This window comes from Sphingosinicella microcystinivorans, from assembly GCF_003634215.1.
Taxonomy (GTDB): domain Bacteria; phylum Pseudomonadota; class Alphaproteobacteria; order Sphingomonadales; family Sphingomonadaceae; genus Sphingosinicella; species Sphingosinicella microcystinivorans.
This window is the reverse complement of the sequence record NZ_RBWX01000007.1, coordinates 1814498-1872168: the sequence shown is the minus strand read 5'-3', so window position 1 is coordinate 1872168 and position 57671 is coordinate 1814498. Positions and strand designations below refer to the sequence as shown.

The following is a 57671-nucleotide window of genomic DNA, read 5'->3' as shown; positions in this document are numbered from 1 at the left end:
ATCGCGGCGACGGGCAGGGCGATCGCGAACTGGAACGCGATGTAGAACTGCAGGAACTGGAACCTGACCGCATCTTCCGTGTGCATCAGCGAGAGGGGGCCGCTGTTCAGCGCCGTCTGCACGCCCGCGATCACCGCGACGATCGCGACGGACGCAGCCGCCCCCGACCGGCCCAGCACGAAGGTCGCCATGAGGACCGGCAGCAGGGGCAGGAACAACAGCGGATAGTCATTCTGCGAGAACACGCCGAGCGCTGTGACGGTGACGAGGAGCAACAGGCCCGCGGCCCGCACCTTTGCCGCGGTGGTCTGCTTGCGGAGCAGTGAATCCCCCAGGAACGGGAGGAGGATCAACGGAGTCGCCATGATCGTGCCGAGACCATGGCCGGCGAACCAATCGAGCCAGGACCCGACGAAGCTCCGCCCGAATGCGGCCGATGCCGTCGCCGCGCCGATGAAGCCGCTGATCGCCGGGCCGATGATGCCCGCGCTGACGATGAAGATGAAAACCGCGCGCGCCGAATCGAAAGGGTCGCGGCGGATATTGCTGTGTCTCAGAATCTCCGCGACGATCCAGGCTTCCGCGACGTTCGCGCTCGCAAAGAAGAACGCGGCTTCCGGAACCGGGCTGACGGTGATCGACGCGGCGAGGCTCGCGATGAACGTACCCACGGCGGGGATGATCCACAGGCGGTGCGGCGTCAGCAGAAACGCTGTCAGCAGCACGGCGTTCGCAATCCACATGAGGGCGAGGCCGCCGCTCAGGCGGGTCGCAAGGATCGCCGCCGCCGCAAACACGAAATACGCCAGGCCCGTAATGAGCCCGCTCACCCAAGGTGCGCGTCCAACCATGCGGAAATGGTAGGAGGAAAATAGTTAACAGGATTCTGAAGGGGCGGGCGTTTCTTGCCCGATTTCATGGTTTTGCGATGAACCGAAGCCTGGTGCCGCGCCTCAGGGCTTCACGACCGGCAGATTGGTGTGCGCCTTCGCCAGCCGTGCGTAGTGCTTCGGGCCTTCGCGGTTTCCGGCGATTTCCTCGGGCGAGAGATCGCGCACGTACTTGGCGGGGCGGCCCGCCCACATCTGGCCCGAAGGGATGCGCTTGCCCGGCGTGAGCATGGCGCCCGCCGCGAGCATCGCGTCGCTTTCGATGACGCAGCCGTCCATCACGATGGCGCCGAGCCCGACGAAGGCGTGGTCGTGCAGCGTGCAGCCATGGACGATCGCGGTGTGGCCGATCAGGCAGTGGTTGCCGATCGTCGTGTCGAACGTGCCGCCGGAAATGTGGATGACGGTGCCGTCCTGAACGTTGGTGCCTTCGCCGATGGTGATGGAGCCGACATCACCGCGCACGACGCAATTGTACCAAACGCTGGAGCCCGCGCCGATCTTCACATTGCCGATCACCTGCGCGCCGGGAGCGATGAAAACATCTTCGGCGATCTCGGGCACGATGCCCTCGAAGCTGTAAACCGGCATTCGTGTCCTTCCTTTTGGGGATCAATCCCAGGCGCGCGAGCGGGAATAGGTGATGATGCGCGTTTCCTTGCCGCCCGTGGTGGCGGAGGTTTCGTAGAAATCGAGCTCGGGCTTGCGGCGCATCCGCAAGCGGTCCATCAGCCCCCAGCTGCGCGTGTTTTCCGACATGGTAATCGCGATGATGCGCTCGACATCCAGATTGGCGAAGCCCCAGTCGAAGCTTGCGTAGGCGGCTTCCTTCGCGAAGCCCTGGCCCCAGCAATCGTGCCGGAAACGCCAGCCGATCTCGATCTCGCCGTCAACGGGCGTGCCGGGCTTTTCGCAGACGAGAAGCCCGCAAAAGCCGATGAACGAGAAGTCCGACTTGCGCTCCACCGCCCAGAAGCAGTGGCCGCGCTCTTTCTCGCTCTTGATCATGCGCTCCATCGCCGCGTCGGCGTCCGCCGCGCTGCGGGGGCCGCCGAGATGCTCCATGACGCGCTTGTCGGCGCAGAGCATGCGGAACGGCAGACGATCGGACTCGCGCCACGGGCGAAGCTTCAGACGTTCGGTAACGATCATGGGAACAGCGGCGCCTGCAGAAGTCCGGCAGTTTCGGGAAGACCGAACATGAGGTTCATGTTCTGGATCGCCTGACCGGACGAGCCCTTCACGAGGTTGTCGATCGCCACGATCACGATGGCGCGGCCGGGGATGCGATCCTCGAACACGTTCATCACGCAGTGGTTGGAGCCGCGCACCATGCGCGTCGACGGGCCCTTGCCTTCGGGGAGCAGATGCACGAACGGCGCGGCGGCATAGCGGTGGCCGAGCGCTGCCCGCAGGTCCGCCACGGTCTTGCCGGGCATCAGCTCGACCGTGATGGTTTCAAGCTCGCCGCGGTTCATCGGCACGAGATGCGGCGTGAAGCTGATGGTGACGGGGCCGTTCGCGCGCTTCGAAAGCTCCTGCTCGATCTCCGGCATGTGGCGGTGGCGGCCGATGCCGTAGGGGTGCACGGCCTCCGCGACCTCTGTGAAGAGGTTCGCTTCCTTGAGACTGCGGCCCGCGCCGGAAACACCTGAAAGCGCGTTGATCGTGATGCGCTCGTGGCCGACGAGGCCGGCTTCGAAGAGCGGGAGCAGCGCGAGCAGCGCCGCCGTGGGATAGCAGCCCGGGCAGGCGGCGATGCGCGCGGCGGGCAGAAGATCGGCGGCAAATTCGGTGAGGCCGTAGATCGCATCGGGCAGAAGCTCCGGCGCGGGATGTTCGTTGCCGTACCAATCCGCATAGGTCTGCGCGTCGTTCAGCCGGAAATCCGCCGACAGATCGATGATGCGCGGGCCGATGAGCGTCGAGAGCAGCTCGGCGGAGGCGGCGTGCGGCAGGCAGCCGAACACGGCGTCTATGCCCGCCCAATCAATCTCATCAGCGCGGACGAGGCCGGGGAGCGGTACGTGGGCGAAGTGCGGCCACACGTCCGCCATCGCCTGACCCGCCTTCGCATTGGCGCTGAGCGCGACGATTTCGATATTGGGATGCGTGAGTGCGAGGCGAACGAGATCGGCGCCGGTGTACCCCGACGCTCCAAGCACGGCGATGCGGACTTTCTGCGACATGGCGCGGGGCTTAGCGGATATGCCGAGGGGATTCCAGCGCTAGACGAGATCGCGCGGCAGGGCGTCGAGCGCGGCTTCCATTTCGGCGAAGCTGGGGGCGTGGTTCGAGGGGGTGGTGCGGCGGCCGAGTTCGACGGCGACCTGCGGGGCCTGGCCCTGCAGATGGGCGACGATGACGGTTTTCACAAGCGTGAGGTACTTCGCCTCCGCATCGATCACCTGCGCGAGACGCGATGCGATGGGGCCGACCACGGTGTAGCTGAGCAGCACGCCGAGGAAGGTGCCGACGAGCGCGCCGCCGATCATGGCGCCGAGGACTTCGGTCGGCTGATCCACCGACCCCATGGTCTTGATGACGCCGAGCACGGCGGCGACGATGCCGAGCGCGGGCAGGCTGTCCGCGAGTGTCTGGAGCGCGCCCTGCGCCTGATATTCCTCTGCGACGTGGCGATCGAGATCAGCCTCCATCGCGTCTGCCATCTGGTTCGGGTCTTCGAAGTTCATCGCCATCATGCGCACGTAGTCGCAGATGAAGGAGACGAGCGCCGGGTCCGCCGCGATGCGCGGGAAGGCCGCGAAGAGCCGCGATTCCTCCGGGTATTCGATGTGACTTTCGATCGCGACGACGCCCCGCGTGCGCAGTGTCTTTATGAGGAGGAACAGGAGGCAGAGGAGATCGCGGTAATCGTCTTTCCCCCAACGCTCGCCCGCGAACGCGCGGCGCACGCCATCAGCGGCGCGGCGCAGTGTCGTGCTGCTGTTGGCGATGATGAAGGCGCCCGCCGCGGCGCCCGCGATGATCAGCAGTTCCTGCGGCAGCGCCCCGGCAATGATGCCGAGTTCGCCGCCCGCAATCAGGAAGCTGCCGAACACGCAGACAAGCACGATGGCCAGCCCGAAAAAGATAATCACGACCCACGACCCCGCGAGACAGACACACGTTCTCAAAGAGTATGGTGGGGCCGCGCTGGTTAAGGGCGTTTTAAGCGTCCGGGTATTTCACCGAGCAACCGTAAGCACGCGTGACAGGGCTGGCGACGGCGCGGCCCGCAGCGACATCGCCGAGGGCGGCAGTGACGTAGTTCTTCGCGCTCTCGATGTCGGCGGGGTTCGCGGTCGGCTTGTCGTCGATCGCGCCCGCGTAGCGGAGTACGCCCTTGCCGTCGATCACGTACATGTGGGGCGTCGCGCGTGCATCATAGGCCTTGCCGATCTTGCCTGCCGGATCGAGCAGATAGGCCGTAGGCTGGAATTTCCAGTCCTTCATTTCCTTCGCAGCGCGCGCGCCATCGACATGGCCCTGTTTGCCCGGCGCACTGCTGTTGACGGTGAGCCAGACGACGCCCTTCGCTTTCGCATCGGCCTGCAATTTCTGCATGTTGCCCGAATCATAGTGCTTCTTCACGAACGGGCAGCCGCTGTTCGTCCATTCCAGAACGACGGTTTTCCCGGCGAAATCCTTGAGGCTGACGGTCTTGCCTGCTGCCGTTTGAGCCGTGAAGGCGGGGGCGGGCTTGCCGACTTCGGGTGCGGCGGCGGCTGTGCCCGCGAAGGCGATGGCAGCGAAAGCGGCGATGGCTGTTTTCATGTCTCGTCTCCCTTTGGTGAAGGGCGAGGATGCCATAATCAGGCGCGGCGGGCGAGTTCCAGCATCAGCGCTTCGCTGAGAAGCTGCGGCAGCACCTCCGCATCCTTGCCGCGCGGATAGAAGAGATAGAGCGGCACGCCCGCGCGGCCATGGCTTTCGAGGAAGCGCGTGATCGCGGGGTCGGCGTTGGTCCAATCCCCCACGAGCGTCGGGATTCCAGCCTCCCTGAAGGCGGCGGTGACGGCGGGGGCGGAGAGCGCGCCGTTTTCGTTCACCTTGCAGGTGATGCACCAGTCTGCGGTGAAATAGACGAACACAGGCCCTTCGCTGCGCAGCGCGGCGAGGCGGGCCTCGGTGAACGGTTCGAGATTGGGGAGCGCAGCATTGGCGACAGGCGCCTCGGCGCGCGGCGTGATGAGCAGGATGGCCGCCACGGAGAGCGCGGCGGCGGCAAGCGGCACGGCGGCGGGGCGCCCGCCATGCTGGCGGATGCCGACCCACCAGAGGCCTGCGGCGAGAAACACGGCGGCGGCGATGCCGAAGCTCATGCCCGAAACGCCCGCCTGCCGCCCAAGCACCCAGGCGAGTGCAACGGCGGTCGCGAACATCGGCAGCGCCATGATGCGCCGGAAGGTGACCATCCACGGCCCCGGTTTCGGCAGGCGATTGCGGAGCGCGGGGATGAAGCCGATCAGGATGAAGGGCAGCGCGAGACCAAGCCCCAGCCCGGCGAAGACGAGCAGGCCGAGCGCGGTAGGCAGCAGAATAGCCGCGCCGAGTGCGAGGCCCATAAACGGGCCGGTGCAGGGCGTTGCGACGACGGCGGCGAGTGCACCGGTCCAGAACGCGCCCTGCGTTCCGCCGCGCGACGCGAGCGCATCGCCGCCGATCTGCGGCGCGCGAATTTCGAACAGCCCGGCGAGATTGAGCGCGATGGCCGTGACAAGCAGCAGCAGCAGGAAGATGACGCGCGGATCCTGAAGCTGGAACGCCCAGCCCACCTGTGCGCCCGCCGCGCGGAGCGCGAGGATCGCGGCGCCCAGCGCGACGCACGTGCCGACGACGCCCGCCGTGTAGGCAAGCGCTTCGCGCCGCGCGGCGCTTTCGGAATGGCCGCCGTTTGCCAGGCTGAGCGCCTTGAGTCCGAGGATCGGGAAGACGCAGGGCATCACATTGAGGATGAAGCCGCCGAGGATGGCGAGCGCGAAAGCGGTGAGCGCAGACGGCAGGCCGGGCTGATGCTGTTCGTGTCCAGCAGACGCGAGCGGTGCGCCCGCTGCCGCGACCTCGCCTGCGTTTGCGGTGAGGCTGGCGCCGAAATGGCTGCCGTCAGTGCGATCCAGCCGCAGCACGCCTGTGACCGCGCCGGGATCGGCATTTGCACCCGCCGTGGTTTCGATGACGAGCGTGTCGCCATCCCGGTTCACTGTCTGCGGGGCGTCATAATCGAGTACGCCGTCGGCTTCCGGGAAGAAGTAGGCGCGGCTGATGTCTCCAGCGCCGGTTGTATCGACGGAAAGGCGGAACGTGCCGTCTGCACGGGCGTAGCGCGCGGGCCAGTCGACCGGGCGGGGCAGGGCCGCGCGCGCCTTTTCGAAGCGGGGCGCGGACGCGGCGTCCGCAGCACCGTCGCCAACTTTAAGGTCGAGCGCGAGGTCCGCGCTTTCGGGAACGCAAAGTTGGTCGTCGCACACGAGATAGTCGACGCGGACCTGCACGGGGAGAGGTGTGCCGGACGCAAGCTGCGGCACCGCGAGATCGACGAGCAGCGCCGCTTCGCCTTCGAACACATAGTTCATGATGCCCGAGACGGTGAACGTGGAGGGCACGGGATAACGGATGGCGGAAGCGGCTGCGCCCCCCGGCAGCGTCCACGCAGACTGGGTTTCCATGCCCGCGCTGCCGGGATTCTTCCAATAGGTATGCCAGCCCTTGCGGGGGGTCGTGACGATGGCAAGCGCGACCGTCTTGCCCGGCGCGGGCGCTGCGCTTTCCGCGATCAGCTCGACGCGCGTGTTGGGGTTCTGAACGGCGCTTGCCGCGAGGGCGGGCGACGCGAGGGCGGCAAGCAGCAGGAGAACAGCGCGAAACATGGCGCCAACGCTTAATGGCAGCGACGCGAAACGCAAAGTCCCGGCGTTACCGCATGTGTTCAACGCGCGAGAGAGGGCGCGGGTTCGTCGGGATGGTCTTGCTCTTCGTCTTCGCTCGCCTGCACGGCTTTCGGCTTTCCATCCGGTGTCGGGTCCGGCAGTCGCATTTCGATCGCGGCGGGCGAGGTCAGCATATCGATATCGTCATCCATCGTCTGGTCGCCGACGAGCAGCAGGCCGAGCAGGCTTGCGGCGACGAGCTCTGCGCGGAACGCCTTGCGCCGCGGATTTCCGGCACAGACCGGTACGGGCGTGACCGGGGCCGCATCGGCCACCGGGGGCTGGGCGCTCTCTCCGATGCGGCGGGCGATCGTATCCCCGGTGCGCATGGCGAGCGCGATGATGGTGAGGGTCGGGTTCGCCCAGCCGGACGTCGGGAACAGCGAGCTGCCGGCGACATACAGGTTTGCGAGGCCGTGGACGCGGCCTTCGGCGTCGCACACGCCTTCCGCAGGGCTGTCTGCCATCCGCGTGGTGCCGATATGATGATAGCCGCCGATGGGGTGCGAACTGATGAGCGGATCGGTCGTCCAGCGGCGCCCGCTGCCGAGGAGCCATTCCGCCACCTCGACGCGGCCCATGCCGAGGCGTTCGAGTTCGTGCCCGAAGTCCTGCGCAAGTACGGCGACACTTTCAATGTCGAGCTCTGTGAGGCGCCAATCGAGCGTGATGCGCGGGATGCCGAGCGCGTCCGTTTCCGTGTCGAGCTGAACGCGGCTATCCGGGTTCGGTGCCTGCTCGGCGCGCACCAGGAGCGCGAGATCGAGGCCGCCCATCTTGTGAAGCAGCCAGGGGCGTAGCGGGTCCGCGCGCTCCTGCACGAACGAAGCTGCGCGCTTGGTGAGCATCCAGAGCCCGCGCCCGGCGCGCGTTGGCGCGGTTTTGTGCTTGAGGCCGGAGTAGGCGCGCATCCCGATGAACTGTTGCGCGCTCGCCGGTTGGCGGCCCGCAACGATCATCGAGGTGTTGAGGATGCGGCGTTCCGCCTGCCGCGCGGCGCTTGGCGCGATGAGCGCCGCGACCTTGCGGCCATCGACGCGGTGCGGGCGTGCGAAGGCTTTCAGCAGGGCCCATGTGTCGCCACCCACCACCCGCCCGCCGCGCGCGTGCGGATGCTCCATGAAGAAGCGGCCGACGAGATCGCGATCGTTGCCGAGACGGTTCGCAAGCAACAGTCGCGGGTTTTCAAGGCCGCCCGCAGCGAGCACGAAGTAGCGGGCGTGAATGCGGATGCCGCGGCCGGTGAGGCTTTTTGCCTCGACATGCGTGATGGCGCCGCCTTCGCTTGCCGCGATGCGGGTGACGGTGGCGTGGGTGATGATGGTGCAGCGCGGATGCGCGCGGAGATCCGCGCAGGCATCGAAGGTGAAACGGTTGAAGCGCTCGTCGAATTGCCAGGTGCCGAGCGAAAGCCGGGCGGAATCAAGGTCCGGGAGCGGCACGCCCGCAGCCTTCATCGCCTGGGCTCCATCCGGGCCTTCAGGAAAGCCGAGTTCGGCCCAGGCCTGGCGATAATAAGGCTCCAGCGTTTCGCGGGAGATCGGCCAGCCCGAATGCGGCACCCAGTCTCGGCGCTCGAAATCGATGGGATCGAACTCTGCGCAGCGCCCGCCCCAGATCGCGGTGGTGCCCCCGAAGAAGCGCAGGCGCGAATCTTCAAGGTCGTAATAGGGCTCGCCGAGGTTGCGACCGGCGCCGAGAGCGGCGGTTTTCGCTTCGTAATCGCGGCCGCCGCTTTCAAGGAGCGTGACGCTGTGGCCGCGTGCAAGTAGGCGGCGCGCAATGCCGATGCCCGCGGCGCCTGCACCGATCACGCAGACCTCGGTCAGTCGGATGGCCGGGATGTCGTCGGTTTGAAGGTCGAGATGCATAGGCCGTGCTTTGGCAGGCCGAAGATGAACCTGCAATCAATGGAGTCGGTGCACACCGTAAATAAAAAGGGCGCCCGGAGGCGCCCTTTTCCACGAAGTGAATGAAAATTTCGATCAGCGCTTCGAGAACTGGAAGCTGCGGCGTGCCTTCGCGCGGCCGTACTTCTTACGCTCGACGGTGCGGCTGTCGCGGGTGAGGAAGCCCGCTTGCTTCACGACGCCGCGCAGTTCCGGCTCGTACTTGGTCAGAGCCTGGCTGATGCCGTGCTTGACTGCACCGGCCTGGCCCGAGAGACCGCCGCCCGAAACGGTGGCGATGACATCGAACTGGCCGCCCCGGCCCGACACGTCGAAGGGCTGGTTGATGACGAGACGCAGCGTGGGACGCGCGAAATACACGGTCTGATCGCGGCCGTTGACCGTGATCTTGCCGGTGCCCGGCTTGATCCAGACGCGGGCGACGGCATCCTTGCGGCGACCGGTTGCGTAGGCGCGGCCCTGTGCGTCGATTTCCTTCTCGCGCAGCGGCGCGGCGGAAACGGCGACGGGCGTGGTGCCGGCGACGGTTTCGACGGAGAGGTCCTTCAGATCCTCAAGACCCAACTTCTCTTCAGCCATGATCAGGCACCCACCTTGTTCTTGCGGTTCATCGACGCGACGTCGACGACCTGCGGATTCTGTGCGACGTGCGGATGCTCTGCGCCCGCATAGACGCGAAGGTTGCGCATCTGGGCGCGGCCGAGCGGCCCGCGCGGAACCATGCGCTCAACAGCCTTCTCGAGCACGCGCTCCGGGAAGCGGCCGTCGAGAACCTTGCCGGCGGTGATGCCCTTGATGCCGCCCGGATAACCGGTGTGGCGGTAGTAGGTCTTGTCCTTGAGCTTGTTGCCCGTGAAGCGGACCTTGCCGGCGTTGATGACGATGACATTGTCGCCGCAATCGACGTGCGGCGTGTAGATCGCCTTGTGCTTGCCGCGCAGGCGATTGGCGATGATCGAGGCGAGACGACCCACGACGAGGCCCTCGGCATCGATCAGCAGCCACTTCTTTTCGACTTCGGCGGGCTTCGCCGAGACCGTGGACTTGGTGTGCATGGTTCGATCCCAAAACAAAGGCGGGCCGCATGAAGCCGCCCGCATGAACGGCGCGGCATATGATGGAGCGGCCCGAAAGCGTCAAGCGAAATAGGCGTTTAGGCGTGGGGTATTATGGTGTTCAAGCAAATTTGCAAACGGAATCAGTGGCTTTCAGTGCATCCGGTATCCCGGCCTGCCGAGGCCATGCGCGCACGAGACCGCCGCCCAAACCAGCAGCGCGGCGACCGCCTGATGCGCGACCGCCACGTGGAGCGCCACGCCGGTGAGCAGCGTGGCGATGCCGAGGATGATCTGCGCCGTGAGCAGAAGCAGGACCAGACGCGGCGCGCTGCCCCCGCTTTCGCGCGACGTGCGCACGGAAAGCAGGACGAGCAGCGCCGCGGCAAGCCACGCCCACCAGCGGTGCACCCACTGCACGACGACGGGATTGTCGACGACGTTGCGCCAAAGCGGCTCCAGCCACTGCACGCCTTCGGGAAAGAAGTGCCCGCCCATGAGCGGCCATTCGGCGAAGGCATGCCCGGCATTGAGCCCGGCGACGAACGCGCCGAGGACGATCTGGATCGCCAGCACGGAAAGCGCCAGAACGGCAAACCCTTTGAGCCGCGAGCGGCCTTCGCGGCGTTGAAGCGCCATCAGGTCGCGGGCGGTCCAGACGAGGCCGCCGAGGATGAAGAGCGCAGTGCCGAGATGCACGGCGAGGCGGTCGTGCGCCACATCGGGACGGTCTATGAGGCCCGAGGCGACCATCCACCAGCCGATCGCGCCCTGCAGGCCTCCGAGCGCGAGGAGCGCGAGAAGGCGCGGCTTGTAGCCTTCCGGGATCGCCCGGCGGGCCCAGAACCATGCGAGCGGCAGAGCGAAGGCGAGGCCGATGAAGCGGCCGAGGACGCGGTGCAGATATTCCCAGAAGAAGATCGCCTTGAATTCGGACAGCGACATGCCCCGGTTGACCTTCTGGTATTCGGGGTAGGCCTTGTAGGCTTCGAATTCTGCGTGCCACTCGGCATCATTCAAGGGCGGGACGACGCCCGAGATCGGTTCCCAGCGGACCATCGAGAGGCCGGATTCGGTAAGCCGCGTGATGCCGCCGACGACGACCATCGCGAAGACAAGCGCGGCAACGACATAAAGCCAAAGCGCAATGGCGCGGGGGCGGGCAGAGGTAGTCATGCGGCGGGATTAGTGCAGCGCGCAGGGCACGCCAAGCGCTACGATGACGCGGCCTCGCGCACCACCCAGTCGCGGAAGCGTGCAAGCGCTTCATTGCCGCCAGTTTCGGGCGACACGAGATAGTAGGCGTTGTCGGTGGCGAGCGGCAGATCAAAGGGCGAGATGAGCGTTCCTGCCGCAAGCTCCGGCTCGATGAGGAAGCTGGGGATGAGCGCGGCGCCCGCGCCCGCCGCGGCGGCCTGCGCGAGCATCAGGAAATGCTCGAACGTGGGGCCGGACACGGTGGGCGTGGCCACTCCGGCGAGACGGAACCAGCGTGCCCACGCATCCTTGCGGGAGGTCTGGAAGAGCAGCGGCTTGCCGATGAGATCGGCGGGAGAGCCGAGAGGGTTCGCCGCGAGCCACGCGGGCGCGCAGACGGGAATCGATGTTTCGCGGAACAGGAAGTCGTGGGCGGCGCCGGGCCAATCGGCGAGGCCGAAGTGGATCGCGGCGTCGAAATCCTCCTCAGCGAAATCGAACGTGTCCGACCGCGCGGCGAAATTGACGACGAGGTCGGGGTGTTCCGCGGTGAAGCGGGGAAGGCGCGGGGCGAGCCAGCGCATCCCGAAACTGGGCAGCGTCGCGATGCTGAGCGCATTGTCCGGCCGCCGCGAGGCGAGACGGGCGGTGGCGCGGCGAATGCGATCGAGCGCGGGGGTAATCTCGTCGGCATAAGCGCGGCCATCGGCATTCAGCGCGACGCGGCGACCCGTGCGGTCGAACAGCGGCGTCTGCAGCCAGTCTTCCAGAAGCGCAATCTGGCGGCTGACGGCGCTTTGCGTGAGGCCGATCTCCTCACCCGCGCGCGAGAAACTGCCATGCCGCGCGGCGGCGGCAAAGCTGGCGAGCGCCCCGATCGGCGGCAGGTGGCGGCGTTCACTCATTCCAAACTCGCATGAGTAGATGATGGCTCCTTGTTTGCCATCTTTGCGATTTCCTGACAATCGGCGCTGGAACGTTGGGAGTTTTATCATGTCGAATGCGAATGTAGGCGCGATCGAACGGTTGGTGATCGATACGTTGGGACCGCAGGGTGGCGCGAAGGCGCTCGGCGCGCTCTCCATTGATGCGGCGCTTCTTGCCGAAACCGGCGAGACCGTCTCACGCGCGGCGTTCGCCATGGCGCTGAACGTTCTGCTGTTCGACGACCTTCTGAAGCGCGTGCCGAGCGGCGCGGCCTATGTGGCGGATACAGTGGCGCGCGGCGAGCGCATCACCTTCGATCACGGCGCGCTGCGCACGATCCGCTTTCGCGAAGGGCCGACCGGCGCGCTCCCCGCAGGGCAGGACGCGTTCCAGCGTATTCTGGAGCCGCTCGGCTACCACGTGGCGGACACGTACCCGCTGCCCGCGCTGCGCATGACGGGCCGCGCCTATTGCCACCGCGATGCACCGGAAGCGATCCCGCAGTTCTTCGTGAGCGAGCTTCACGTCGAGCGTTTTGACGAAGGCTTCGTGCGCGTCGCCGAGCGCGTGTTCGGAACGACGCGCGATCCGCTGAATGCCGACGCGCAGGACGCGCTCGCGGCGTTCGCGGCGGACGGGAGTGTGCCTTATTCCGATGCCGTGGTGGCGCTTCCCGCCATCGTCGCGGCGTTCGACTGCCACCACGATCCGGTGACGCTCGGCGATTATGAAGCGCTGCTCGCGCGTTCGGGCGAGGCAGCATGGATCGCGACCGAGGGCAATGCCTTCAACCATGCGACCGACCGCGTTGCCGATGTCGATGCGCTGGCCGCCCGGCTGAAGGCGGAAGGCCGCCCGATGAAGGACGCGGTTGAAGTGTCGACCAGCGGCCGCGTGCGCCAGACGGCATTTCGCGCCGATACCTTCGAGCGCAAGTTCGCGGGCGGCGTTCGCCGCACCGTGCCGGGTTCGTTCTACGAGTTCATCACGCGCGATGTGGATCCTGCGACAGATGGACTCGATCTGCGCTTCGACAGCGGCAACGCTACCGGTATCTTCGCGATGACGCGCGCCGCCTAAAGCGTTAAGCAGCGCCGCACAGTTTCTATGGAGAAGATTATGTCCGACAATCTGCTTGGGGTTTACAGCCGGGCGCCGCTCGTCGTCGATCGCGGCGAGGGTTCGTGGCTTTACGATGTCGACGGCAATCGCTGGCTCGACTGCGTGATGGGCATTGCGACCGACGGGCTCGGCCACGCGCATCCGAAGCTCGTGGCGGCGCTGGAAGCGCAGGCCAAGAAGCTGTGGCACGTGTCCAACATCTTTCGCATTCCGGGACAGGAAGCGCTGGCTGAGCGCCTGATCGATTCAACCTTCGCCGACGTCGTGTTCTTCGGCAACTCGGGTTCCGAGGCGATCGAAGGCGCGCTCAAGACCGCGCGCCGCTATCACCATGTGAACGGCGCGCCAGAGCGGATCGACGTGATCGGCTTCGCGGGCTCGTTCCACGGCCGCACCTATGCCGCGGTGAACGCCTCCGGCAACGCATCGTATCTCGACGGTTTCGGACCCCGGCTTCCGGGCTACGTGCAGCTGACGCTCGACGACGAAGCGGGCATCGCCGAAGCCATCGCGCGCCCGACGACGGCGGCAGTGATCGTGGAGCCGGTGCAGGGCGAGGGCGGTGCACGGGCGCTGACCGGCGAATGGCTGAAGCGCGTGCGCGACCTCTGCACCCAGCACGGCGTGCTCCTCATCTATGACGAGGTGCAGAGCGGCATGGGCCGGACCGGCAAGCTGTTCGCGCACCAGTGGTTCGAGGGCGTGGAGCCGGACATCATGGCGATCGCCAAGGCGCTCGGCGGCGGTTTCCCGGTGGGCGCGTTCCTCGCCACGCGGGAAGCTGCGAAGGGCATGGTCGTCGGCACACACGGTTCCACCTTCGGCGGCAACCCGCTCGCCATGGCCGTGGGCATCGCGGCGTTCGACGAAATCTCCAAGGAAGAGACGCTGGCGCACGCCCGCGCTGTTTCGGCGGAACTCGTCGAGCAGCTGAACGCGCTCAAGTACAAGCACAGCGACCTTATCCTTGAGGTGCGCGGCAAAGGGATGCTGATCGGCCTGAAGCTCGTACCCAACAACCGTGAGTTCATGGCGCTGGCGCGCGATCATGGCATCCTTGTCGCGGGCGGCGGCGAAAACTGCGTGCGCCTGCTGCCTTCGCTGCTGCTTTCCAGCGCCGAGGCGGCCGAGGTCGTGAAGCGGCTCGACGCGGCGTTCGCCGACGCGCGGACGCGCCTCGCAAAGGCGGCCTGATGCTGGTCATCCGGCCGGCGAGGCCGGCCGATCTTGACGTGATGATGGAACTCGCGGTGCTTTCGGGCCGCGGGTTCACCAGCCTGCCCGAGGACGAGGCGACGCTTGCAGCGCGCCTCGACCTCGCAGAGGCGAGCTTCACGGGCGCCATCGCGCCTGCCGAGGCGTGGTACACGATCATGCTGGAGGACACGGAGACGGGGCGGGTCGAAGGGCTGGCCGGGGTTCGTGCCGCCGTGGGGCTGAAACGCCCGCACTTCTCGTTCCGCGTGATGACGCTCGCGCAATATTCGTCGGCCATCGGGACGCGCTTCGACCATCAGGCACTGGTGCTGGTGAACGAATGCGGCGGCTGGACCGAGGTGGGATCGCTGTTCCTTCGGCCCGAGCGGCGCAGTGGCGGTGCGGGGAGCCTGCTCGCGCGCTCGCGCTACATGCTGATCGGCGCAGAGCCGACGCGCTTTTCGCACACCATCATGGCGGAGCTGCGCGGCTGGTTCGACGACAACGGCAAATCACCCTTCTGGGAAGGTGTTGCCTCCAAGTTCTTTCGGCTGCCGTTCGAGGAGGCGGACCGCATGGTGACATCCACCGACGGTCAGTTCATCCTCGATCTCGCGCCGCGCCACCCGATCTATGTCGACCTTATCGACGCGGATGCGCGCGCTGCGATCGGCCGTGTCCACCGGGACGGCGAGCCGGCGCTGGCGCTGCTGGAGAAAGAGGGCTTCGAACGCTCGGGGCTGGTCGACATCTTCGACGGCGGCCCGACGATGACCTGTTCGGCGGCCGAGGTGGCCACGATCCGCGCAACGCGGACGCTGCGGCTGGAGATCGGCGATCCGGGTGAGACGCAGGCGCTGCTCTCGACGATGCAGATCGACGGGTTCCGATCGGTGCGCGCGGCGGCCCGCGTTGGCGAGACCGCCGTGACGATCACCAAAGAAGCGGCCGATGCGCTGAAGCTGAGCAACGGCGACGCGGTGAGGGTTTCTGCATGACGATTTTCCATTCGATCGATCCGGCGACGGGCGAAACCGTATGGGAAGGCCCCGCCGCAAGCGCGGACGATTGCAATGCCGCCGTCGCAAAGGCACGTGCTGCGCTCGGCGCGTGGCGATCGAGCCCACTCGAGGAGCGGATCGCGCTCGCGCGGCGCTACGGCGAAGTGCTCGGCAGCCGCAAGGCGGAGCTTTCGCGGCTGATTTCGCGCGAGACGGGCAAGCTGCTTTGGGAGACCGAGGCCGAGATCGGATCGATGATCGGCAAGGTCGAAGTTTCGATCCGCGCGTTTGCCGAGCGCACCGGCGAGCGGGCGGCGGATATGCCGTTCGGGCGCGCCGTGCTGCGTCATCGCGGGCATGGCGTGATGGCTGTGCTGGGGCCGTACAACTTCCCAGGCCACCTGCCGAACGGGCACATCATCCCGGCGCTGCTCGCGGGGAACACGGTGGTGTTCAAGCCGTCTGAAATCACGCCCGCCATTGGCGAGGCGATGGTGGCCGCGTGGACCGAGGCGGGGCTTCCCGAAGGCGTGCTCAATATCGTGCAGGGTGCGCGGGCGACGGGCGAAGCGCTGGTTGCAGGCGATATCGATGGGCTGTTGTTCACGGGCTCTGCGGGGGCGGGTGCGGCGCTGCGGCGCACGCTGATCGACCGGCCGCATGTGAGCCTTGCGCTCGAACTCGGCGGCAACAATCCGCTGGTTGCCTGGGATTCGCCGGAAGCTGCCGCTTCGATCATCGTGCAGTCGAGCTTCGTCACCACCGGCCAGCGCTGCTCGTGCGCGCGGCGGCTGATCGTGCCCGAGGGCAAGGTGGGTGACGCGATCGTCGACGCGGTGGATGCGATGGCCGGGCGGCTGCGCATCGCCGCTTGGGACGAGGCGGGCAGCGCGTTCATGGGGCCGCTCGTCTCCGATGCGGCTGCCGCCGGGGCGCGGATGGCTGCGGACGGCATCGTCTCGCGCGGCGCGAAAGTGATTCGGCCTTTCGAGGGGCTCGAAGGGCGCTCGGAGGCGTTTGTGACGCCGGCAATTTTCGATGTGACCGGTATCGATGTGCCGGACGCCGAGATTTTCGCGCCGGTCGTGCAGGTGATCCGCGTGGCCGACTTCGATGCGGCGATGCGCGCTGCGAACAATACGGTTTTCGGGCTTTCCGCCGGGCTCATCAGCGAAGACGCCGATCTATGGACGCGTTTCATCGAGGAAAGCCGCGCGGGCGTCGTCAATCGCAACCGGCCGACGACGGGCGCGGCGGCGAATATGCCCTTCGGCGGACTCGGCGCCTCTGGAAATCATCGCCCAAGTGCGTATTACGCAGCGGACTATTGCGCGTACCCCATCGCCAGTTTCGAGGCGGATGGGGTTGGCGCGGTGGAGGTTCCCGGCTTAGACGGGTGAACATACACTGGTGTACGCTGACGGAGGGTGATTCATGAAGACACGCGCGGCTGTGGCTTTCGAGGCGAAGAAGCCTCTTGGGATCGTGGAACTCGACCTTGAAGGCCCGAAGGCGGGCGAGGTTCTGGTCGAGATCATGGCGACGGGCATCTGCCATACGGACGCCTACACGCTCGACGGTTTCGACAGCGAAGGCATCTTCCCCAGCGTGCTCGGCCACGAAGGCGCAGGCATCGTGCGCGAAGTGGGGCAGGGCGTGACCAGCGTGAAGCCGGGCGACCACGTGATCCCGCTCTACACGCCGGAATGCCGCCAGTGCAAAAGCTGCCTTTCGGGCAAGACCAACCTCTGCACCGCGATCCGCGCCACGCAGGGCAAGGGGCTTATGCCCGACGGCACGACGCGCTTCTCCTACAAGGGCCAGCCGATCTTCCACTACATGGGCTGCTCGACCTTTTCGAACTTCACGGTGCTGCCCGAGATCGCGGTCGCGAAGATCCGCGAGGACGCGCCGTTCCAGTCGAGCTGCTACATCGGGTGCGGCGTGACGACGGGTGTGGGCGCGGTCATCAATACGGCCAAGGTGCAGGTCGGCGACAATGTCGTCGTGTTCGGTCTCGGCGGTATCGGCCTCAACGTGCTGCAGGGTGCGCGGATGGCCGGCGCCAACAAGATCATCGGCGTCGATATCAACCCCGACCGAGAGGAATGGGGCCGCAAGTTCGGCATGACGGACTTCCTCAACTCCAAGGGGATGAGCCGCGAGGATGTCGTCGCGAAGATCGTCACGATGACGGATGGCGGCGCGGATTACACGTTTGACGCGACCGGCAATACCGAAGTGATGCGCACCGCGCTCGAAGCCTGCCATCGCGGCTGGGGCACGAGCATCATCATCGGCGTGGCCGAGGCAGGCAAGGAAATCAGCACGCGTCCCTTCCAGCTCGTCACCGGGCGCAACTGGCGCGGCACGGCGTTTGGCGGCGCCAAGGGCCGCACCGACGTTCCCAAGATCGTCGACATGTACATGACCGGCAAGATCGAGATCGATCCGATGATCACCCACGTCATGGGCCTTGAGGAAATCAACAAGGGCTTCGACCTGATGCACGCGGGCAAATCGATCCGCAGCGTGGTCGTCTACTAAAGCAGCCACTCGATCGGGAGGCGCGACAGAACCCGGATGGCGAGGCGTTGCAGCCGCGTCGTGCCGGGTTCGACGTCGTGGATTTCGATCTCGCCGCCATCTTCCTCCCGCTCGATCCAGCGCAGGCGACCCTTGTCGCTGAGCGTCACTTCGTAGGCGCTCATGGGGATCACGCTTTCGAAGGCGTCCTGCACGTCTGCGGCGAGCTCCGGGCTTTCGATGACGAAGCCCAGCTCTGTATTGAGCGCGACCGAACGCGGATCGAAGTTGAACGAACCCACGAAGAGCCGCTCGCGGTCCACCGTGAAGGTCTTGGCGTGCAGCATCGAGCCGCTCGAACGCAGGATCGAGCCGGTGACGGACCTTGCGGCCGACCCGCCGACGCCGAGCGGGAGGCGGCGCTTCCGGCGCGTGCCTGCACGCGGGCGTCGCATCTCGTAAAGCCGAACCCCGGCGCGGATCAGCGCTTCCCTGCGCTTCGCATAGCCGGCGTGGACGATGGCGACATCGGTGGATTCGAGTGCGTTCGTCAGCACGCTGACCTTGATTTTTTCCCGCGAAAGTTCGGCGAACGCTTCGACACCGGCGGCGGTCGGCACGAAATAGGCGGAAACCAGCGCCATCTCGCGGGAGGGACGGCCGACCGCTTCCTGCAACTGCTCGCCGAGCGACGTACCCGGCCTCGCCTTGTCGAGCACCTTCGCGGGATCGTCGCTGACCATCCGCACACGCGCCCATACCAACGGCAATGAGCCATCCAGCATGTGCGTGATGAAGGGCAGGGAGCGGACGGTTTCCACATAGGTGTGCGCCCGCGGGTCGGCGTGGATGGCCGCTGAACGCTGCGCCAGCTCTTCGAGCTGTTCGACGCCGACCACGGGGAGCAGGCGCGTGGCGGGCCACGCCGAGGCGCAGTTCCAGTAGCGGTCGAAATCGCGCGAGACGTCGTTCACCACCGCGCCGATCGCCAGGACATCGAGGTCGGCGAAAAGGTCGCCGTCGCGCGCGGCGAAATACTCGTCGCCGACGTTGCGGCCGCCGATGATCGTCGCCTGACTGTCGGCAGTGAAGCTCTTGTTGTGCATCCGCCGGTTGAGGCGCTTGAAATCGGTGAGGTAGCCGAGGGCCTTGGGGCGGCGGACGAAGAACGGGTTGAACAGGCGCACTTCGATCATCGGATGGACGTCGAGCGCGGCGAGCAGGTTGTCGAGGCCGGCGATGCCGTTGTCGTCGAGCAGCAGGCGAACGCGCACGCCCCGGTCTGCCGCCTCGCGCAGCGCTTCGAGCATCAGCATCCCGGAGAGGTCGGCGCGCCAGATGTAGTATTGCACGTCGAGGCTGCGTTCAGCGGCGCGGGCGAGGAGGATGCGCGCGGCGAACGCCTGATGCGCGTCGGCAAGCAAATGGATGCCCGAAAGCCCCGGCCTTGCCGCGGCTTCCTGATCGATACTGCGCCCGAGCCGCGTGCCTTCGGTATCGGACAGCGCCTCGCTCTGGAGGCGCGGTTCAAGGGGCGGCAGGCGTCTGAACCGGCGCACGATCTCTCCCAGCGGTTTCAAGGGCGACCGTGGCCCAAAGGCGGATAGGATGCAAACAGGCTGTGAGTTTGAAGCGGTATCGGGGAGCCCGCGCTTTCCTTTAGAGCGGCCTGTGGAGACGAGAACAGGAGACGCACATGGCCGAAGCACTGATCATCGACGCCGTGAGGACTCCGCGCGGCATTGGCAAGGTCGGCAAGGGATCGCTTGCGGATACCCACCCGCAGCAGGTGGGCGCGACGGTGCTGAGGGCGCTTGCCGAGCGGAATGAGCTCAATACCGCCGAAGTCGACGACATCATCTGGGGCACCAGCTCGCAGACCGGCGCGGCAGCGGGCGACCTCGGCCGCATGTCGGCGCTCGACGCCGGGTACGACGTCCGCTCCTCGGGGGTGACGCTGGACCGCTTCTGCGGATCGGGCATCACGACGGTGAACCTCGCTGCGGCCTCCATCATGTCTGGCATGGAGGATTGCGTGATCGCGGGCGGCACCGAGATGATGTCGCAGACGGGGCAGGGGATTTCCGCCGATGCGCCCCGCACCATGGACCGCGGCAACCGGCGCCTGCGCGACCGTCACCCACAGCCGCACCAGGGCGTCTGCGCCGACGCGATCGCGACGCTGGAAGGCATCAGCCGCCGCGACCTCGATGCGCTCGCCGTCGTCAGCCAGGAACGCGCAGCGGCGGCCATCGCGGGCGGGCATTTCGCCAAGAGCCTCGTGCCGGTCTACCGCGAAGACGGTAGCCTCGCGCTCGACCGAGAAGAGTTCCCGCGCCCCGGCACGACCCTCGAAACCCTCGCGCAGCTGCAACCCGCATTCGCGCGGCTGATCGACATGCCCCTTGACGAGGAAGGGCTGACGTATCGTAGTCTTGTGCGCCAAGCCTATCCCGATCTCGAAATCGAGAATGTGCACCACGCGGGCAACTCGTCAGGCGTCGTCGATGGCTCTGCGGCGCTGCTGCTCGCCTCGCCGGCCTATGCGGCCAAGCGGGGCCTGAAGGCGCGCGCCAGGGTGGTGGCGATGGCGAACATGGGCGATTCCCCGACGCTGATGCTGAACGCGCCGGTTCCGGCCGCGAAGAAGGTGCTGGCGAAGGCGGGTCTTACCGTGGACGACATCGATCTCTTCGAGATCAACGAGGCGTTCGCCGTGGTTGCCGAGAAGTTCATCCGCGACCTGAAGCTCGACCGTGACCGGGTGAACGTCAACGGCGGTGCGATGGCGCTCGGCCATCCGATCGGCGCGACCGGATCGATCCTCATCGGCACGATCCTTGACGAACTGGAGCGACGCGACCTGAAACGCGGGCTCGTCACCATGTGCGCGGGCGGCGGCATGGCACCTGCAATCATCATCGAACGCGTCTGACAGGGAGAGACATCATGGGTATTCCGGCACTTTTCGATCTGACCGGCAAGGTCGCCGTCATCACCGGTTCGTCTCGCGGTATCGGCAAGGCGATCGCGCACCGCATGGCGGAACACGGCGCGAGCGTCGTCGTCTCCAGCCGCAAGCAGGAGGCGTGTGACGAAGCGGTTGCGGAGATCAACGCCGCAGTCGGCCGCGACGCGGCCATCGCCATCCCCGCCAATATTTCCGTGAAGGAAGAGCTTCAGGCGCTGATCAGCAGTGCCACGGCGAAGCTCGGCAAGATCGATATTCTCGTCTGCAACGCCGCCTCGAACCCGTATTTCGGGCCAATGGCGGGGATCGCGGACGACCAGTTCACCAAGATTCTGCAAAACAACATCGTTTCGAACCACTGGCTGATCCAGATGGCCGCGCCGCAAATGGTCGAGCGCAAGGATGGCGCGATCATCGTCATTTCGTCGATCGGCGGGCTCAAGGCCTCGACCATGATCGGCGCTTACAACATCTCGAAGGCGGCGGACCTGCAGCTGGTGCGCAACTACGCCGCCGAATACGGCCCCGCGAACGTGCGCGTGAACGCGATCTGCCCCGGCCTTATCAAGACCGATTTCGCCAAGGCGCTGTGGGACAATCCCGAAATCCTGAAGCAATCCACCGCGCATTCGACACTGCAACGGATCGGCGAGCCCGACGAGATCGCAGGCATGGCCGTGCTTCTTGCTTCAAAGGCGGGCGGATTTGCGAGCGGGCAGGGCTTCGTAATCGACGGCGGTGCGACCGTCGTCTGAAGCCCTGCCCGGCGCGTTCTACTGAAGCTCGAACACCACCGTCACGGTGACGTTGGTGCCGACCTCACCCGCTTCCACGGGCGGCGCGGCCGCGTCTGCGGTCTCGGCGCGCGCCATCTGTAGCTTTGGCATCGGGTAGGGCGGCTGATAGCCGCCGCCTTCGCTGATGGAGACGATGCGCTTCACGCGGAGGCCGGCGGCGCCCGCATAGAGGTCGGCACGCGAGCGCGCCTTCTTCACGGCGTCGAGCCGCGCCTCGTTCGTGGCTTCCTCGGGCTTGTCGAGACCGAACGTCGGCCCATTCACCTGGTTCGCACCTTGGGTAACAAGCGCATCGATTACGTCGCCGGCGCTCGCGAGCTTGCGCAGCTTCACCGTGACCGTGTTGTTTGCCTGATAGCCGATAAGCTGCGGGGCCTTGCGCTCCTCGTAGGTGTATTGCGGGTTCAGGTTGATGTTGGAGGTCTGAATGTCGCGTTCGGCGATGCCGGCTTTCTTGAGCGCGGCAACGACACGCGTCATCTGGCTGTTGTTGGCGGTGAGCGCGGCGCGCGCTTCGGTTGCCTGCGTGACGACGCCCGCCGAAATGATGGCGACATCGGGAACGCGGGTGCTCTCGCCGGTCGCTGTCAGCGACAGCAGAGTTTCGGCGGGGACGCTCGGCGCCGTTTCGGCGGCGACCGGAGTCGCGGCAGTGGCGGCAAGGGCGCCAAGGGCGAGAAGCGTTGCAGTACGCATGTGTTTCATTCCTTTCGTTTTCCACCCCAACGGATCAGCGGCGGACAAGTTGCCCTATCCGCCGCCTGACATGAACCGAAGTTGAAAAAACCGGAAGGTGCTTACGCCTGCCGAGCTTTGATCATGCGATAGATCCAGAGAAGCAGGATCGCGCCTGCCGTGGCGATCAGGACGTTGATGATATTGCTGTTGCTGCCGCCAAAACCAAGCATACTGCCGATGTAACCGCCAATAAGGCCGCCGGCGATGCCGATGAGGATGGTGACGATGATGCCGCCGGGATCCTTGCCCGGCATGATCCACTTCGCGAGCGCGCCGGCGATGAGGCCGACAACGATCCAACCGAGAAAATCGTAGTCCATCTGCTCACTCCCTCTGTTGTTTTCAGAACAACCGTAGATGTACCTGACGTTTCCTGCGGGCGGGCCTGAGCGACTGGATGCCGCACGGGCGATCCGCGAACGCACCCTCCTGTCGTGCGTTCGTCGATGATAAAATCCGTTTATCGAATTGGTGTCGAGCCGAAACTTGGTGTGGAGTCTAGGCAACGTGTCTCGAAATATTCAGTTATTGGCTCGTTTGACTGCTGCAAACGTGCTACTTGCCCCCAACTTTACATTGTTTCGAGCAAAACTCGAATTCCGGTTCCGTCATGCGGACCTTGCGCTAACTGACCTATTCGGGTAATACACCCTTCGATACAAAACAGGCACAGTCACTGGCGATGAACATGCACCAACCCGTTGATAGCTCTTTCAGGAGCAGCGTTTCCCGGTCGTGGGCATCGGCCGATGACGGTCGTCGGCGCCGTCTGCTGATCCTTGCGGCGATCCTCGTCGCGGGGGCCGTCGCCGCTTGGCTGATCTTCGGCGGCAGCCCGAAGGCGCCGCCCCAGAATCCGGATGCCGGCCATCCGTCCATCACGGTGATCGTGCCGGGCACCACGCAGATCGCGGACAGCGTAAAGGCGGTGGGCAGCATTGCCGCGCGCCGCGACATGCCTGTCGGCGTGCAGGGCGAGGGCGGGGCGGTCGTCGCGGTTCTCGTCGATGCAGGAGACTATGTGCGGAAAGGCCAGGTGCTGGCGCGCATCGACCGCTCGGTTCTGGAGCAGCAGGTGAACCAGCTTCAGGCTTCAGCCGTTCGTGCCCGTGCCGACGCCGCGCTTGCGCAGTCCGAGCTTGACCGCGCGCAGTCTCTTGTGGCGCGCGGGTTCATCTCCAAGGCCGACATCGAACGCCGCACCGCCACCCGCGACAGCGCAAATGCGAACGTGAACGTTGCCGTCGCGCAGCTTCGCGAAGCGCAGGCGCGGCTCGGGCGGCTCGACATTCGTGCGCCGGAATCCGGTCTCATCCTTGAACGCAACGTCGAGCCGGGTCAGGTCGTGAGCTCGGGCTCCTCCGCCGTGTTCCGCATGGCGCAGGACGGCGCGATGGAAATGCGCGCCCTGGTCGCCGAACAGGATCTCGCCGGTATCACGACGGGGCAGTCGGCGACGGTACAGATGATCGGCTCCCAGACCGCCTACGCGGGCCGGGTCTGGATGGTGGAGCCGGTGATCAACCCGCAGACGCGCCAGGGCCTCGTTCGCATTGCGCTTCCGGCTGATCCCGCGCTGCGCCCCGGCGGCTTTGCGTCGGGCAAGATCGAGGTGGGCAAGGCTGACCGGCCGCTGCTGCCCGAATCCGCGGTGATGGGCGATGCCGACAGCAGCTATGTCTACGTTGTGGCGAAGGACGGTACCGTCGAGCGCCGCAACGTCGAGGTCGGTGCGGTCTCTTCGAGCGGCGTCGCGATTTCGAGCGGTCTCTCGGGCCAGGAACAGGTCGTGCAGTCGGCCGGCGCCTTCCTCAATCCGGGTGAAAAGGTCCGCCCGGTACTGAACACGCCGCAGAAATAAGCGACGCGAAACACGTCACCGCCGACAGGAAAAGAAACGATGCGGAATATCTCGTCCTGGTCGATCCGGAACCCGGTTCCGCCGATCGTGCTGTTCGTGGCGCTGACGCTGGCGGGTATCGTCAGCTTCATCCGCATGGACATCAACAACAACCCGGACGTGAGCTTCCCGATGGCGCAGGTGATCATCACCCAGCCGGGCGCTGCGCCTTCGGAAATGAAGACGCAGATCACGCAGATCATCGAAGCCTCGGTACGGAACGTGAGCGGCGTGGACGAGATCACGTCGTGGGTGACCGAGGGCACATCGACGACGATGGTGCAGTTCGACATCGGCACGCCGATCGACCGCGCCGTAAACGACGTGCGCGACGCGGTGCAGAAGGTTCGCGGCGACCTGCCGCAAGGTATTCTCGAACCGCAGGTGGTGCGCGAGGATATCGATGGCGTGCTCGCCTACTGGACCGTGCAGTCGGTCGACATGACGCTCGAGGAGTTGTCGTGGTTCGTCGATAATGTCGCTTCGAAGCGGCTTCTGTCGGTGCCCGGCATGGCGGTTTCGAGCCGTGGCGGCGGCGTTTCGCGCGAAATGCGCGTCGAGCTCGATCCGATGAAGCTGCAGGCGCAGGGCATCACCGCCGCGCAGGTGAACCAGCAGCTCCGCCAGCTAAACCTCAACGCCACGGGCGGTCGCGCCGAGATCGCGGGCGCCGAACAGTCTGTGCGCGTGCTCGGCAACGCGGCCGACGCCGCGGCGCTCGGCGCGACGCAGCTGAGTGTGGGCGGGCGCACGCTCCGGCTTTCCGATGTCGCGAACGTGCGCGATTCCTATGGCGAGCAGCGCGGCCTCGGTCTGATCGACGGGCGGCAGGTGGTGAGTATCCGCCTGGCAAAGGCCAAGGGCTCGTCCGACGTCACCGTCTATAACGATGCGCTCAAGGTCTTGGACCAGCTCGCCAAAGAATATCCCAAGGTGAAGATCACGCCGATGTTCACCACGGTGAAGTACACCGAACAGCAGTACGAAGCCTCGATGGCGGCGCTGCTGGAAGGCGCCGTGCTCGCCGTGATCGTGGTGTTCCTGTTCCTGCGCGACTGGCGCGCCATGCTGATTTCGGCGACTGCCATTCCGCTGTCGGCGATCCCGGCGTTCTGGTTCATGGACCTGATGGGCTTCACGCTGAACAGCCTGTCGCTGCTCGCGCTCAGCCTTGTCGCCGGTGTGCTCGTCGACGACGCGATCGTGGAGATCGAGAACATCGTGCGCCACATGCGCATGGGGAAGACGGCCTATCAGGCCTCTATGGATGCGGCCGACGAAATCGGTCTCGCCGTCGTGGCGACGACGTCCGCAATCGCGGCCGTGTTCCTGCCCGTTGGCCTGATGGGCGGCGTTACCGGCCAGTTCTTCAAGCAGTTCGGGCTCACCGTCGTGGTCGCCGTGCTGATGAGCCTTGCCGTCGCGCGTATGATCACACCACTCATCGCCGCCTATTTCCTGAAGGCGCAAGGCGAGCAGAACCACGGCGACGGCCCGATGATGGACCGCTATCTCGCGCTGCTGCACTGGTCGCTCGATACGCGGAAGGCCGAGAAGGCGCGGCTGCGGACGGACTGGAAGCGCCACTTCTGGCGCCTTGCCGATCACCGTGTCTGGGTGATGGGGATCGGGGCGCTCGCGCTGGTGCTCACGGTCGTGTCGTTCTCGACGCTGCCATTCACCTTCCAGCCCGAATCCGACCAGGATTCGACCCAGCTGAAGATCGAGATGGTGCCGGGAACGACGCTCGAACAGACGCGCACCGTCGCTGAGCGCGCGAACGCCGTTCTTCTGAAGCAGCCGGAGACGCAGCTCAGCTACATCGATATCGAAAAGCCCGGCGACGCGATGATCTACACGCAGCTTCGCGACGAGCGGAAGCGCACCAGCATCGAGTATCAGAAGCAGCTGACACCCGAGCTTCAGAAGATCCCGGACGCCCGGATCACGTTCCAGTCGATGGACGGCTGGAGCGGCGGGCGCGACGTGACGGTGATGATTGCCGGGGACGACAGCGAGCTGCTGCATGATACCGCGGTGAAGATCGTCGAGGAAATGCGCGCGCAGAAGATGTTCGTCGCGCCGCGCGTCGAAGGCGATCTGCAGCGCCCGGAAATCGTCATTTCGCCGCACTTCGATCTTGCCGCCGAACTCGGCATCACCACGGCGGACCTCAGCGAGACGATCCGCATCGCCACGATCGGCGATATCGACCAGAACGTCGCGAAGTTCTCGCTGTCCGATCGGCAGATTCCGATCCGGGTCGCCCTACCCACGGAGTCGCGCAAGAACATCACGACGATCGAAAACCTGCCGGTGCCGACGTCGAGCGGTGGATCGGTGCCGCTGAAGGTTGTCGCCGACATCGGCTTCGGGGCAGGTCCGTCCATCCTTCGCCGCTACAACCAGCGCGACCGTATCGTCGTCGGCGCCGACCTCGCCGAGGGCTTTGTGAAGGGCGAAGGCTTGAAAGTGGCGCTTGGCCTGCCGACACTTCGCAACCTTCCTGCGGGCGTCGAGCGCGTCGAGTTCGGCGAATCGAAGATGCAGGCCGAACTGGTCACGCAGTTCACGATTGCGGTGGTTTCGGGGATCCTCCTCGTGTTCGCAGTGCTCGTGCTGCTTTACAAGCGCATCATGCCGCCCTTCGTGAACATGGGCTCGCTGCTGCTCGCGCCGCTCGGCGGGGCCTTGGCGCTACATCTCACGGGGCAGGTGATCTCGATGCCCGTGCTGATCGGCCTCTTGATGTTGCTCGGCATTGTTGCGAAAAACTCCATTCTGCTCGTCGATTTCGCGATCGAGGAGATGAACAAGGGTGTGGACAAGGTGACGGCCATCATCGACGCAGGCCACAAGCGCGCGCAGCCGATCGTGATGACCACGGTGGCGATGGCCGCAGGCATGTTGCCGACGGCGCTTTCGCTGACGGGCGACGGCGCATGGCGCTCTCCGATGGGCATCACGGTGATTGGCGGGCTCATCCTGTCGACGCTGCTGACGCTGGTCATCGTTCCCGCGGGCTTCAGCCTTGCCGACGACTTCGAGCGCTGGCTCGGCGCGAAGTTCGGCAAGCTCCTGACGCACGACCATCCGGGCAAGCCGGCAACGGCGCCCGCAGCCCCGGCCGAGTAGGACGGGGCGATCGGTTCAGCGCGCACCTGGGTGAACGCCGACCCGGCGCGGCACATGAAGGTCGTCGCGACGGGAATGCTGCTGCTGATGGCGGCGGTGTTCGTGGCGGCGCGCCTGCTCGGCGAGACTTATGTGTGGGCGCCCTACGTCGAATCGTTCGCTGAGGCGGCCATGGTCGGCGGGCTTGCGGACTGGTTCGCGGTGACGGCGCTGTTCCGCCACCCGCTCGGGCTGCCGATCCCGCACACCGCCATCATCCCAAAGAACAAGGACCGGCTCGGCGACAATCTCGCCACGTTCCTCAAAACCAACTTCCTGAAACCCGCGATCGTCGCGCGCCGGATGCGCAGCGTGGACATGGCGGGCGCCGTCGGCCGCTGGCTCTCCGCACCGCCCGCCGAAACGCGGCTCAGCGGCAGCATCGGAAAGCTCGGCATCCAGCTTCTCGACGCGCTCGACAACGAGGCGGTCTCGGGATGGATACGCGGCGCGATCGGCGGCAACCTCCGCCGCTTCGAGCTGTCGCCGCTGATGGGCCGTGTGCTCGACCGCTCGATCGAAGAGGGGCGGCTGCAGCCGCTGGTCGATTCGGGGATTACGTGGCTCGCGCGTGTGCTCGATCAGAATGAAGGGCTGATCCGCGATCTCGTGGAGGCGCGCACGATGTGGCTGCTGCGCCTGGCCTCGCTCGACGAGCGGCTCGCAAACTCGATCATCGAAGCCTTGCGCCGACTGCTGAACGAGATGTCGGCCGATCCCGAGCATCCGCTGCGCGTGAAGGTAATGGTGGCGCTGAAGGACTTCGCGTTCGACATGCAGTTCGAATCGGAAACGCAGGCGCGCATCGAGACGCTGAAGCTCGAAGTGATCGACAATCCCGAACTCGGCGGTTTCCTCGACGGCATCTGGACGAACGCCAAGACATCGCTGCGTGCGTCGCTTGCCGATCCCGAGCAGGCGCTTGCCGGGCGGGTCGGCGAGGCCGCGCGCCACATCGGCAAGACCATAGAGAATGACCCGGCGCTGCGCCACGCGCTCAACAAATACGCGCGCCGCGCGATCGTCGGCGTCGTTGCCGACTACGGCGACGAACTGGTGCGCATCGTTTCCGACACCGTGCGGAGCTGGGACGCCGATACCGTCACCGAGCGCGTCGAAGCCGCGGTGGGCCGCGACCTGCAGTTCATCCGCATCAACGGCACGCTGGTGGGCGGCCTTGTCGGCCTCACCATCCACGCAGTGACGGAGTTCCTGTAGGCTAGGCCGCCTTGAGCGCGCCGCACGCACGCTGGATGCGCGTGCAGGCATCTTCCAGAAGCTCGGTCGAGGTCGCGTAAGAGATGCGGAACGCGGGCGAGACGCCGAAGGCACCGCCATGCACCACCGCCACGCCCTCGGCCTCCAGCAGATAGCCGGCGACGTCTTCGTCGGTTGCCAGCACATCGCCCGCCGGCGTCTTGCGGCCGATGAGGCCTGCGCAGTCCGGATAAACGTAGAAGGCCCCGTCGGGCGTCGCGCACTTCAGACCATCCGTTTGGTTCAGCATCGAGACGACGAGGTCGCGGCGGCCGCGGAAGGTCTCGACGCGCGCCTTCAGGAAGTCCTGCGGGCCGTTCAGCGCTGCCGTCGCTGCCGCCTGCGCAATGGCGCAGGGGTTCGTGGTCGACTGCGACTGGATCTTGGCGATCGCCTTGATGAGCTGCGCGGGGCCGCCAGCGAAGCCGATGCGCCAGCCGGTCATCGAATAAGCCTTGGAGGCGCCGTTCACGGTCAGCGTGCGGTCGTAGAGGTCCGGGCAGACATCGGCGATGGTCGCGAACTTGATGTCGTAGATGATGTGTTCGTACATGTCGTCCGACAGGATCCACACGTGCGGATTGCGGCGCAGCACCTCGCCGAGCGCGGCGATTTCATCGCGCGTGTAGACCGCGCCCGTGGGGTTCGACGGCGAATTGAGGATCAGCCAGCGCGTTTTCGGCGTGATCGCGGCTTCGAGCTGCGCGGGCGTGATCTTGAAGCCCGCTTCGATACCCGCTGAAATGAACACCGGCTTCGCGCCGCAGAACTGCACGATATCGGGGTACGACACCCAATAGGGCGCAGGGACGATCACTTCGTCACCGGGATTGAGCGTGACAAGCAGCGCGTTGAAGATCGTGTGCTTGCCGCCGACGTTCACCGTGACCTGATCGAGACCGTAATCAAGATTGTTGTCGCGCTTGAACTTGCCGCGCACGGCTTCCTTGAGCGCGTTGGTACCGTCGACGTTGGTGTATTTGTTCTGCCCGCCGCGAATGGCCGCGATGGCGGCTTCGGCAACGAAATCCGGCACCGGCATGTCGGGCTCGCCCGCGCCGAGACCAATGACATTCCGCCCCGCCTCTTTCAGCGCTGCCGCCTTCTGCGTGACGACGAGCGTGGGGGAGGGCTGGATGCGCTGGATGGCGTCGGACAGGAAGGTCATTGAGAGGCTCCGCTTGTGGGGTGCGCGGGCCTCTTAGAATCACTCGCCTGCGGGGGCAACCAGCGCGGCGCGAAAAAGTCCGCGCAGCGCATTTCCAAGCAGGAATCCTTCGTCGAGATCGGCGCGCGTGAGGGATGCCTCTCGCGCAGCGCCCGTTTCGAGAAGATGGCGGCGAAGGACGCCCGGAAGCAGGCCGTCGCTCGCGGGCGGTGTCAGGAGCACGCCGTCGCTCTCGACGAAGAGGTTGGTGAAACTGCCCTCTGTAAGCCGCCCATCGCTGCGTTCGAAAATCACTTCGTCCATGCCGGAGGCACGGCGGGCGGCATCGTAGAAGGCACGGTCGCTCGTCTTGTGCGCGAGGCGGGGATCGCCGGGCGCCACCGGCAGCGGGACGATGGAAGCGCGCGCGGAGGCGGGCGAGGCGGGCGGCGGTGTGCAGCTGACCGCCGCCGCGCCGCCGGCCGCCAGCACCAGCTTGATGCGTGCGGGCACTCTCAGCGCGCCGACGGCGGCTTGCAGGAGGTTGCGAACCTCGTGCCGATCAAAATGGAAACTGTGCCACTCTGCGGACTGTTCCAGCCGTTCCAGATGCAGCGACAGATGGGCAATGCCCTCGTCGGGCGTGAAGCCCATCGTTTCGATAAGGTGGAACGGTCGTCCCGACGCGCTGACGAACGCCATCTTCTCTCCACACTCGCGCCACTCGGACGCAGCATCGCTATCCGCGACAATACCCGAACCAATGCCCATTGTGGCGCTTTGGTTCCGGATTTCAATCGTGCGGATCGCGACGTTGAAATGTGCCGTGCCCGGGCCGATCGCCCCGATAGACCCCGTGTAGACCCCGCGTGGACGCGCCTCGATCGCATCGATCACCTCCATCGCGCGAATCTTGGGCGCACCCGTGATCGATCCGCAGGGGAAAAGCGCGCCGAGAACATCGAAGGCGTCGAGACCTTCGCGGAGTCTAGCCTCCACGGTCGTCGTCATCTGGTGGACGGTTGGGTAGCGTTCCACCGCGAATGCGCCGCGCACCGCGACCGACCCGGCTTCGGCCACGCGCGCGAGGTCGTTGCGGATGAGATCGGTGATCATCAGGTTTTCGGCGCGGTTCTTCGGATCGGCGGCGAGTGCGGCGGCGGTGGCGGCGTCTTCCGCGGCGAGCGGGCGGCGCGGCGCGGTCCCCTTCATCGGGCGCGTTTCAAGGACGCCGCCCGCCAGCGTGAAAAACAGCTCGGGCGAGAAGGAGAGCGTCCATTCCTGTCCGGTGAACACGACGGCGCCGTGGCCCATGCGCTGCGCGCGCCGCAGCCGTTCGTAGAGCGCTAGCGGATGGCCGGTGACCGTCAGGCGCGTGGGGAAGGTGAGGTTGACCTGATAAATGTCCCCCGCTTCGATCAGCGCTTTCACCTCCGCCAGGGCGGCGGTGTATTGCGCCGCATCCAGATCAGGCATCGGTGTCGACACGCCCGCGCCGCGCCCGGAGACGCTGCCGAGAAGCGTATCTGGCGGCACGAGCTGCGGCGCGTCGAAGACGCCGAACCAGACGAGCGGGGCTTCGGTGCTGCGCTCGGGAATGGCGGAAAGGCGCGGCTCCAGCGCGTGTCCGGCTTCGTAGGCAAGGAAACCCGCGACGTGGCGACCGGCATCGACGTGACGCCGCAGCGCCGCCAGCGCCGGGCGGACCTCGTCTCGCCGTGTCGCCGCGATGATTTCCCGTGCCCCGCTGTAGAGCGTCAGCGGCCGCGTGCCGTCGCCGCGCGCATCATCCAGCGCCACGAAGGGCGCACTCAGCATGACGACACCCGTTGCCGGGAAGCCGCCGGAATCGGTAGAGTGCGGAAAGTGAAAAAACGAAGCTTCATGGTCCGGGGGTGGTTCTTAGCAGGTCTTGCCGCGCTTGCCGCAAGCCTTCTCCCGCATGGTGCCCTCGCAGCGTCGGTGGAAATGCCTCCGGCGCTGACGGTGAGCGGCGTTCCCGCCGTGCCCGCGAGCCTGATGGAGCAGGCGAAGCCCTATCTCGAATACCGCTCGGCGCGGCTGCTCGGATGGCATCCGGTGCGGCGATCGGTGCTGATCGGTGCGCGCCTTGAGGACGGCCGCCAGCTTTACGAAGTTCCCGCGCCCGGCGCCGCCCCGCGCCAGCTCACTTTCGGCGAGGAGCCCGTGGTGGCCGGGGAGTTCGCGCCGGTTTCGGGCGATGTGACGCTGGCACTCGCCGACCGGCAAGGCGACGAGCAGTACCAGATCTTCCGCGTAGACGATGGCCACATGGTCAGCCTGACCGGCGAGGACGGGCGCAACCTCGGCATTCGCTGGACGGCGGACGGCAAGCGAATCGGCTATTCGACGACGCGGCGCACGGGACTCGATACCGATCTCCACATCATGGACCCGCGCGACCCGGCGACCGACCGACTGGTGATGGAAGGGCGGGGCGGCGGCTGGAGCTTCGCCGACTTCTCGGAGGACGGGAAACGCGCGCTTCTCTACAACTACATCTCCGTCGCGATCAGCCGCCTGTTCGAGATCAACCTTGAAACGCGCGTGCTGCGCGCGCTGGTGCCGCCGACCGCAGAGCCTTTCGCGTTCGGATCGGCGCGGTATGCGCCGGGTGGACGCATCCTGGCCATCACCGACTTTGGCGCGGAGCAGCGCTACCTCGCCGAGATCGACCGGGTGACCGGCCTGCCGCGCCGACTCAATCCTGAGACCGATTGGGCCGTGGAGGACTTCCGCATCGACCCCGAAGGGCGCTTCCTTGCCTATGTGGTGAACGAGAACGGACTTTCGCGGCTTCGCCTTCTCGATCTCGCGACCGGCCGGATTCGCGCCGCGCCTGCGCTTCCGGGCGGTATTCTCACGGGGCTGTCGATCGCACCTTGGGGCGAGGTCGGCTTTTCGCTGACGACCGCGGCCTCGCCGGGCGACGTCTGGTCGTTCGATCCCGACCGGCTCGAACTGACGCGCTGGACCGAAAGCGGCGCAGACCTGCCGCCGGGCGTGGAGCCCGAAATCGTCACCGTGAAGAGCTTCGACGGGCTTACCGTCTCCGGGCTGCTCTACCGGCCCGACGCGTCCCGGTTTCCGGGGCCTCGGCCGCTGGTGATGGTGTTTCACGGCGGACCGGAGGGGCAGTCCCGTCCCGGTTTTCTGGGCCGCAGCAATCACATGGTGAACGAACTCGGCGTGGCGCTGTTCTTCCCGAACGTGCGGGGCTCGACCGGCTACGGGAAGCGCTTCGTCGCGCTCGATGACGGGCCGTTCCGCCGGGAGGACGCCGTGCGCGACGTCGGTGCGTTCCTGAAACGCCTGCGCCATGATTCGGGCATTGACCGGACGCGCATGGCGGTGAGCGGGGCGTCCTACGGGGGGTACATGACGCTCGCCGCGCTGATCCGCTATCCGAAGGACTTCCGTGCCGGTGTCAGCATCGTCGGGATTTCCGATTTCGTGACCTTCCTCGAAGGCACTGGCGAATACCGCCGCGATCTCCGCCGTCTCGAATACGGCGACGAACGCGATCCCGCTGAACGGCGCAAGCTGAAGGCGATCTCTCCGCTCACGAAGGTGAAGCGGATTCGCGCGCCGCTATTGGTGGTCACGGGAGCGAACGATCCGCGCGTGCCGCCCTCGGAGGCGGACCAGATCGTCGCGGCACTTCGCGCGCAGGGCGGGACGGCGTGGCACGTCGTCGCGGCAGACGAGGGGCATGGCTTCGAGAAGAAGCCGAACGCCGACTATCAGTTCCTGGCGACTGTGCTGTTCTGGCAACGCTACCTGCTGGGGACCGCTCCCGATGCTGTTGCAAGCCGTTGACATTCCACCCTTGCGAGCCTCAATGCTGCCGATATGACCTCCGATACCCGTCCGCTTGCAGCCGCGATCGTTCCGGTCACGCCGCTTGAACAGAACTGCACTTTGCTTTGGTGCACCCGCACCATGCGCGGCGCATTCGTCGATCCGGGCGGAGACCTCGACAAGCTGAAGGCTGCGGCGGCGCAATATGGCGTCACCATCGAAAAGCTGCTGGTGACGCACGGCCATATCGACCACTGCGGGCTTACCGGCGTGCTCGCTGCCGAGCTTGGCGTGCCGATCGAGGGACCACATCCCGAAGACAAGTTCTGGATCGATATGGCGGCCAGCGTCGGCCAGCAGTACGGCATCACCGGCGCCGCGCCGTTCACGCCCGATCGCTGGCTTTCCGGCGGCGATACGGTGACGGTGGGCGAGCTGACGCTCGACGTCTATCACTGTCCCGGTCATACGCCCGGTCATGTGATCTTCCACCACCCCGAAAGCCGCCTCGCCATCGTCGGGGACGTGCTCTTCCAGGGCTCCATCGGCCGCACGGACTTTCCCAAGGGCAATCACCAGACGCTCATCGACTCCATCCGCACGCAGCTCTGGCCGCTCGGCGACGAAACGGCGTTCGTTCCAGGGCACGGCCCGATGTCCACGTTCGGGCATGAACGACAATCGAATCCGTTCGTCGCGGATGCGGTTTTGGCGCGCGCCTGATATAGACGAACCGTGCAACAGAAAGCCTACTTGCATCGCGGCGATGAATCGCTATGTTCGCGCGCTCAACCGAATCCGGCGGGTTTCCGGGGCATTTTGCTTTGCCCTGAAAGGTCGGCCGGTACACGAAAATTCACGTTGAAGGTAACAGGTGCCGCATGGCTGTCCCTAAGAGAAAAACCTCGCCGTCGCGGCGGAATATGCGTCGTAGCCATCATGCGCTCAGCGCAACGACATTCCAGGAATGCCCGAACTGCGGCGAGCTCAAGCTTCCGCACAACGTTTGCGGAGCCTGCGGCTTCTATAACGGCCGAGAGGTTGTCGAAGCCGGCGCCTAAACCGGTGGACAACGCTTTGGGGGGTGACCGATGACGGCCGCGCCTGTCATCGCGCTTGATGTCATGGGCGGCGACGGCGGTCCGGCAGTGACCATCGCTGCCGCCGAAATCGCACGCACGCGGCACCCCAATATCCGCTTCCGGCTCTATGGCCGCGAGGACGCGATCCGTGCCGAGCTGGCGAAAGCGCCGCTCGTCGCGCGTGACGCGGTCGTCATTCATACCGACGGCGAAATCCTTGGCACCGACAAGCCGAGCCAGGTGCTCCGCCGTGCACGCCACTCCTCGATGGGACTTGCGGTCGATGCCGTGAAGGCCGGGGAGGCGCACGCCGCCGTTTCAGCGGGCAACACCGGCGCGCTCATGGCCATCGCCAAGCTGGGCCTTCGCACCATGCCCGGCATAGACCGGCCCGCGCTCGCCGCGCTGTTGCCGACGGCGAAGGCCGATTCCGTGATGCTCGATCTCGGTGCAAACGCCGAGTGCGATGCCGAAAACCTCGTGCAGTTCGCCGTGATGGGCGCCGCCTTTGCGCGCACGGTGCTTGGCCTCGCGACGCCGCGCGTCGCGCTGCTCAACATCGGCGAGGAAGACCTGAAGGGCACTGACGAGCTGAAGCACGCCGCTGCGCTGCTGCGCTCCGCCGACCTTCCCATGCAGTTCGCCGGCTTTGTGGAAGGCGACAAGATCGGCAAGGGCGATGTCGACGTCATCGTCAGCGACGGTTTTTCAGGCAATATCGCGCTCAAAACGGCCGAAGGCACCGCGCGCCTCGTCGTCGAGCTTCTTACCCGCGCGTTCAAGAGCAGCATTTTCTCGATGGCAGGGTTCTTCATGTCGCGCGGCGCGCTTCGCTCGCTGCGCAGTCACCTCGATCCCAACGCGCACAATGGCGCGGTTTTCCTCGGTCTCAACGGCCTCGTCGTGAAAAGCCACGGGGGCGCCACGGCGCAGGGCTTCGCAAACGCCATTCGCGTCGCGCACGATCTGGTGGTGGACGATATCGCCCACCGCATCCGCGAGGATCTCGACAACTTCCAGGCGCATCGCGGCACGCAGGGCGGCAGCACGCCGAGCGCGATACAGGCCGCGCAATGACGGGAACCGTGACGCGCACCATCGTCACCGGCACGGGCAGCTACCTGCCGGAGCGGGTGGTTTCCAACACCGAACTCGCCGAAACCGTCGACACCAGCGACGAGTGGATCATCGAGCGCTCGGGGATCCGCCAGCGCCACATCGCCGCTGAGGGTGAATTCACTTCCGACCTTGCGGTCGCGGCGGCGCGCGCGGCGCTGAAGGCCGCATGGCGCGAGGCGTCGGAAATCGACCTCATCATCGTCGCCACCGCAACGCCCGACCAGACGTTCCCGGCGACCGCCACCACGGTTCAGGAAAAGCTCGGCATCACCGACTGCGTTGCGTTCGACGTTGCCGCGGTCTGCTCCGGCTTCCTCTATGCACTCACCGTCGCGGACGCGATGCTGCGCGCCGGGCCGATGCGCCATGCGCTCGTCATCGGCGCCGAGACGTTCAGCCGCCTCCTCGATTGGGAAGACCGCACGACCTGCGTGCTCTTCGGCGATGGCGCGGGCGCAGTGGTTCTTGAGCGTTCGGAAGGCAATGGCGACGCCGATGATCGCGGCATCCTCGCCGCGCGTCTCCACGCCGATGGGCGGCACAACAGCCTGCTCTATGTGGACGGCGGCCCGTCCTCGACCGGTACGGTCGGCAAGGTTCGCATGAAGGGCAAGGAAGTGTTCCGCCATGCCGTCACCAACCTCGCCTCGGTGATGACCGAGACGCTGGAGGCGGCGGGCTGCAAATCCGAAGACGTGGCGTGGGTGATTCCGCACCAGGCGAACCTCCGCATCCTTGAAGGCACGGCGAAGAAGCTGGGGCTCGATATCGATCAGGTGGTCATCACGGTCGATCGCCACGCCAACACATCGGCAGCCTCCGTGCCGCTCGCACTCGACACCGCCGTGCGCGACGGACGCATCAAGACCGGCGATCTGTTGCTCCTGGAAGCAATGGGTGGCGGCTTCACGTGGGGTGCCGCCGCGCTGCGCTGGTAGACTCTTCAACAAACTGCGCTATTATGCGGTTGTCATTGAAGTTTTCTGCGGGGAGCGGATCATGGACAAGTCATCGACATTGACACGCGCCGAGCTTGGCGAGGCGGTCCACACTGCTATCGGTCTGTCGCGTGCCGAGTCCTCGCAGCTCGTCGAAACCGTGCTCGACAAGGTATCGGACGCGCTGATCGCAGGCGAAAACGTGAAGATCTCGTCGTTCGGCAGCTTCATCCTGCGCGACAAGAACCGCCGCATCGGCCGCAACCCCAAGACGGGCGAGGAAGTGCCGATCGAGCCGCGCCGCGTGCTTACCTTCCGCCCGAGTCAGATTCTGCGCGAACGCATCAACGAAGGCGCGTGATGGCGGACAAGAGCGCCGACGCTTTCCGCACCATCAGCGAGGTCGCCGAGACGATCGGTGTGCCGCAGCACGTGCTCCGCTTCTGGGAAACCCGCTTTCCGGCGGTGAAGCCCTTAAAGCGCGGTGGTAACCGCCGCTATTACCGCCCTGAAGATGTTGATCTTCTGCGCGCGATCAACCGCCTGCTCTACACGGACGGTTACACGATCAAGGGCGTTCAGAAGCTCCTGAAAGACAAGGGGGCCAAAGGCCTGCTTGCCGAACCCGCTCAGGCGATCCCCGTGTCTCCAGCAGTGACGACGCTGCCCGAACCCGCGCCGCCCGGCGAGCTTTTTGCACGGCCTGTACCATCCACCGCGGTGGATGCCGCTTTTGTCGCTTCGCTCCGTGCGATCCGCGACAGGCTGGCCGGAGCGCTCGCGCAGGCCTGACGCGCTTCAGGCTGTCGCCGTCACCCACGTTTCCAGCAGTGTCCTTGCGATCGCCATTGGCGGCGGCACGGTGAAGCTGCCGTTTCCGGCGAGCGCGGCGACGCATTCATCCCGCGTGAGCCAGCGAACCTCTTCCATTTCCACCTCGTCGATGGTGATCTCGGTAGAAAGTGCCTCGGCGAAGCAGCCGATCATCAGGCTGGACGGGAAGGGCCACGGCTGGCTGGCGACATACGCGACGCGCCCGGTGAGAATGCCTGCTTCCTCGCGGATTTCACGGCGCACGGCATCTTCGAAGCACTCGCCCGCCTCCACGAACCCCGCGAGCGCGGAGAGGAAGCCCGGCGGAAAGCGCGACTGGCGGCCGAGCAGCACGCGGTCGCCGTCTACCGCGAGCATGATGACGACGGGGTCCGTGCGCGGGAAATGCTCGGCGCCGCAACCGCTGCAGTCGCGCCCGTATCCGGCTTTCACCATTTCCGTCGGCGCGCCGCAATTGGCGCAGAAGCCGTGGCGCTGGTGCCAATCGATCAGCGAGCGCGCCTGCGCGATGATCGCCGCGCGCCCATCGTCCATCAGCATCGCGGCGCGGCGGGCGTCGACCGGCGTCCCCGGCAGACCTGCTGCGCTCGCACCCACCGCGAAGCGCGGGCTGCCGTCCTCAAGGCCGAGATAAACCTCGACCGCAGCCTCCGGCACTTCGGAACGGCGCAGCCACGCGATATCTGGTCCGTCCTCGTCGATCAGCGGATTGAGCCCATCCAGCACCATCCACCGCGCGCCAGGATGCATCCGCGCCGCCCACAGCGTTTCCGGGCTGCGCTGAATGCGGTCGTCCCGTTCGATGGGGGAACCGATGAGGCCGGTGTGGGCGAGGGGGAAGCGGGGATCGAAGAGGCTGGTCATCGGGGGAGGACAAAGCACGCTGAAAGGGATGGCGCAACTTGATCCTTCGTCGATTTCAGCAACCGTGTCCGTTGGGTGTTGCACCAGCTTCGACGAGCAACGCCACGAGTTCCTTGTCATCACCGGCCCAACGAAGTGGAGGTTCGTCCGTCACGAAGTGGCGTGCGCCGGGAATGCCAGCTTGCTCGGGATACGGGCAGCGACTTCCATTCGGATTAGCGCCCCACCGTAATAGTATTTCTGCTAATCTGATCCTTTCTTTTGCTTTAGGAGATGTAGTTTTGAGCAGTTCACTCAATAATGATATTTTTATTTCTCCTTTTCGATACTCTGTACGGGCTCCCAATTTCATTAAAAAATTGACGACTTCCAATCGCTCTTGGGTGAAGTCTCCACCCAATTTAGTTGCGGTGGTCAGAATGGCATCTTCCAAAATGTTTAGGGGTTCTTCGTTCGTTAGCTGGGCAGGAATCCGTATATGGCTCATCAACAACTTTAGCATCTGAACATCCCCGCCTGCCGCAGCCAGAATCAGTGCTTTTTCAATTTGAGACGAATTCTCCTTGTTGCGTTTTGACCGGGTTTTTGAAGTCTTGCGCAATTCTGATTTCGTATTTTCAAGGTCACGGTTAATGACGAGGGCGTAAAGCCGTTCCGGTGTGCCGAGACAGTCCGGAATCGTTCCGCGATCTCTGGGATGCGGGATGTAACGATAATTCGCAGCGTTGACCGCCCATTCGCCGGTCATCTCGCACCGGGTTTTTGCCCGGCAACCCGTTGCAGCAACAAAACCCGAATCCAGCCCCATTGTCCGATTGAAGGCAATCTGCTTGTCGAGCGGAAGGTTATAGAAGCTGTAAAGATTGCCGCAAACATCCGGTATATCGGATGAAATTGTACCGCCTCTTGAAAAAACCGGGTCCTCCAATCGATCAGGATCTTTGCATGTCAGCCCCGGCGATGACACGCTTGACATTCCCCGGCTCGTAAATACTCGATAATCCTTTATTTTCAATGCGCGGCGCGCTTCTATGGCAGGATCGTCCATTGTCAGGGTTGTACATTCCGGCGAGGATTCCGGTACTTCCAGCTCTTCGGGGGCTTGAACATATCCAGTCAGGAACGGGACGGCCAAAGCAACGAGTAATATTCGCATAGTGCTTCCCCTATACTTTGAACGAAGACTGGACTCGATTCATTGCTTTGTCGTGAAGCCGGAGCTGTTGCATGACATGCAGCCACCACCCACCCTTGCTTTCCGCATCCCCCCGCGCCATATGCGCGCCGGGAGTCGGGCGGACGGACGTGTCGCCAACCCGGTCAGGTCCGGAAGGAAGCAGCCGTAACGATTTTCGCACGGGTCGTTCCGGCTCCCACCCTCAATCGACATCAGCGGCCCTAAGCGGCCTTGCGCCCCTGCCGCCCAGCGGCCACTTTGCGCGCGATGTCTGAACTGATTCCCGAACCCTACCGCGTTCTTGCGCGCAAATACCGTCCGCAGGGCTTCGATACGCTCATCGGGCAGGATGCGATGGTGAAAACGCTGGCGAACGCCATTGCCAGCGACCGACTTGCCCATGCGTTCCTGCTTACGGGGGTGCGCGGGGTGGGCAAGACCTCGACCGCGCGGCTGCTCGCGAAGTCCCTGAACTGCATCGGGCCGGACGGCGAGGGCGGGGCGACGATCAGCCCGTGCAACGTCTGCGAGCCGTGCGTCGCGATCTCCGAATCGCGACACATCGACGTCATCGAGATGGACGCGGCCTCGCGGACGGGCGTGGACGACGTGCGCGAGATCATCGAAGCCGCGCGCTACGCGGCGGTTTCGGCGCGCTACAAGATCTACATCATCGACGAAGTGCACATGCTGTCGCGCAACGCCTTCAACGCGCTTCTGAAGACGCTGGAGGAGCCGCCCAGCCATGTGAAGTTCATCTTCGCGACGACGGAAATCCAGAAGGTGCCGGTGACGGTGCTGTCGCGCTGCCAGCGCTTCGATCTGAAACGCATCCCGACCGAACTGCTCGCGTCGCACTTCGGCGGCATTGCCGTGAAAGAAGGCGCAGAGGTCGAGGACGAGGCGCTGCAGCTGATCGCGCGCGCCGCCGAGGGCTCGGTGCGCGACGGGCTCTCGATCCTCGATCAGGCGCTCGCGCACGGCCACGGAAAGGTGGTCGCAGCGGACGTGCGCGACATGCTCGGCCTTTCCGACCGCGGCCGTACGCGCGAGTTGCTGACGGCGCTGATCGGCGGGGACGGGAAGGCGGCGCTCGACAACCTCGCGGCGCAATATGCGCTCGGCACCAGCCCGGACTCGCTGTTCGAGGCGCTGCTCGAACTCGTTCACGGCATCACGCGCACGCAGGTGACGGGCGCGCCGGACGCAGCGCTGTCCGAAGAGGAACGCACCGCCGTTTCGGATTGGGCGGGCAGCCTCGGCGCGCCTGTGCTGCACCGGCTCTGGCAGCTTCTCTTGAAGGGCCTCGCGGAAATCCGCAGCGCACCCATGCCGATGCAGGCGGCGGAGATGGCACTGCTGCGCATCATCCACGCCTCGACGCTGCCTGATCCGGGCGACCTCGTGCGGCGTCTGCTCGCCGAGCCGCGCGGGGAGGGGAGTGCGCCGGCCGCGCCCACCGAACTACGCCCGCCGCCGCCGTCGGCACCTTCGGCGTTCAAGGCAGCGCCGCGCGACTTCAAGGCGTTCGTGAAGATGTTCGAGGATGGGCACGAGTCCGTGCTCGAAACCATCCTTCATGATCGCTGCCAGCTGCTCCGCTACGCGCCGCCGACGATCGAACTGAACGCCGGGGACGCGCCCGCCGACTTCGCCTCGCGCCTCGGGGCGTGCCTGAAGGAATGGACCGGCGAGCGGTGGACGGTGACGCTGACGACTTCGCCGGGCATGCCGAGCCTGAAGGCGCAGGCCGAAGCCGAAGCAGCGGCCAAGCGTGCGCGCGTGATGGCCGATCCGGCGGTGCGCGCGGTGTTCGAGGTCTTTCCCGACGCTGAACTCGTCGACTATGAGATCGCCGACCCAACCGAAACCGAATCATCAAGGAGCGCGCAGTGAAGAACCTTCAGGACATCATGAAGGCCGCGCAGAACGTGCAGGAAGAGCTGCAGAAGGCGCAGGCCAAGCTCGACACCATCGAAGTGATGGGCACAGCCGGCGGCGGCCTCGTGAACGTGCGCGCCAGCGCCAAGGGCCGCATCATCAAGATCGATATCGATCCGTCGCTGCTGGTGCCGGATGACAAGGAGATGCTGGAGGACCTGCTCGCCGCCGCGTTTAACGACGCGCGCGCGAAGGCGGACGCGGCATCCAACGAGGAAATGCAGAAGATGCAGTCGGCGCTGCCGCTGCCGCCGGGCTTCAAGCTTCCGTTCTAGTTTTCCCGCCGCGCCGCAATCGACGCGCGAAGCTGGTTTGCCGCGATCTCCCGCGCTTTTTCGCGGGGGAGCCCGAGCGCGGCTGCCATCGGTCCGCCGAGGAGCGCATTTCCAAGCGCGGTTAGCACCAGCGACAGCGTCTGCTCCGCGATCGGGGCGTCAGCGGTGTCATGGCCTTCGCCGAGCTTGTCGACGAGGCGGTGGATCGCCTCCAGGATCGGGTTCAGCGCGTCTTCGTTTCCCGAAAGCACCATCCAGCTCGCGAGCGCGCCGCCGCCACGATCGAACGCGTCGAAGGTGAGGTCCACCACCTCGCGCGGGTCGTTACCTTCCGCGCGGGCGCGCAGCACGGCCTCGCCGATCTGTGCCGTCACCGAGTCCGCGAGCGATTCGATGAGCGCTTTCTGCAGCCCCGCCGCCGATCCGAAATGGTGCAGCAGGTTCGCATGCGTGCGCCCGATACGTCCCGCGACAGCCTTCAGAGTTACCGCCTGCGGCCCGGCCTCCATCAGCAGCTCGCGCGCGGCCTGCACCGCGGCGGCGCGGCTGTCTTCAGGGCTCAGTCTTTTCCGTTGTATTGACATTTGTGTAAGTAACGCCCATTCTGTGCGCTGAGGAGCACTGCAATGACCCGTGAAAAAACGCCTGCGGATCTGACGATTACCCCTCGCGACCGACGCTTTGGGCGCGGCATGAGGCAGGACCGGTGGTGGATGCGCGGCGATCCGATTGCAACGGCTTTCTACAATGCGATGTCCATCACCTTTCCGCGTGGCGAGGCGTTCTTCGTGGAAAGCGTCCGCGCCTTCCGCGACGGCGTGCCGCCGAAGCTGGAGCGCGAGATCAACGCCTTCATCAAGCAGGAGGTGATGCACAGCCGGGAGCATGTGTCGTTCAACAAGCGCGTTGCGGAAGCCGGGTACGAGATCGGGCATCTTGAAGACGTGGTCGTCGAATCGCTCGAAATGACGAAGGGGCGTCCGCAGATCCTCAATCTCGCCGTCACCATGGCGCTTGAACACTACACCGCGATCATGGCGCAGCGGATGCTCGGCGACATCGATTACTGGAAGGATGCCGACCCCGCGCTCGTCGCGATGTGGAAGTGGCACGCGATCGAGGAGATCGAGCACAAGGGCGTCGCCTACGACACCTGGCTCCATGCCACCCGCGATTGGTCGCGCTGGAAGCGCTGGAAGGTCAAGACGATCATGATGCTGCTCGTCAGCAAGGAGTTCTGGAAGAAGCGCTTCCAGGGAATGCTCTACCTCCTGAAGCAGGATGGCATTGAGGGGCTTGGCGCACGGGCGCGCATCCTGTGGTTCTGGTTCGGCAGGCCCGGCGTCGTGCGGAAGCTGATCCCCGCGTGGAGCGCGTTCTTCCTGCCGGGCTTCCACCCGTGGAACCACGACGACCGCAAGCTCATCGCGCTCGCAGACAGCGATTACAGCGACGCGGTGATGCCCGAAGGCGCGGTAACCGCTTAACGCACCTGCGCGCGAACCCACTGCACATAGGGTGCGGGGGCGTGTTCGATCGGCCAGACCGCGACGGCGGGGTTCTCGTATCCGTACACCTCGCCAAGCCGTTTCGCGAGGATCTCGGCGCAGCCGGCGGTCGTCTTGAACAGCGCGGCGACCTCGTTCGCTTCCTCCACCTTACCCTGCCAGCGATAGATGGAAAGCGTCGGCCCGAGCACGTTGACGCACGCGGCGAGGCGTTCCTCCACCATCTGACGACCGACCCGCGCCGCGTTTTCGGCGTTGGCGAAGGTAACGTAGACGCTGACAATTCCGCTGCTCATGCCGGTTGCCACCTGAATTCTGAACGCTGTTCCAATACTGCCCGGAACAGGCATTAAAGCGCCGCTGGTTGACGTTCGGTTGCGGGGAATGGTCAACGCTTTAAATGCTTGCGCATGAGATAATGTTACATTATATCCTCGCGCCATGCAGGACCGCTTCAACCTCTGGATCGACAAATCGGCGATCGGCCTTTCGGGGCTGTGCCTGCTGCATTGCCTTGCGACCACGCTCGTGATTGCGCTGCTTTCGGTCGGGACGACCGGGTTTTTCCAGCACGACATTCACAAGATCGGCCTTGCACTCGCGATTCCGCTTGCCGTGATCGGGCTTGGGCGCGGCGTTTTCCGGCACCGGCGCTGGGTGGTGATCGCCCTCGGTCTCGTCGGCATCGGCTTCATGGCCTTCGCGCTCACGATGCGGCACGGCCATGCCGAACTCGGCTTTACCGTTCTTGGCGCCGCGTTCGTCGCATGGGCTCACTGGCTCAACATCCGTTGTCTGCATGGCGGAACTTGCCGCGAAGGCTGCGGATGCCCATAATCGGGGCATGGCGACACAGCATAAGCATCATGAACCCCACGGCGAGAGCCTGACGTCGGCGGCTTCGGGCGCGCTTACGGCGGCGGGCGAGCAGTGGACGGATATGCGCGCCAGCGTCTTTGCGGCGCTCGCGGACTTTGATCGCCCGGTTTCCGCCTATGACGTGGCGGAGGCGGTTTCGAAGGCGCGCGACAAGCGTGTCGCCGCGAACAGCGTTTATCGCATTCTCGACCTGTTCGTGGCGACCAATCTCGCCAAGCGCGTCGAATCGAAGAACGCCTATATCGTCAATGCACATCCGGAATGCGTCCACGACTGCATTTTCCTGGTCTGCGACGCCTGCGGGAACACGACGCACCTCGACGACGATTCGCTGAGCGAAAGCGTTCGCGAACGTGCGCGTCAGGCGGGTTTCAAGCCGGTGCAGCCCGTTTTGGAGGTCCGCGGTACATGCGCAAGCTGCGCCTGACCGCCGCACCGCAATCGACAACACGGCCCCGCAAGGCTAAGAAACAAAGACATTCCACTTGGGGGATTACTTGACCAACCCGCCGAACACGCCGCTGCTCGACACGGTCAACGACCCGGCAGACTTGCGGAAACTTGCGCCGTCGCAGCTCCGGCAGCTGGCGGGCGAAGTGCGCGCAGAGATGATCGACGCCGTGAGCCAGACGGGCGGCCACCTCGGCGCCGGGCTCGGCGTCGTCGAGCTGAGCGTCGCACTCCACTATGTATTCGATACGCCGCGCGACCGGCTGATCTGGGACGTTGGGCACCAGGCCTATCCGCACAAGATCCTCACAGGTCGGCGCGACCGGATGCGCACGATCCGGCAGGGCGGCGGGCTTTCGGGCTTCACCAAGCGCAGCGAGAGCGAATACGATCCGTTCGGCGCGGCGCACAGCTCCACTTCGATCTCGGCGGCGCTCGGCTTTGCCGTGGCGAACAAGCTGTCGGGCGCGCCCGGAAAGGCGATCGCGGTGATCGGCGACGGCGCCATGTCTGCGGGCATGGCCTATGAGGCGATGAACAATGCGGAAGCCGCCGGCAACCGCCTCGTCGTCATCCTCAACGACAACGACATGTCGATCGCGCCGCCGGTGGGCGGGCTTTCCGCCTATCTCGCGCGGCTCATCTCCAGCCGCGAGTTCCTTGGCCTGCGCGACCTCGCCAAGCGCCTCGCGCGCAAGATGCCGCGCCCGCTGCACTCCGGTCTCCGTAAGGCGGACGAATTCGCGCGCGGCATGGCGACAGGCGGCACGCTCTTCGAGGAACTGGGTTTCTACTACGTGGGCCCCGTGGACGGGCATAACCTCGATCACCTGCTTCCGGTGCTCGAAAACGTGCGCGATGCCGCAGAGGGCCCGTGCCTGATCCATGTCGTGACCAAGAAGGGCAAAGGCTACGCGCCCGCGGAAGCCTCGGCGGACAAGTATCACGGCGTCACCAAATTCGATGTCATCACCGGCGCAATGGCACCCGCGAAGGCCGGACCGCCCAGCTATACGGGCGTGTTCGCCAAGGCGCTGATGGCGGAGGCCGAGCGGGACGACAAGATCGTCGCGATCACCGCAGCGATGCCTTCGGGCACCGGTCTCGACAAGTTCCAGCAGAAGTTCCCGAGCCGCAGCTTCGATGTCGGCATTGCGGAGCAACACGCCGTCACCTTCGCGGCGGGTCTCGCCGCGCAGGGCTACCGGCCGTTCTGCGCGATCTACTCGACCTTCCTGCAGCGCGCCTACGATCAGGTCGTGCACGACGTCGCGATCCAGAACCTGCCGGTGCGCTTCGCGATCGACCGCGCGGGCCTCGTGGGTGCGGACGGTAGCACGCACGCAGGTTCGTTTGACGTCACATACCTTGCGACGCTGCCCAACATGGTCGTGATGGCGGCGGCGGACGAGGTTGAGCTTGTCCACATGGTGCACACCGCGGCGCTCTACGACGACGGCCCGATCGCGTTCCGCTATCCGCGCGGAAGCGGTGTCGGCCTCGCGCTCCCGGAAACGCCGGAGCGGCTGGAGATCGGCAAGGGCCGCGTGGTCCGCGAAGGCCGCAAGGTCGCAATCCTGTCGCTCGGCACCCGTCTCGGCGAAGCGCTGAAAGCGGCGGACGAGCTCGACGCCAAGGGGCTCTCGACGACGGTCGCCGACCTGCGCTTCGCAAAGCCGCTCGACGAGGCGCTGATCCGCAAGCTCGCCGCCACGCACGACGTGGTGGTCACGGTGGAGGAGGGCGCCATCGGCGGGCTCGGTGCGCATGTCCTCACCATGGCATCGGATACCGGCCTGCTCGATGCCGGCCTTAAGATCCGCACCATACGCTTGCCGGACGTGTTCCAGGAGCAGGACAGCCCGGAAAAACAGTACGCCGAGGCGGGACTCGACGCGGCAGGCATCGTGAAGACGGTGCTCAGCGCGCTTCGACACAATAGCGCGAACGTCACCGAGGGCGCGCGCGCGTGAGCGCCAAGGTTCTGGCCGTTTTGGCATCTCCGATTTTGGCGCTTTTGATCGTTGGGGCGTTCGTTCTCATTTACGATTTTCTTGCGTGGCTGGGTTTGCTGCCACCTGTCTGACCATGCCCAAAACGCGCATTGATCAGCTTCTCGTCTCGCGCGGGCTCGTGGAGAGCCGCGCGAAGGCACAGGCGCTCATCATGGCGGGGCTGGTGTTCGTCGGAGAGCGCAAGGTCGCCAAGGCGGGCGAGATGGTGGCCGAGGATGCGGCGCTCGACGTGCGCGGCAAGGACCATCCCTGGGTGTCGCGCGGTGGGCTCAAGCTGGAAAAGGGCCTCGACCATTTCGAAATCGATCCCGCTGGGCTCATTGCGATGGACGTGGGCTCCTCGACCGGCGGCTTCACGGATGTCCTGCTCACGCGCGGCGCGGCGAAGGTCTATGCGGTCGATGTCGGCACGAACCAGCTCGCGTGGAAGCTGCGGCAGGATCCGCGCGTCGTGGTGCTCGAAAAGACCAATGCGCGGCATCTGACGGCGGAGCAGATACCCGAAAGCGTCGACATCATTGTTTGCGACGCCAGCTTCATCGGCCTTGCCAAGGTCCTGGAAACGCCGCTTAAATTCGCCGCGCCGGGCGCCCGGCTCGTGGCGCTCATCAAGCCGCAGTTCGAGGCCGGCCCGGCCGAGGTCGGTAAGGGCGGCGTCGTGCGCGAACCTGCCGTCCATGCCCGCGTCTGCACCGAGGTGGAGGCGTGGCTCGCAGCGCTGCCGGGATGGCGTGTTCTCGGGATTACCGAAAGCCCGATCAAGGGGCCGGAAGGCAACATCGAGTTCCTGATCGGCGCGGTGCGGGAAGCGCCCGCCTCCTAAGCCTTGCCACCTTACGCGGGCCTGCGTATAGACCGCCGCCGAAGCCGCCGGGGTCACCCCTTGGTGGACCTGCGGGCGTGGCGAAACTGGTAGACGCGCCAGATTTAGGTTCTGGTGTCGAAAGACGTGGGGGTTCGAGTCCCTTCGCCCGCACCAGACTTTGGCCAAATACTTGGGTTCTTGAACGAAAGCCGACTGACGAAATGCAGATTGCCGAGAAGACGAACGAAGGCCTGAAGCGCCAGTACGAAGTCACGATCCCCGCCAAGGATCTCGAATCGCGCATCGATGCCCAGCTCACGCAGGTCTCCGGCCAGATCCGTATGCCCGGCTTCCGCCCCGGCAAGGTTCCGAAGAATCTTGTGAAGAAGATGCACGGCGAGGCGATGCACGGCGAGGCGCTGAACACCGCAGTGCAGGAAGGCGTGCAGAAGCTCGTTGCCGACAAGAAGCTGCGCCCGGCCATGCAGCCGTCGGTCGCGCTCGCGGACGACTACGCGCAGGGCAAGGACGTCGTGTTCACGGTCGAGCTTGAAGTGCTCCCGGAAATCACGTCGGTGAACATCGAGGGCATTGCGCTCGAAAAGCTCGTCGTCGAGCCGAGCGATGCGGAGATCGAAGACGCGCTGAAGCGCTTTGCCGATCAACAGAAGCGTTTCGAAGCCGCGCCGAAGGCCTACAAGGCTCAGCAGGGCGACGTTGTTGTCATGGACTTCGTCGGCACGGTCGAGGGCGAAGAGTTCGAAGGCGGCAAGGGCGAGGGGATGCAGATCGAGATCGGCTCGGGCCGCCTCATCCCCGGCTTTGAGGACCAGCTTGTCGGCGTCAAGGCGAACGACAAGGTGAAGGTCGAAGTGAACTTCCCGGAAGATTACAACGTCGCCTATCTCAAGGGTAAGCCCGCGGTGTTCGACGTGCTCGTCACCGAAGTGCGTCAGCCGCAGGACGCCGCGATCGACGATACGCTCGCGACCAACCTCGGCCTTGAAAGCCTCGACAAACTCAAGGAAATCCTGAAGGACCAGATTTCCGCCGAGCTGCAGGGCATGACCCGCACGCACCTGAAGCGCAAGCTGCTCGATCACCTCGCCGCGAACCACGATTTCGACGTGCCGCCGACCATGGTGGAAGCCGAATTCGGCCAGATCTGGGCGCAGCTGGAGCACGAGGCGAGCCATGAGGCGGACCCGGCCGCCGCGGTCGCCGAGCTTGAGAACGACAAGGACGAGTACCGCCGCATCGCCGAGCGCCGCGTGCGCCTCGGCCTGCTCCTCTCCGAAATCGGTCAGAAGGAAGGCGTGAACGTCACGCAGGCCGAGATGAACCGCCTGATCGGCCAGGAAGCCGCGCGCTATCCGGGCCAGCAGCAGCAGGTCGTGAAATATTTCCAGGAAAACGCGATGGCCGCCGCGCAGCTCCGTGCGCCGCTCTATGAGGACAAGGTCGTCGACGTGCTCCTCGGCAAGGCCGAACTGACCGAGCGCAGCGTCAGCCGCGAAGACCTGCAGCAGGCGATCGAGGACGACGACGAGACGCCGACCGGCCACGTTCACGGCCCGGGCTGCGGACACGACCATCACGACCACGATCATGCGGATGGGGAGGGCAAGCCTAAAAAGGCTGCCAAGAAGACGGCGAAGGCGGCAGACGCCGCGCCGAAAGAAGACGCGGTGAAGGCCGAAAAGAAGCCCGCCGCCAAGAAAACGGCTGCAAAGGCAGAAGCCGATGCGGAACCGGAGAAAAAGCCAGCGAAAAAGGCCCCGGCCAAGAAAGCCGCAAAGGCCTGAACCGAGCGAACTGACGCCGGGGGACGGCCATGCCGACCCCCGGGCTTCCTTCGCCACCACTTCGCCCACTTGACAGCGGGCGCGCCTGTGCCGACCTATCCCGTTATCGGAACAGACAAACGCCCGCGAAGGACACTCATGATCGATCCCGTCAGCAGCCTCACGAACGCTCTTGTCCCCATCGTCATCGAGCAGTCGAACCGGGGCGAACGCAGCTTCGACATCTATTCGCGGCTGCTTCGGGAGCGCATCATCTTCGTGACCGGGCAGGTCGAGGACCACATGGCGTCGCTCATCACCGCGCAGCTCCTCTTCCTCGAATCGGAAAACCCGAAGAAGGACATCTTCATGTACATCAACTCGCCGGGCGGGGTCGTCACGGCGGGCATGGCGATCCACGATACGATGCGGTACATCCGCCCGCGCGTGGGCACCGTGTGCATCGGCCAGGCCGCTTCGATGGGGGCTTTTCTCCTCGCGGCCGGAGAGCCGGGAATGCGGATGGCCATGACGAACGCGCGGATCATGGTCCACCAACCCTCTGGCGGCGCTCAGGGGCAGGCGACCGACATCGAGATTCAGGCCCGTGAAATCCTGCGCATTCGCTCGCGCATGAACGAGTTGATGGCGAAATATTCCAAGCAGCCGATCGAAACGATCGAGTCTGCCGTCGAGCGCGACAAGTTCATGTCGGCCGAGGAGGCCAAGGCATTCGGCCTTATCGACGACGTGTTCGAAACGCGCCCGTCGCCCGCCGACGAGGAAGCCAAAGCGGCGTGAACAGGCTGGCCGCCCGTTCACGTTCCGTTGAGCATGGCGGCGCTATATATTTCGGGAATGTGACCGCATTGACCATTGAAGCGGCGTGTGTGCGCGCTAGGATGGCAAGCGGCAAAGAAACCGGCGCGGAGGCCGGAAGAGGCGTTTTATGACCAAGCTCAGCGGGGGCAGCGACTCCAAGAATACGCTCTACTGCTCTTTTTGCGGGAAGAGCCAGCACGAGGTCAGGAAGCTGATCGCGGGGCCGACGGTTTTCATCTGCGATGAATGCGTCGAACTCTGCAACGACATCATCCGCGAGGAAACCAAGGGCGCGCTTGCCAAGAAAAGCGACGGCAGCGTGCCGACGCCGCGCGAGATCTGCGACGTTCTCGATGATTATGTGATCGGGCAGGCGCAGGCGAAGCGTGTGCTCTCGGTCGCAGTGCACAACCACTACAAGCGGCTCAACAACGGCGCCAAGGGCTCCGAGATCGAACTGGCGAAGTCGAACATCCTGCTCGTCGGCCCCACCGGCTGCGGCAAGACGCTGCTTGCGCAGACGCTTGCCAAGACCTTCGACGTGCCGTTCACCATGGCCGACGCGACGACGCTCACCGAGGCGGGCTATGTCGGCGAGGATGTCGAGAACATCATCCTGAAGCTGCTGCAGGCGAGCGACTATAACGTCGAGCGCGCGCAGCGGGGCATCGTCTACATCGACGAGATCGACAAGATCAGCCGCAAGGCCGACAACCCCTCGATCACGCGCGATGTTTCGGGCGAGGGCGTGCAGCAGGCTCTTCTGAAGATCATGGAAGGCACAACCGCGAGCGTTCCGCCGCAGGGCGGCCGCAAGCACCCGCAGCAGGAGTTCCTGCAGGTCGACACCACGAACATCCTGTTCATCTGCGGCGGCGCCTTCGCAGGCCTTGAGCGGATCATCGCGGACCGTCTGCAGGGCAAGTCGATCGGCTTCGGCGCTTATGTCGCCGCGCCGGACGAGCGCCGCACGGGCGAAGTTCTGAAGAACTGCGAGCCGGAAGACTTGCTGAAGTTCGGCCTGATCCCCGAGTTCGTCGGCCGCCTGCCGGTGATCGCGACGCTTGAAGATCTCGACGAAAAGGCGCTGATCCAGATCCTCACCGAGCCGAAGAACGCGCTCGTGAAGCAGTACCAGAAGCTGTTCGAGATGGAGAACGTCAAGCTCGCGTTCACCGACGACGCGCTGCTGGCGATCGCAAAGCGGGCCATCGAGCGCAAAACCGGCGCGCGCGGCCTTCGCTCCATCATGGAAGGCATTCTGCTCGACACCATGTTCGATCTGCCGAGCTTCGACGACGTCGACGAAATTCGGATCGACAAGGATGTCGTCGGGGGCACCAAGGAACCGGTCAAGGTCTTCGCCAAGAAGGCCAAGGAGAAGGTGAGCGGCGACGCCGCCTGAGTCCGGCGGATCGACATTATCGTTTCAAACGGCGGCCTCGGGCCGCCGTTTTTTCTTGGCCGCTGGTTGACCTGTGCCTAAAAAGTCACACGCTGCGATGCAGCATTTGAAACGCAATCTTGCCTTGCTCCTGCAGAAATTCTGTAACAAAGCACACTTAAGCGGCCCCAAGAAGGGGTGTGCGAGGTGTGGTCCTCCCCGCACAGCCGATCATTCAGCGACCGTCGAAAGTGGGGAAACGTGGAAATGCGTGCGATCAAGATTTTGCTGGCAGCGAGTGTTGCGTCGCTGCCGTTGGTGGTTTCTCTTTCCACGCCTGCTGCTGCCCAGGAAACGACATCGTCCGTTCGTGGCACCGTCGAAGCCGCCGGTGCACCCGTTGCTGGCGCCGATGTCCTGATCACGCACACGCCCTCTGGCACCGTTGCCCGGGCGACGACGAGCGCCGACGGCAGTTTTTCCGCATCCGGCCTGCGCATCGGCGGCCCGTTCACGGTTGAGGTGACGGCGCCAGGCTTCGAAACGGCGCAGGTGACCGACATTTTCCTCACGGCCGGCCAGCCGTTCCGCATTCCCGTTGAACTCAACGCCACCGAGATCATCACCGTCACCGCCTCTTCGGTTTCGGGTGCCGGTTCGAAGAGCCAGGGACCGATCACGACGCTTGGCCGCAACGAGATCGAGGGTGTCGCTTCGGTGAACCGCGATATCCGCGACATGGCGCGGCGCGATCCGTTCGTCAGCATCGACGCATCCAACGCGCGCACAATCGAGATCGCGGGCCAGAACGGCCGTCTCAACCGCTTCTCGGTGGACGGCATCCAGTTCTCGGATGACTTCGGCATCAACAACGGCGGCCTGCCGACCTCGCGCGGTCCCGTGCCGTTCGACGCGATCGAGCAGATGTCTGTGAAGATCGCGCCCTATGACGTCAGCGAGGGCGATTTCCAGGGCGGCGCGGTGAACGTGGTGCTGCGTTCGGGCACCAACAGCTTCACCGGTTCGGCCTTCTACACCTATTCGAATGACAGCCTGACGGGCGACCGTATCCGCGGCAACCCCGTGAACCTGGACTTCACCTCCAAGCAGTACGGAGGCTTTCTCTCGGGTCCAATCGTGAAGGACAAGCTGTTCTTCGCCATCGCTTACGAGAAGCTGAAAGAGAGCGACCCGGTCGACGAAGGCCCCGCAGGCATGGGCTTCGCGACGGAAATCCCGCGTCTGACACAGACGGCGGTGGATCGTATCTCGACGATTGCACAGTCAGCCTATGGCTACGACACGCTCGGCGTGTTCCAGGGCGCCAATGAAACCGACGAGAAGATGACGGCGAAGCTGGACTGGAACGTCAGCGACGACCATCGCGTTTCGCTCACGTACATCCGCAACGAGGGCACCCAGCAGTTCAGCCAGAACATGGGCACGTCGAACACGGGGCCGACCTTCGGCTATCGTTCGAATGGCTATGAGCTGACCGAAGAGGTGAACTCCGGCACGTTCCAGCTCAACTCGCAGTGGTCAGACGCTTTCTCGACAGAATTCCGGGCTGCTTACCGCGATTACAACCGCGGCCAGACGCCGTTCGGCGACACGAGCTTCGGTCAGATCGGTGTCTGCCTCGATGAGACCTCGGTGAACGACTCCGTGCTCGGCAACACGCTCACCTCGTGCGGAAACACGTCGTCGTCTCAACCGATCGTGTATTTTGGCCCGGACGTGAGCCGTCAGGCAAACAAGCTCAACACCGAGAACCTCTCCATCGACCTGACTGCGCGGCTGGAGGCTGGAGCACACAGCTTCAAGTTCCTAGTCGGCTATACCGATGTTGATGTCTTCAACCTGTTTCTGCAGCGCGCGAAGGGTGAATATTACTTCGACTCGATCGCCGACTTCGAAGCAGGAATTGCGAATCGTGTCCGTCTCGCGGGCGCGGTACCGAGCGGCGTTATCGACGATGCTGCGGCACGGTTCAGCACACAGACCTACACGTTCGGTCTGCAGGATGATTGGCACGCGACCGACACGCTGCAGCTTTCGATCGGCGCGCGCTACGACCTTCAGGGCAGCAACAGCCGGGTGCCGTTCAACGAGAACTTCCTCGCCCGCACCGGCTTTTCGAACACCAAGACCTTCAAGGGTATGGGCGTGTTCCAGCCGCGGGTAGGCTTTGACTGGCAGCCGACGAACCGTTTCGTCTTGCGCGGCGGTGTCGGCAAGTTCGCGGGCGGTGCGCCCGACGTGTTCCTGTCCAACAGCTTTTCCAATACGGGCCAGCTGACGAACGCCATCGATATCCGCCGCAATACCTCAACTGCCGGCTGCGATGTTCCGGCAGGGCCGACGGCTCCGGCACTTTGCACGGCGGCGCTGAGCGGCGTGAACCCGTCGGCGTTCGATCCGCTGGTGCTCGATTATCTGCAAACCAACACCGCATCGCTCACGGCGGCACCCGTCAACGCTATCGACCCGAATTACGAACTTCCGGCGCAGTGGCGCGCGACGCTTTCCGCAAACTACGACGCTGATTTCGGGGCATTCGGCGATGGTTGGCTTCTGGGCGCCGACTTCGTCTACGGTAACACGGCCCACGCCAATACGTACTACGATGCGCGCTCGGTCGTGATCGGTACGCTGCCGGACGGGCGCCCGCGGTACGGTCGTACGTCCGCCGGCATCCTGCCCGGCGATACCAACCAGACCAATCAGGATCTTGTTCTCGCCTCAACGAGCAAAGGCCGCTCGATCATCGCTGTGGGCCGCGTCGAAAAGGCCTGGGACTTTGGCCTGACGACGAGTGTCAGCTACACGTTCCAGGATATCAAGGACGTGAACCCGATCACGTCTGCGACCGCCGGCTCGCTTTACGGCAACGCAGCGATGGCCGATCCGAACGCTGCTGACTACGGGACCTCGATCTACGAGGTGAAGCATTCGCTGAAGTTCTCGGTGGACTACGAACATGCGTTCTTCGGGGACTATAAGACGCGCTTTGCGCTGTTCGGTGAATATCGCACCGGCCGTCCGTACAGCCTGACGATGCGCGACACGTCGACCGGCCGGTCGCCAGTGTTCGGCACCAACGGCACGAACACGCGCTACCTGCTGTATGTGCCGACGGCGAGCGATCCGCTGGTCAGCTTCGACAGCGCGGCGACGGAGGCAGCCTTCAATGCCTTTATCGAGGACAACGGCCTCGCCAAGTATCGCGGCGGCGTGATTTCCAAGAATACGCAGCGCTCGCCGAGCTTCTGGAAGGTCGATCTTCACCTGGAACAGGAAGTGCCGACCTTTGTGGGATCGAGCCGTGTGAAGCTGTTCGCGGACATCGAGAACGTGCTGAACATGATAAACAACGACTGGGGCGCGCAGCGCCAGCAGGCGTTCCCCTACCAGTCGGCCACGGTCAATGTGCAGTGCCTGGCGGGCGCGACGCCGACAGGAACCGCGGGCGCTGCGAATACAGCCTCCAGCCAGACCTGCGCGCAGTACCGCTATTCCGGCTTCTCCGAGCCGAATATCACCGTGCAGAACCAGAACAAGCAGTCACTCTATCAGATCCGGCTCGGCGTGAAGTTCGAGTTCTGATCACCTCGCTCAGTTGAAAGGAAAGGGCGGGCCCGGCGGGTCCGCTCTTTTCGTTTGCGAAACGAGGAATTCACTTACTCTTCAGTGAAAGCATGTAGGGTCGCCATTGTGCAGCGCTGCGACCGTGCCCATATTGGCACACAAAGAGGCGCGCGCTGCTCTTGGTGACGCGCCGGAGAGTGGAGTTGTTGAAAGAATGACCGAGACCTATCCCGTCCTCCCGTTGCGCGACATCGTGGTCTTTCCGCAGATGATCGTGCCGCTGTTCGTCGGGCGCGAAAAGTCCGTCGCGGCGCTCGAAGCGGTGATGACGGCGAACAAGAATGTCCTGCTGCTCTCCCAGCGCGACCCTGCCGAGGAAGACCCCGAAGGCAAGGATCTCTATGAGGTCGGCACCGTCGCCACGGTGCTGCAGCTGCTGAAGCTGCCCGACGGCACCGTAAAGGTGCTCGTGGAAGGCCAGCACCGCGCCGAAGTGAAGACCGTGCGCGTCGAGGATGCGTACCTGGAAGCGGACGTTGCCACGATCGAGGAAGAGAGCGCCGACGAGGCCGATCTCGAAGCGCTTGTGCGCTCGGCCGTGAAGCACTTCGAGCAGTATGTCCGCCTCAACAAGAAGGTGGCCCCGGAAGTCGTCGTGCAGGTCGGCCAGATCGAGGACCCCTCGCGCCTCGCCGATACGATCGCGTCCAACCTCAGCCTCAAGATCGCCGACAAGCAGGCATTGCTCTCAGAGCGCTCGCCATCGAAGCGCCTGGAGATGGTCTTCGGCTTCATGGAAGGCGAGATGGGCGTGTTGCAGGTCGAGAAGAAGATCCGCAATCGCGTCAAGCGCCAGATGGAGAAGACGCAGCGCGAATATTATCTCAACGAGCAGCTGAAGGCCATTCAGCGCGAGCTGGGTGACGGCGACGACGAGGGCCGCAGCGAGGTCGACGAGCTTGCCGACAAGGTCAAGAAGACCAAGCTTTCGAAGGAAGCCCGCGAAAAGGCGGAAGGCGAGCTGAAGAAGCTGAAGGCGATGTCGCCGATGTCTGCCGAAGCGACGGTGGTGCGCAACTATCTCGATACGCTTCTTGCGCTGCCGTGGGGCAAGAAGACCAAGGTTCGCAAGGATCTGCGTGCGGCGGAGAAGATTCTGGACGAGGATCACTACGGCCTCGACAAGGTCAAGGAGCGCATTCTCGAGTATCTCGCCGTGCAGAGCCGTGCCAACAAGCTGAAGGGGCCGATCCTGTGCCTCGTCGGCCCGCCCGGCGTCGGCAAGACCTCGCTTGGCCGTTCGATCGCCAAGGCGACAGGGCGCGAGTTCATCCGTCAGTCGCTCGGCGGCGTGCGCGACGAGGCCGAGATTCGCGGCCACCGGCGCACGTACATCGGCTCGATGCCCGGCAAGATCATCCAGAACCTGAAGAAGGCGGGAACATCGAACCCGCTGTTCCTGCTCGATGAGATCGACAAGCTGGGTCAGGATTTCCGTGGCGATCCGTCATCGGCGCTTCTCGAGGTGCTCGATCCAGAACAGAACGCCAAGTTCAACGACCACTACCTCGAGGTCGATTACGACCTTTCGGACGTGATGTTCGTGACGACGGCGAACAGTCTCAACATGCCGCAGCCGCTGCTCGATCGCATGGAGATCATCCGCCTGTCGGGATACACCGAGGACGAGAAGCTCGAAATTGCGAAGGCGCACCTGTTGCCGAAGCAGATCGAGTCGCACGGGCTGAAAGAAGGCGAGTTCGCGATCGAGGACGAAGGTCTTCGCGATCTCATCCGCTACTACACACGCGAGGCGGGTGTCCGCACGCTGGAGCGGGAGCTGGCGCGTCTTGCGCGGAAGGCGCTGCGCCAGATTCTGGAAGGCAAGGCTGAAGCCGTCACCGTCACGTCCGAAAACCTTGGCGAGTATGCCGGCGTCCGCAAGTTCCGCTTCGGCATCGGCGAGGAAGAGGATCAGGTCGGTGCGACCACGGGCCTTGCCTGGACCGAGGTCGGCGGTGAGCTTCTGACGATCGAGGCGGTGACCGTGCCTGGCAAGGGTGCGATCCGCACGACCGGCAAACTCGGCGACGTGATGAAGGAATCGATCGAGGCGGCGAACTCGTTCATCAAGTCGCGCGCGCCGCAATACGGCATCAAGCCTACGGTTTTCCAGGCGAAGGACATCCACGTGCACGTGCCGGAAGGCGCGACGCCGAAGGATGGCCCCTCGGCGGGCGTCGCCATGGTGACCTCGATCATTTCGACGCTTACAGGCATTCCCGTCCGCAAGGACGTGGCGATGACGGGCGAGGTGACTCTGCGCGGTCGCGTGCTGCCGATCGGTGGTCTCAAGGAAAAGCTGCTCGCAGCGCTGCGCGGCGGTATCACCACCGTGCTGATTCCGGCGGAGAACGAGAAGGACCTCGCCGATATTCCGGCGAACGTGAAGGAAGGGCTGACGATTCGTCCCGTAAGTCACGTCGATCAAGTGCTCTCCGTGGCGCTCGCGCGTCCCGTCGAGCCGATCGAGTGGGTCGAGCCGGTGCTTCCGGCGCCTGCCGTGGCTCCGGCTACCGAGACTGGGGACCTCTCCGTCCGTCATTGAGCCGAAAAAGCGATAAAAAGTTCGGGAAAGCCCCAAA

General features: G+C 64.9%; 50 protein-coding genes, 1 tRNA gene and 1 other RNA gene (1 of these 52 cut by a window edge). 31 read left to right on the top strand and 21 right to left on the bottom strand.

Annotation, left to right across the window (positions count from 1 at the left end):
- The 12 genes from DFR51_RS08920 to gcvA all read right to left on the bottom strand — a co-directional run.
- Positions 1-830, bottom strand: the 5' portion of a protein-coding gene (locus tag DFR51_RS08920; protein ID WP_160119228.1) for a sensor domain-containing diguanylate cyclase. It extends 922 nt beyond the left edge of the window; only the first 830 of its 1752 coding nucleotides appear in the window; it begins with the start codon at positions 828-830; its stop codon lies off the left edge, out of view.
- 123 nt (positions 831-953) lie between these two features.
- A complete protein-coding gene (locus tag DFR51_RS08915; RefSeq protein WP_121049433.1) occupies positions 954-1481 on the bottom strand; it encodes a gamma carbonic anhydrase family protein in 528 nt (175 codons plus the stop codon).
- Between the two features lie 21 nt (positions 1482-1502).
- A complete protein-coding gene (locus DFR51_RS08910; RefSeq protein WP_121049431.1) occupies positions 1503-2042 on the bottom strand; it encodes a GNAT family N-acetyltransferase in 540 nt (179 codons plus the stop codon).
- Positions 2039-3079, bottom strand: coding sequence for an N-acetyl-gamma-glutamyl-phosphate reductase (gene argC / locus DFR51_RS08905; protein WP_121049429.1), 1041 nt, complete (start codon positions 3077-3079; stop codon positions 2039-2041). Before argC ends, DFR51_RS08910 begins: the two co-directional genes overlap by 4 nt.
- Positions 3080-3118: 39 nt before the next feature.
- Positions 3119-3991, bottom strand: coding sequence for a flagellar motor stator protein MotA (gene motA / locus DFR51_RS08900; protein ID WP_121049426.1), 873 nt, complete (start codon positions 3989-3991; stop codon positions 3119-3121).
- A 70-nt stretch (positions 3992-4061) separates the two neighbouring features.
- Positions 4062-4667, bottom strand: a complete 606-nt coding sequence (locus DFR51_RS08895; protein ID WP_121049423.1) for a thioredoxin family protein — start codon at positions 4665-4667, stop codon at positions 4062-4064.
- Between the two features lie 38 nt (positions 4668-4705).
- Complete coding sequence (locus tag DFR51_RS08890; RefSeq protein WP_121049420.1) at positions 4706-6760, bottom strand: protein-disulfide reductase DsbD family protein; 2055 nt, start codon at positions 6758-6760, stop codon at positions 4706-4708.
- A gap of 59 nt (positions 6761-6819) precedes the next feature.
- On the bottom strand, positions 6820-8691 hold the full coding sequence (locus DFR51_RS08885) for an FAD-dependent oxidoreductase (RefSeq protein ID WP_121049417.1): 1872 nt from the start codon (positions 8689-8691) through the stop codon (positions 6820-6822).
- 114 nt (positions 8692-8805) lie between these two features.
- A complete protein-coding gene (gene rpsI, locus DFR51_RS08880) occupies positions 8806-9309 on the bottom strand; it encodes a 30S ribosomal protein S9 (RefSeq protein ID WP_121049414.1) in 504 nt (167 codons plus the stop codon).
- A gap of 2 nt (positions 9310-9311) precedes the next feature.
- Positions 9312-9785: a 50S ribosomal protein L13 gene (rplM, locus tag DFR51_RS08875; RefSeq protein WP_121049411.1), complete on the bottom strand. Its 474-nt coding sequence runs from the start codon at positions 9783-9785 to the stop codon at positions 9312-9314.
- A gap of 153 nt (positions 9786-9938) precedes the next feature.
- On the bottom strand, positions 9939-10961 hold the full coding sequence (locus DFR51_RS08870) for a COX15/CtaA family protein (protein WP_121049408.1): 1023 nt from the start codon (positions 10959-10961) through the stop codon (positions 9939-9941).
- A gap of 38 nt (positions 10962-10999) precedes the next feature.
- Complete coding sequence (gcvA, locus tag DFR51_RS08865; RefSeq protein ID WP_121049406.1) at positions 11000-11887, bottom strand: transcriptional regulator GcvA; 888 nt, start codon at positions 11885-11887, stop codon at positions 11000-11002.
- 88 nt (positions 11888-11975) lie between these two features.
- Here gcvA and DFR51_RS08860 point away from each other — a divergent pair, with 88 nt between their 5' ends.
- The 5 genes from DFR51_RS08860 to DFR51_RS08840 are packed head-to-tail and all read left to right on the top strand — an operon-like array spanning position 11976 to position 17776.
- Positions 11976-12989: a 2-oxoadipate dioxygenase/decarboxylase family protein gene (locus tag DFR51_RS08860; RefSeq protein WP_121049403.1), complete on the top strand. Its 1014-nt coding sequence runs from the start codon at positions 11976-11978 to the stop codon at positions 12987-12989.
- Between the two features lie 39 nt (positions 12990-13028).
- Complete coding sequence (locus DFR51_RS08855) at positions 13029-14225, top strand: aspartate aminotransferase family protein (protein WP_121050038.1); 1197 nt, start codon at positions 13029-13031, stop codon at positions 14223-14225.
- Positions 14225-15226, top strand: coding sequence for an arginine N-succinyltransferase (locus DFR51_RS08850; protein WP_121049400.1), 1002 nt, complete (start codon positions 14225-14227; stop codon positions 15224-15226). Before DFR51_RS08855 ends, DFR51_RS08850 begins: the two co-directional genes overlap by 1 nt.
- A complete protein-coding gene (gene astD, locus DFR51_RS08845; RefSeq protein WP_121049397.1) occupies positions 15223-16629 on the top strand; it encodes a succinylglutamate-semialdehyde dehydrogenase in 1407 nt (468 codons plus the stop codon). The genes DFR51_RS08850 and astD overlap by 4 nt, the downstream gene beginning before the upstream one ends.
- A 34-nt stretch (positions 16630-16663) precedes the next feature.
- Positions 16664-17776: an S-(hydroxymethyl)glutathione dehydrogenase/class III alcohol dehydrogenase gene (locus DFR51_RS08840; RefSeq protein WP_121049394.1), complete on the top strand. Its 1113-nt coding sequence runs from the start codon at positions 16664-16666 to the stop codon at positions 17774-17776.
- Here DFR51_RS08840 and DFR51_RS08835 read toward each other — a convergent pair.
- Positions 17773-19314, bottom strand: coding sequence for a phospholipase D family protein (locus DFR51_RS08835; RefSeq protein ID WP_243445425.1), 1542 nt, complete (start codon positions 19312-19314; stop codon positions 17773-17775). The two genes, DFR51_RS08840 and DFR51_RS08835, sit on opposite strands and share 4 nt — an antisense overlap.
- Positions 19315-19451: 137 nt before the next feature.
- Here DFR51_RS08835 and DFR51_RS08830 point away from each other — a divergent pair, with 137 nt between their 5' ends.
- A complete protein-coding gene (locus DFR51_RS08830; protein WP_121049391.1) occupies positions 19452-20690 on the top strand; it encodes an acetyl-CoA C-acetyltransferase in 1239 nt (412 codons plus the stop codon).
- A 14-nt stretch (positions 20691-20704) separates the two neighbouring features.
- Entirely contained in the window at positions 20705-21481 is a 777-nt protein-coding gene (locus tag DFR51_RS08825; RefSeq protein WP_121049388.1) for an SDR family NAD(P)-dependent oxidoreductase, read from the top strand.
- Positions 21482-21499: 18 nt separating this feature from the next.
- On the opposite strand, the gene DFR51_RS08820 is transcribed toward DFR51_RS08825, so the two are convergent.
- The gene (locus DFR51_RS08820; RefSeq protein ID WP_121050032.1) at positions 21500-22219 is read right to left on the bottom strand and encodes an SIMPL domain-containing protein; all 720 of its coding nucleotides are present in this window, start codon (positions 22217-22219) and stop codon (positions 21500-21502) included.
- Between the two features lie 101 nt (positions 22220-22320).
- A complete protein-coding gene (locus DFR51_RS08815; RefSeq protein ID WP_121049385.1) occupies positions 22321-22581 on the bottom strand; it encodes a GlsB/YeaQ/YmgE family stress response membrane protein in 261 nt (86 codons plus the stop codon).
- Positions 22582-22949: 368 nt separating this feature from the next.
- On the opposite strand from DFR51_RS08815, the gene DFR51_RS08810 reads away from it, so the two are divergent.
- Genes DFR51_RS08810 through DFR51_RS08800 form a run of 3 tightly spaced genes read left to right on the top strand, consistent with a single transcriptional unit; the run spans position 22950 to position 28553 of the window.
- On the top strand, positions 22950-24122 hold the full coding sequence (locus DFR51_RS08810) for an efflux RND transporter periplasmic adaptor subunit (protein WP_121050029.1): 1173 nt from the start codon (positions 22950-22952) through the stop codon (positions 24120-24122).
- Positions 24123-24161: 39 nt separating this feature from the next.
- Positions 24162-27296 (top strand): efflux RND transporter permease subunit, encoded by a 3135-nt coding sequence (locus DFR51_RS08805; protein ID WP_121049383.1) that lies wholly within the window; start codon positions 24162-24164, stop codon positions 27294-27296.
- A 54-nt stretch (positions 27297-27350) separates the two neighbouring features.
- A complete protein-coding gene (locus tag DFR51_RS08800; protein WP_121050026.1) occupies positions 27351-28553 on the top strand; it encodes a DUF445 domain-containing protein in 1203 nt (400 codons plus the stop codon).
- A gap of 1 nt (position 28554) precedes the next feature.
- Here the strand turns inward: DFR51_RS08800 and DFR51_RS08795 are convergent, their stop codons facing one another.
- Positions 28555-29760, bottom strand: coding sequence for a pyridoxal phosphate-dependent aminotransferase (locus tag DFR51_RS08795; protein WP_121049380.1), 1206 nt, complete (start codon positions 29758-29760; stop codon positions 28555-28557).
- A gap of 39 nt (positions 29761-29799) precedes the next feature.
- Positions 29800-31557 (bottom strand): aminodeoxychorismate synthase component I, encoded by a 1758-nt coding sequence (gene pabB, locus DFR51_RS08790; protein ID WP_121049377.1) that lies wholly within the window; start codon positions 31555-31557, stop codon positions 29800-29802.
- Between the two features lie 48 nt (positions 31558-31605).
- Between pabB and DFR51_RS08785 the strand changes: the two genes are divergently transcribed.
- From DFR51_RS08785 to DFR51_RS08755, 7 genes are all read left to right on the top strand, one after another.
- On the top strand, positions 31606-33579 hold the full coding sequence (locus DFR51_RS08785) for a S9 family peptidase (RefSeq protein ID WP_243445424.1): 1974 nt from the start codon (positions 31606-31608) through the stop codon (positions 33577-33579).
- Between the two features lie 33 nt (positions 33580-33612).
- Entirely contained in the window at positions 33613-34284 is a 672-nt protein-coding gene (locus tag DFR51_RS08780; RefSeq protein WP_121049371.1) for an MBL fold metallo-hydrolase, read from the top strand.
- 158 nt (positions 34285-34442) lie between these two features.
- Complete coding sequence (gene rpmF / locus DFR51_RS08775; protein WP_121049368.1) at positions 34443-34622, top strand: 50S ribosomal protein L32; 180 nt, start codon at positions 34443-34445, stop codon at positions 34620-34622.
- Between the two features lie 30 nt (positions 34623-34652).
- Positions 34653-35720, top strand: coding sequence for a phosphate acyltransferase PlsX (gene plsX, locus DFR51_RS08770; RefSeq protein WP_121049364.1), 1068 nt, complete (start codon positions 34653-34655; stop codon positions 35718-35720).
- A complete protein-coding gene (locus DFR51_RS08765) occupies positions 35717-36700 on the top strand; it encodes a beta-ketoacyl-ACP synthase III (protein ID WP_121049361.1) in 984 nt (327 codons plus the stop codon). Before plsX ends, DFR51_RS08765 begins: the two co-directional genes overlap by 4 nt.
- Before the next feature lie 61 nt (positions 36701-36761).
- Positions 36762-37061 carry an integration host factor subunit alpha gene (locus DFR51_RS08760; protein ID WP_121050023.1) on the top strand — a complete coding sequence of 100 codons (300 nt, stop codon included), beginning with the start codon at positions 36762-36764 and terminating at the stop codon, positions 37059-37061.
- Positions 37061-37492, top strand: a complete 432-nt coding sequence (locus tag DFR51_RS08755; protein WP_121049358.1) for a MerR family transcriptional regulator — start codon at positions 37061-37063, stop codon at positions 37490-37492. The genes DFR51_RS08760 and DFR51_RS08755 overlap by 1 nt, the downstream gene beginning before the upstream one ends.
- A 6-nt stretch (positions 37493-37498) precedes the next feature.
- Here the strand turns inward: DFR51_RS08755 and nudC are convergent, their stop codons facing one another.
- Positions 37499-38398, bottom strand: coding sequence for an NAD(+) diphosphatase (gene nudC, locus DFR51_RS08750; RefSeq protein ID WP_121049355.1), 900 nt, complete (start codon positions 38396-38398; stop codon positions 37499-37501).
- Positions 38399-38453: 55 nt separating this feature from the next.
- Positions 38454-39554 carry an ankyrin repeat domain-containing protein gene (locus tag DFR51_RS18780; RefSeq protein ID WP_126494842.1) on the bottom strand — a complete coding sequence of 367 codons (1101 nt, stop codon included), beginning with the start codon at positions 39552-39554 and terminating at the stop codon, positions 38454-38456.
- Between the two features lie 127 nt (positions 39555-39681).
- Between DFR51_RS18780 and ffs the strand changes: the two genes are divergently transcribed.
- The 3 genes from ffs to DFR51_RS08735 all read left to right on the top strand — a co-directional run bounded on the left by ffs (position 39682) and on the right by DFR51_RS08735 (position 41791).
- An RNA gene (gene ffs, locus DFR51_RS08745) (signal recognition particle sRNA small type) lies at positions 39682-39779 on the top strand.
- A 63-nt stretch (positions 39780-39842) separates the two neighbouring features.
- Positions 39843-41471: a DNA polymerase III subunit gamma/tau gene (locus tag DFR51_RS08740; RefSeq protein WP_121049352.1), complete on the top strand. Its 1629-nt coding sequence runs from the start codon at positions 39843-39845 to the stop codon at positions 41469-41471.
- A complete protein-coding gene (locus DFR51_RS08735) occupies positions 41468-41791 on the top strand; it encodes a YbaB/EbfC family nucleoid-associated protein (protein ID WP_121049349.1) in 324 nt (107 codons plus the stop codon). Before DFR51_RS08740 ends, DFR51_RS08735 begins: the two co-directional genes overlap by 4 nt.
- Here the strand turns inward: DFR51_RS08735 and DFR51_RS08730 are convergent.
- Positions 41788-42375, bottom strand: coding sequence for a TetR/AcrR family transcriptional regulator (locus tag DFR51_RS08730; protein ID WP_121049345.1), 588 nt, complete (start codon positions 42373-42375; stop codon positions 41788-41790). The two genes, DFR51_RS08735 and DFR51_RS08730, sit on opposite strands and share 4 nt — an antisense overlap.
- Positions 42376-42417: 42 nt before the next feature.
- Between DFR51_RS08730 and DFR51_RS08725 the strand changes: the two genes are divergently transcribed.
- A complete protein-coding gene (locus DFR51_RS08725; RefSeq protein WP_121049342.1) occupies positions 42418-43278 on the top strand; it encodes a metal-dependent hydrolase in 861 nt (286 codons plus the stop codon).
- Here the strand turns inward: DFR51_RS08725 and cutA are convergent.
- Positions 43275-43595, bottom strand: coding sequence for a divalent-cation tolerance protein CutA (gene cutA, locus DFR51_RS08720; protein ID WP_121049339.1), 321 nt, complete (start codon positions 43593-43595; stop codon positions 43275-43277). The genes DFR51_RS08725 and cutA overlap by 4 nt on opposite strands.
- Before the next feature lie 145 nt (positions 43596-43740).
- Between cutA and DFR51_RS08715 the strand changes: the two genes are divergently transcribed.
- The 10 genes from DFR51_RS08715 (at position 43741) to lon (ending at position 57634) form a co-directional block, all read left to right on the top strand.
- Positions 43741-44136: a MerC domain-containing protein gene (locus DFR51_RS08715; protein ID WP_121049336.1), complete on the top strand. Its 396-nt coding sequence runs from the start codon at positions 43741-43743 to the stop codon at positions 44134-44136.
- 7 nt (positions 44137-44143) lie between these two features.
- A complete protein-coding gene (locus tag DFR51_RS08710; protein WP_121049333.1) occupies positions 44144-44605 on the top strand; it encodes a Fur family transcriptional regulator in 462 nt (153 codons plus the stop codon).
- A 70-nt stretch (positions 44606-44675) separates the two neighbouring features.
- Complete coding sequence (gene dxs / locus DFR51_RS08705) at positions 44676-46601, top strand: 1-deoxy-D-xylulose-5-phosphate synthase (protein WP_121049330.1); 1926 nt, start codon at positions 44676-44678, stop codon at positions 46599-46601.
- Between the two features lie 115 nt (positions 46602-46716).
- Positions 46717-47466, top strand: coding sequence for a TlyA family RNA methyltransferase (locus DFR51_RS08700; protein ID WP_121049327.1), 750 nt, complete (start codon positions 46717-46719; stop codon positions 47464-47466).
- A 71-nt stretch (positions 47467-47537) separates the two neighbouring features.
- Positions 47538-47622, top strand: a tRNA-Leu gene (locus DFR51_RS08695).
- 47 nt (positions 47623-47669) lie between these two features.
- Entirely contained in the window at positions 47670-49253 is a 1584-nt protein-coding gene (gene tig / locus DFR51_RS08690; RefSeq protein ID WP_121049323.1) for a trigger factor, read from the top strand.
- A gap of 138 nt (positions 49254-49391) precedes the next feature.
- Positions 49392-50033, top strand: coding sequence for an ATP-dependent Clp endopeptidase proteolytic subunit ClpP (gene clpP, locus DFR51_RS08685; RefSeq protein WP_121049320.1), 642 nt, complete (start codon positions 49392-49394; stop codon positions 50031-50033).
- A gap of 148 nt (positions 50034-50181) precedes the next feature.
- A complete protein-coding gene (clpX, locus tag DFR51_RS08680; RefSeq protein ID WP_121049317.1) occupies positions 50182-51459 on the top strand; it encodes an ATP-dependent Clp protease ATP-binding subunit ClpX in 1278 nt (425 codons plus the stop codon).
- A 246-nt stretch (positions 51460-51705) separates the two neighbouring features.
- Positions 51706-55044 carry a TonB-dependent receptor gene (locus DFR51_RS08675; RefSeq protein WP_121049314.1) on the top strand — a complete coding sequence of 1113 codons (3339 nt, stop codon included), beginning with the start codon at positions 51706-51708 and terminating at the stop codon, positions 55042-55044.
- 196 nt (positions 55045-55240) lie between these two features.
- Positions 55241-57634, top strand: coding sequence for an endopeptidase La (gene lon, locus DFR51_RS08670; protein ID WP_121049311.1), 2394 nt, complete (start codon positions 55241-55243; stop codon positions 57632-57634).
- Positions 57635-57671: the final 37 nt, after the last annotated feature.

Coding starts and splice junctions, on each gene's coding strand:
- DFR51_RS08755 (WP_121049358.1), top strand. CDS start 37,061: ATGGCGGACAAGAGCGCCGACGCTTTCCGCACCATCAGCGAGGTCGCC.
- pabB (WP_121049377.1), bottom strand. CDS start 31,557: ATGCTGAGTGCGCCCTTCGTGGCGCTGGATGATGCGCGCGGCGACGGC.
- DFR51_RS08740 (WP_121049352.1), top strand. CDS start 39,843: ATGTCTGAACTGATTCCCGAACCCTACCGCGTTCTTGCGCGCAAATAC.
- DFR51_RS08810 (WP_121050029.1), top strand. CDS start 22,950: ATGCACCAACCCGTTGATAGCTCTTTCAGGAGCAGCGTTTCCCGGTCG.
- argC (WP_121049429.1), bottom strand. CDS start 3,079: ATGTCGCAGAAAGTCCGCATCGCCGTGCTTGGAGCGTCGGGGTACACC.
- DFR51_RS08870 (WP_121049408.1), bottom strand. CDS start 10,961: ATGACTACCTCTGCCCGCCCCCGCGCCATTGCGCTTTGGCTTTATGTC.
- DFR51_RS08885 (WP_121049417.1), bottom strand. CDS start 8,691: ATGCATCTCGACCTTCAAACCGACGACATCCCGGCCATCCGACTGACC.
- DFR51_RS08825 (WP_121049388.1), top strand. CDS start 20,705: ATGGGTATTCCGGCACTTTTCGATCTGACCGGCAAGGTCGCCGTCATC.
- DFR51_RS08910 (WP_121049431.1), bottom strand. CDS start 2,042: ATGATCGTTACCGAACGTCTGAAGCTTCGCCCGTGGCGCGAGTCCGAT.
- astD (WP_121049397.1), top strand. CDS start 15,223: ATGACGATTTTCCATTCGATCGATCCGGCGACGGGCGAAACCGTATGG.
- rpmF (WP_121049368.1), top strand. CDS start 34,443: ATGGCTGTCCCTAAGAGAAAAACCTCGCCGTCGCGGCGGAATATGCGT.
- DFR51_RS08855 (WP_121050038.1), top strand. CDS start 13,029: ATGTCCGACAATCTGCTTGGGGTTTACAGCCGGGCGCCGCTCGTCGTC.
- DFR51_RS08890 (WP_121049420.1), bottom strand. CDS start 6,760: ATGTTTCGCGCTGTTCTCCTGCTGCTTGCCGCCCTCGCGTCGCCCGCC.
- rpsI (WP_121049414.1), bottom strand. CDS start 9,309: ATGGCTGAAGAGAAGTTGGGTCTTGAGGATCTGAAGGACCTCTCCGTC.
- DFR51_RS08800 (WP_121050026.1), top strand. CDS start 27,351: ATGAAGGTCGTCGCGACGGGAATGCTGCTGCTGATGGCGGCGGTGTTC.
- DFR51_RS08700 (WP_121049327.1), top strand. CDS start 46,717: ATGCCCAAAACGCGCATTGATCAGCTTCTCGTCTCGCGCGGGCTCGTG.
- DFR51_RS08795 (WP_121049380.1), bottom strand. CDS start 29,760: ATGACCTTCCTGTCCGACGCCATCCAGCGCATCCAGCCCTCCCCCACG.
- lon (WP_121049311.1), top strand. CDS start 55,241: ATGACCGAGACCTATCCCGTCCTCCCGTTGCGCGACATCGTGGTCTTT.
- DFR51_RS08850 (WP_121049400.1), top strand. CDS start 14,225: ATGCTGGTCATCCGGCCGGCGAGGCCGGCCGATCTTGACGTGATGATG.
- DFR51_RS08765 (WP_121049361.1), top strand. CDS start 35,717: ATGACGGGAACCGTGACGCGCACCATCGTCACCGGCACGGGCAGCTAC.
- DFR51_RS08805 (WP_121049383.1), top strand. CDS start 24,162: ATGCGGAATATCTCGTCCTGGTCGATCCGGAACCCGGTTCCGCCGATC.
- DFR51_RS08715 (WP_121049336.1), top strand. CDS start 43,741: ATGCAGGACCGCTTCAACCTCTGGATCGACAAATCGGCGATCGGCCTT.
- tig (WP_121049323.1), top strand. CDS start 47,670: ATGCAGATTGCCGAGAAGACGAACGAAGGCCTGAAGCGCCAGTACGAA.
- plsX (WP_121049364.1), top strand. CDS start 34,653: ATGACGGCCGCGCCTGTCATCGCGCTTGATGTCATGGGCGGCGACGGC.
- gcvA (WP_121049406.1), bottom strand. CDS start 11,887: ATGAGTGAACGCCGCCACCTGCCGCCGATCGGGGCGCTCGCCAGCTTT.
- DFR51_RS08830 (WP_121049391.1), top strand. CDS start 19,452: ATGGCCGAAGCACTGATCATCGACGCCGTGAGGACTCCGCGCGGCATT.
- DFR51_RS08725 (WP_121049342.1), top strand. CDS start 42,418: ATGACCCGTGAAAAAACGCCTGCGGATCTGACGATTACCCCTCGCGAC.
- DFR51_RS18780 (WP_126494842.1), bottom strand. CDS start 39,554: ATGCGAATATTACTCGTTGCTTTGGCCGTCCCGTTCCTGACTGGATAT.
- DFR51_RS08730 (WP_121049345.1), bottom strand. CDS start 42,375: ATGTCAATACAACGGAAAAGACTGAGCCCTGAAGACAGCCGCGCCGCC.
- DFR51_RS08760 (WP_121050023.1), top strand. CDS start 36,762: ATGGACAAGTCATCGACATTGACACGCGCCGAGCTTGGCGAGGCGGTC.
- rplM (WP_121049411.1), bottom strand. CDS start 9,785: ATGCACACCAAGTCCACGGTCTCGGCGAAGCCCGCCGAAGTCGAAAAG.
- DFR51_RS08820 (WP_121050032.1), bottom strand. CDS start 22,219: ATGCGTACTGCAACGCTTCTCGCCCTTGGCGCCCTTGCCGCCACTGCC.
- DFR51_RS08780 (WP_121049371.1), top strand. CDS start 33,613: ATGACCTCCGATACCCGTCCGCTTGCAGCCGCGATCGTTCCGGTCACG.
- DFR51_RS08895 (WP_121049423.1), bottom strand. CDS start 4,667: ATGAAAACAGCCATCGCCGCTTTCGCTGCCATCGCCTTCGCGGGCACA.
- nudC (WP_121049355.1), bottom strand. CDS start 38,398: ATGACCAGCCTCTTCGATCCCCGCTTCCCCCTCGCCCACACCGGCCTC.
- cutA (WP_121049339.1), bottom strand. CDS start 43,595: ATGAGCAGCGGAATTGTCAGCGTCTACGTTACCTTCGCCAACGCCGAA.
- DFR51_RS08675 (WP_121049314.1), top strand. CDS start 51,706: ATGCGTGCGATCAAGATTTTGCTGGCAGCGAGTGTTGCGTCGCTGCCG.
- clpX (WP_121049317.1), top strand. CDS start 50,182: ATGACCAAGCTCAGCGGGGGCAGCGACTCCAAGAATACGCTCTACTGC.
- DFR51_RS08840 (WP_121049394.1), top strand. CDS start 16,664: ATGAAGACACGCGCGGCTGTGGCTTTCGAGGCGAAGAAGCCTCTTGGG.
- DFR51_RS08860 (WP_121049403.1), top strand. CDS start 11,976: ATGTCGAATGCGAATGTAGGCGCGATCGAACGGTTGGTGATCGATACG.
- DFR51_RS08815 (WP_121049385.1), bottom strand. CDS start 22,581: ATGGACTACGATTTTCTCGGTTGGATCGTTGTCGGCCTCATCGCCGGC.
- clpP (WP_121049320.1), top strand. CDS start 49,392: ATGATCGATCCCGTCAGCAGCCTCACGAACGCTCTTGTCCCCATCGTC.
- DFR51_RS08710 (WP_121049333.1), top strand. CDS start 44,144: ATGGCGACACAGCATAAGCATCATGAACCCCACGGCGAGAGCCTGACG.
- DFR51_RS08915 (WP_121049433.1), bottom strand. CDS start 1,481: ATGCCGGTTTACAGCTTCGAGGGCATCGTGCCCGAGATCGCCGAAGAT.